We start from the raw sequence: 55,921 nt of genomic DNA, 5'->3' as shown, positions 1-55,921 counted from the left end.
CCGGGACGATGAAGTCCGCCGGCACCAGCAGGCGGCCCTGGTGCAGCAACTGGTGATAGGCGTGCTGGCCGTTGCAGCCGACGCCGCCCCAGATGATCGGCCCGGTGGCGATGTTCAGCGCGCTACCGTCCTGGCGCACGCTCTTGCCGTTGGATTCCATGTCCAACTGCTGCAGGTGTTTGGTGAAGTTACGCAGGTAATGGTCGTAGGGCAGGATGGCGTGGCTCTGCGCGTCCCAGAAATTGGTGTACCAGATGCCCAGCAGGGCCATCAGCACCGGCATGTTTTCGGCCAGTGGTGCCTGGGTGAAGTGCTGGTCCATGGCATAGGCACCGGCCAGCAGTTCCTTGAAGTTGGACACGCCGATTGACAGGGCGATGGGCAGGCCGATGGCCGACCACAGCGAATAGCGGCCGCCGACCCAGTCCCACATGGGAAAGATGTTCTCTTCGCCGATACCGAACTCGATGGCGGCCTTGCGGTTGCTGGTCACTGCTATGAAATGGCGGTGCAACTGCTCTTCCGGGCCGCCCATTGCCAGGTACCAGTCGCGCGCGGCCAGGGTGTTCTTCAGGGTTTCCAGGGTGCCGAAGGACTTGCTGGAAACGATGAACAGGGTAGTTTCCGGGTTGAGGCGGGCGGTCAGTTCGCGGAATTCGCTGCCGTCGATATTGGCCAGGTAGTGGCAGCGCACGCCGCGTTGAGTGAACGGGCGCAGCGCCTCGGAAACCAGTTGTGGGCCGAGAAACGAGCCACCGATACCGATGTTGACCACTTCCTTGATCGGCTTCTCGCTGTAGCCGCGCCAGAGGCCGCTGTGAATGCGACTGACCAGCTCGGTGACCTGGTTCAGGACGCGATGGACCTCGGGAATGATGTCATGGCCGTCGACCAGCAGGCGGCGGCCAATCGGGCTGCGCAGGGCTGTATGCAGCGCGGCGCGGCCTTCGGAAGCGTTGACCTGTTCGCCGTGGTACAGGCTGGCGATGGACTCCTGCAGACCGGCCTGCTCGGCCAGTTGAATCAGCAGATCGAGGCCGTGCTCATCGATCAGGTTCTTCGAGTAATCCAGCAGCAGCCCGCAGCTGTCGAGGGAAAAGCGCTGGTAGCGCCGTGCGTCTGCAGCGAAGGCTTCGCGCATACTGAAGCCGGCCATCTCGGCGCGATGCTGCTGCAGGGCCTGCCAGGCGGGCAGGGTGGTGACGTCTTGAGGCTGCTGGTAATAGGCCATCGGAGCTCCTGGTCCACAAAAGCAAAAGGCCCGGATCGATCCGGGCCTTTGAGAGTGTAACCGGCTGCCTTTGCAGGCAGCTACTGGCGTGGCAGTTCAACCACCAGATTATCGATCAGGCGGGTGCTACCCAGCTGTGCAGCGGTCAGCACCACCAGGTGATGATCGTCGAGCTGGGCTGGGCGCAGGTTCACCGCGTTACGGATCTCCAGGTAATCGGGGATGAAGCCGGCAGCACGTTGCTGCGCCTGGGTACTGTCGATAAGACGTGCGTAATCGCGAGCGCCACGCTGCAGCTCTTCGGCGATCGCTTGCAGGCCTCGATACAGCGCTGGGGCGGCGGCGCGTTGCTCCTTGCTGAGGTAACCGTTGCGCGAGGACAGCGCAAGGCCGTCCTCGGCGCGTTGAGTTGGCGCCCCGATGATTTGGATCGGCATGTTCAGGTCCTGCACCAGTGCGCGGATCACTGCCAGTTGCTGATAGTCCTTCTCGCCGAACACGGCCAGATCAGGCTGGACCATGTTGAACAGCTTGGTCACCACCGTCGCGACGCCCTCGAAATGTCCCGGACGACTGGCGCCGCAGAGGCCTTCGGAAACACCGGGAACGATGACGCGGGCCTGGTCACTCATGCCGTGCGGGTAGATTTCCGCGACATCGGGGTGAAACAGCAGGTGGCAGCCGGCCGCTAGCAGTTTCTCCTGGTCGGCGGCGAGGGTGCGCGGATAGGTGTCCAGATCTTCACCGGCGCCGAACTGCAGTGGGTTGACGAAGATGCTGGCAACCACAAAGTCGGCGCGTTGGGCGGCGATCTGTACCAGCGAAACGTGGCCCGCGTGCAGATTGCCCATGGTCGGCACGAAACCGATTTGCTTGCCCTCGGCCCGTGCCTGAGCGATGGCTGCGCGCAGCTCGCGCAGGGTCTTCACCGTGGTCATGCGGAAAACCCATGTTCGGCAGCCGGGAAGCTGCCGTCTTTGACGGCCTGTACGTAAGCGCTGAAGGCGCCCTGAATGCTGCTCTGGCCCTCCATGAAGTTACGCACGAACTTCGGCGCACGACCGGACAGCGACAGCCCGAGCATGTCGTGCTTGACCAGCACCTGGCCATCGGTGGCGCTGCCTGCGCCAATACCGATCACCGGAACCTTCACCGCCTGGGTGATTTCCGCGGCCAACTCGCTCGGTACGCATTCGAGCAGCAGCATCGCCGCACCGGCCTGTTCCAGTGCCATTGCGTCGGCACGCATCTGCCGTGCCTGCGCTTCCTGGCGGCCCTGAACCTTGTAGCCGCCGAGAATGTTCACCGCTTGTGGGGTTAGGCCCAGGTGCGCGCACACCGGAACGCCGCGCTCGGCCAGCAGACGGATCGGCTCGGCCAGCCAGCCAGCACCTTCCAGTTTGACCATGTGCGCGCCGGCCTGCATCAGCTTGGCGCTGTTGTGCAGAGCCTGCTCGGTGGTGGCATAGGCCATGAACGGCAGATCGGTGACGATCAGTGCGCCCTGGTTGCCGCGTTTGACGCAGGCGGTGTGGTAGGCCATTTCCTCGACGCTGACCGGCAGGGTGCTGTCGTGGCCCTGCAGGACCATGCCCAGGGAGTCGCCGACCAGCAACACGTCGACACCCGCCTGGCAGGCCGCATGGGCGTAGGTGGCGTCATAGCAGGTCAGCATGGCGATCTTTTCACCGTTCTGCTTGAGACTCTGCAGGGTGGTCAGGGTAACGTCAGGCATTTCAAAGGTCCTCGCTCAGGCTCGGTATACCGCTTCTATCTGGCTGCAATCCGGCCTGGATTGGCATCAAAGGTGCGCCCTGCGCTGGGCGACGGGACGCCTATAGTCCTGATGGGGGGGCGTGAAGTCAATTGCAGGTGTTACCGCTCTGTTACTGGCGTTACCGCCAATGTCCGTGGCGAACGGCCGAGCTAGAGCTGGCGCGGGCTTGCGGCGGGTAGCAGGCGCAGAACAAGGTGAAGGTGGCTGGCGCTTGCTCGGGCGTCACTCCGGCAGGCGCTCCAGGCCGGTGAAGGGGCAGGCTTCGAGTAATGCATTGAGGTTGCGGCCGTCCGGCAACTGCAGCTCTGCGGCCAGCTCGGCCAGCGGGTAGAGCACGAAAGGCCGCGCGTGCATGTGGTAGTGCGGCACGGTCAGGCGCTCGTCGTCGATCAGGCGCTTACCGAACAGCAGGATATCCAGGTCCAGTGTGCGCGGTCCCCAGCGTTCGGCCTTGCGCACGCGACCCTGCTCCTGTTCGATGCGTTGCAGCGCGTCGAGCAACTGCCAGGGCTCCAGTGCGGTATCCAGCGCTGCCACGGCGTTGACGTAACGCGGCTGATCCGCCGGACCCAGTGGGTCGCTGATGTAGAACGACGAATGCGCCTGCAAGCGGCTGTGTGGCAACTGGGCGATAGCATGCAAGGCCGCGCGCAGCTGTTGCAGCGGCTCGGCCAGGTTGCTGCCGAGGCCGATGTAAACCCGCTCCATCATTCGCCGCCGGCTTCGTCGCTGCGCTTACGCCGATTGTTGTTGCTGCGGCGACGTTTGCGCGGCGCGGCGCCGGTGCTTTCGCCTTTGCCTGCGAGGTCGCGAATCATCTGCCGGCGCTCACTGTCGTTGGCGTCTTGATAGTCCGTCCACCATTCGCCCAGGCCTCCAGTGTCTTCCCCGGCCAGTTCGCGCAGCAGGAGGAAGTCATAGCCGGCGCGGAAACGCGGGTTCTCCAGTAGCAGATCGGCACGCTTGCCGCTGCGGCGCGGCAGGCGCTCCTGCATGTCCCAGATTTCGCGAATCGGGATGGTGAAGCGCTTGGGCACGGCAATGCGCTGGCATTGCTCGGCGATCAGTTCGTGGGCGGCTTCCTGCATGGCCGGAATCGGCGGCATGCCTTTGCTTTGCAACTGCAGTACACGGGCCGGCAGAGCAGGCCACAACAGTGCGGCGAAGAGGAAGGCCGGCGTAACCGACTTGCCATCGTGGATGCGGTCGTCGGTGTTGATCAGCGCCTGGCGAATCAGCTTCTCGGTGTACTGCGGGTTCTGCTTGAGCGCTGCGCCGCTGGCCGGAAACAGCTGGGCGAACAGGTCGTGCTCGAGCAGCAGGTCGAAGGTGTATTCGGCGTAACCGGCGAGGAACAGCTTGAGCACTTCGTCGAACAGGCGTGCCGAGGGAATATCGCGCAGCATCGGCGCCAGACGGCGAATCGGCGCGGCGCTGTGCTTCTCGATATCGAAATCCAGCTTGGCGGCGAAACGCACCGCACGCAGCATCCGCACCGGATCTTCCAGGTAACGCTGCTCCGGGTCGCCGATCAGGCGTACCTGGTGGTTGCGCACATCGTGCATGCCGCGGGCGTAGTCGAGGATGTGCTCCTGGGTTGGATCGTAGTACAGCGCGTTGATGGTGAAGTCGCGGCGCTGTGCATCGTCTTCGAGGGTGCCGTAGACGTTGTCGCGCAGGATGCGGCCGCTTTCGTTGCGTGCCGCCTGGTTGCTGTTTTCCTCTTCCTCGCCTTGTGGGTGGTTGGCGCGAAAGGTAGCGACTTCGATGATCTCGCGGCCGAAATGCACGTGAACCAGCTTGAAGCGGCGGCCGATCACCCGGGCGTTGCGGAATTCGGCACGTACCTGCTCGGGCGTGGCGCTGGTGGCGACGTCGAAATCCTTGGGGTCGATATCCAGCAGCAGGTCGCGAACGCAACCACCGACCAGATAGGCCTGGTAGCCAGCCTTCTGCAGGCGCTCGACCACGCTTATGGCGTGACGGCTGATCTCGTTGCGCTTGAGCGGATGTTGGCTGCTGCACAGCACTTCGGGAGTGCTGCGTGGGCGTGGGGCACGGCGCAGAGGTGAGTGGAAAGATTTGAACAGCTTTTTCAGCATGGGATGCACTGTTTGGAGTAGTGGTCGGCCTGCTGCGCATGCGCTTGAAAATCGAATTGCGTGGGCATCACGGCGTTAAAAGCAGTTTGCTTTGGCAAGGTTTTTCAACTGCATGCGAAACGATGACCGCATGATTGCTGCGGATTCTAGCATCGTGTAGGGAGAAGGTGTGTAGAAGGGCGGCAGGCGGGGATCTGAGGACCGGAAGCTACTGGGGGAGCTGAAGCTCCCCCCCAAAATTGGTGCGTGCTCTGTTTTTATTGTTATTGAGGGCCTGTTGTTTTTGTTGTTCGGCCCTTCCCGGCTCGCCGTGGCTTACCGGGCGCTCCCTAGAGTGGGGAGCCAATAGCAAACGGATTTCTTTGGACGCTGATGCTGCCTTAATCAACCAGTTCTGGCGCTGCCTCAGGGCAGTTTTATTGTTCTCTACCTGGTCGCTGGGGCGAACCCCTTACGGCAACTCCTCTCCAAAAGAATCAGTTAGCTGCGCCTCCGTACCTTGTTGTTCTTGTTGTTCTGGAGTCGTTACGTCTTGTTCTTATTGTGTAGGGCATTGCTTGTTATTGTTGTTGTGCCAGAGATAAAGCAGATGCCGTGCCAGTTTTCGTGATTCCTTGTAAATCAAGGGCTTGCGGCAGGTTGGGGTTGTCGGTGGGGTAGAAAAAAGCCGGGTTTTCGTTACCGTTAGACCCGGCCTTTGTTACGAGATATTGAAACGGTAACAACCTGTGAGCCCGTGTGTGGGGCGGTTGTCACCGCAGGGGTGACGTCAAGGGCCGCTGGTCACGCCGGATTTGCGACGTGGAATGCCGAGGCGCTGGCGGCGCTCCCACAGGCATTTGCGACTGATGCCCAGCTTGCGCGCCAGCTCGGTCTCGGTCATGTGATCCTGGTGCTCGAGGACGAAGTGCTGGAAGTAATCCTCCAGTGACAGGTCCTCGGTCGGCTCGTGACTGTTGCCACTGCTCTGCCCGGCCACTGCTGGCAGGCCGAAGTCCTCGTCATCCAGATCGTCCAGCTCGATATCGATGCCCAGCAGGTCGGCGGAAATTTCCGCACCCTCGCAGAGAATCACTGCGCGCTCGATGGCGTTTTCCAGTTCGCGCACGTTACCCGGCCATGGGTAGTGGCGGATCGCTTGCTCGGCATCATGGGCGAAACGCAACGGCTCGCGGCCCATGCGGGTGTACTGGCGCACCAGGAATGCCTGGGCGATCTCGATCACGTCGCTACCGCGCTCGCGCAGCGCCGGCAGCTTGAGGGCGATGACGTGCAGGCGGTAATAGAGGTCTTCACGGAATTGGCCGGTCTTGGCCAGGGTCTTCAGGTCGCGGTGAGTGGCGGCGATCAGGCGCACGTCCACTTTCTGTGACTGCACCGAGCCGACCCGGCGAATCTCGCCTTCCTGCAGCACGCGCAGCAGGCGCGCCTGGGCTTCCAGCGGCAGTTCGCCAATCTCATCGAGGAACAGCGTGCCACCGTCGGCCGCTTCCACCAGACCAGCACGCCCGGCGCTGGCGCCGGTGAAGGCGCCTTTTTCGTGGCCGAACAGTTCGGACTCGATCAGGGTTTCCGGAATGGCCGCGCAGTTCACCGAAATCAGCGGCGCCTTGGCACGCCTGGAGAGGTTGTGCAGGGCGCGTGCGACCAACTCCTTGCCGGTACCGGACTCGCCCTGCACCAGCACATTGGAGTCGGTGGGCGCGACCTTGCGAATCTTGCTGTAGAGCTCCTGCATGGCTGCGCAGGAGCCGATGATGCCGATCTCGCCGTTGGCGTTGTCCACTGCCTTCTCGGCAGCGTTACCGCGGGTGTTGCTGGCGGTGGTCGGCGCCGGTGCGCTCTTGGCTTCCTGGCGGTCGCGGAGGATGCGGGCGACGGCCTGGAGCATCTCGTCGTGGTCGAAGGGCTTGGCGATGTAATCGACCGCGCCCATCTTCATCGAGTCCACCGCCGAGCGCAGGCTGGCGTAGCTGGTCATGATCAGCACCGGCGTGCCTTCGGCCAGCTTGATCAGTTCGGTACCCGGCGCGCCAGGCAGGCGCAGGTCGCTGACGATCAGGTCGAAGGTGGGAATGCTGTAGCGCTCCTGGGCTTCCTGTACCGAGCCGGCTTCGCTGACCTGGTACTGATTGCGTTCGAGCAGGCGGCGCAAGGCAGAGCGGATAATGGTTTCGTCTTCGACGATAAGAATATGTGGCATTAATTCGATCTCTCGACGGTCACGGTGGCGCCAATGGCACCTCTGTCGCTGTTTACATCGCTACGGACGTCGCCTCGACATGTCTCGGCAGGGTGACCCGAATTCGAGTGCCCAGTTGGCGCTCGGGGTCGGCCGGGCTGTCGATTGTTATCTGTCCATAATGCTCTTCCACGATCGAATAGACCAGCGCGAGGCCCAGGCCGGTCCCCTCGCCGGGGTCCTTGGTGGTGAAGAAAGGCTCGAACAGGCGGTCGATGATCGCCTTGGGAATGCCGCTGCCTTCGTCCTCGACGATCAGGTCGACGGTATGTTCGCTGGCCTCGCTGCGCACGCGGATGGCACCGCCGGGGGGCGAGGCGTCACGGGCGTTGGACAGCAGGTTGATCAGTACCTGGGCCAGGCGCTGCGGGTCGCCACAGGCCCAGTGCTGCGGATCGCACAGGTTGTAGAACTGGATGTCGAAGTTGCGTTTGTTCAGCGACAGCAGGCCGATGGCATCCTGCGCCACGTCAGCCAGGCATACCGGTTCGTCGCTGCGCTGGTGGCTGCCGGAGTGGGCGAAGCTCATCAGCGACTGGACGATGCGTGACACGCGTTTGGTCTGTTCGAGGATCTGCCCGCTGATTTCGGTCAGCTCGCCGTCGTTTTCGCGTTCTTCGCGTAGGTTCTGCGCCAGGCAGGCGATGCCGGTGATCGGGTTGCCGATTTCGTGGGCGACCCCGGCGGCGAGGCGGCCGATGCTGGCCAGGCGCTCGGAGTGCACCAGCTTGTCTTCGAGCATCTGGGTTTCGGTCTGATCCTCGACCAGCAGCACCAGGCCACTGTTACCGGGCGCCAGTGGCTCGTTGATGGCTGCCTTGTGCAGGTTCAGCCAGCGAATCTGCCCGTCGAGTGCCAGATGCTGTTTGTGCAGGTGCTGGTCCGGGCGTTCGATGAAGTCCTGCAGCAGGCTCTGCCAGGGTTCGGCCAGGGTACTCAGGCGCGAACCGACGATGCGCTGGGCGGGGATGTCGGTGAGCTCTTCCATGGCTCGGTTCCACATCAGGATTTCCTGGTCCTTGGCCAGCGAGCAGACGCCCATCGGCAATTCCTGCAAGGTCTGGCGGTGATAGCGACGCAGGGCGTCGAGCTCGGCGGCCAGGCCGGTGAGGCGCGACTGGTAATCCTCCAGGCGGCTTTCGATGAAGTGGATGTCCTCGGTGACATAGCCTTCGGTGCCGGACTTGTAGGGCAGGAAGGTTTCGACGATGTCCTGCGCCACGCTTGGCCCCATCAGGCCGGACAGGTTGGCCTCAATGCGGTCGCGCAGGCGGCGCAGGGCGTAGGGGCGGCTTTCGTCGAATGGCAGGTGCAGGTCGCGCAGGGCCTGTTCCACTTCGCGTTGCGCAGTCTTGGCGCCGAGCGGCTTGGCCAGTTGTGCGGCAAAGTCCTGCGGTGACACGGCGACCAGCTCGCGCCTTTGCGGGCGGCGCACGTTGTCCACCGCGCAGGCTTCGGCGGCGCTCTTCTCCTCCGGGCTGGCCTCGGTGAACAGCGACACCAGGGTGAACATCAGCACGTTGGCCGCCAGTGAGGCGATGGCCGCCAGGTGCCAGCTGGCATCGTCGAGCACATAGATGACGTTGAACAGCGGCAGGTAGAAACCTTCCAGATTGCCCAGCAGCGGCAGCAGCATGGTCAGTGCCCAGACGCTGATGCCGGCCAGCAGGCCGGCGAGGAAACCGCGGCGATTGGCCGTCTGCCAATACAGCACCGACAGTACGCCGGGCAGGAACTGCAAGGTGGCGACGAAGGCGACGATGCCCAGGTTGGCCAGATCCTGTTGGGCGCCGAGCAGCAGGTAGAAGCCATAGCCGGCCATGATGATGGCCACGATCAGCGCGCGCCGCGTCCACTTCAGCCAGCGGTAGATGTTGCCTTCGGCTGGCGGCTGGTACAGCGGCAGCACCAGGTGATTCAGCGCCATGCCGGACAGCGCCAGGGTCGAGACGATGATCAGGCCGCTGGAGGCTGACAGGCCGCCGACATAGGCGAGCAGGGCCAGGGTTTCGCTGTTGACCGCGATACCCAGGCCCAGGGTGAAGTATTCGGGGTTGGTGGTCGCCCCGAGCTTGAGGCCGGCCCAGAGAATCAGTGGCACGGCCAGGCTCATCAGCAGCAGGAACAGTGGCAGGCCCCAGCTGGCGCTGACCATGGCGCGCGGGTTGAGGTTCTCGGTGAAAGTCATGTGGTACATGTGCGGCATGACGATGGCCGAGGCGAAGAACACCAGCAGCAGGGTGCGCCATGGGCCTTCCTGCAGCGGCGTATGCAGCGTGGCCAGCGCCGCCTGGTTCTGCACCAGCCATAGCTCAAGCTCACGTGGGCCGCCGAACACCTGATACAGCGCGTACCAGCCGATCACGCCGAGGGCGACCAGCTTGACCAGCGACTCGAAGGCGATGGCGAACACCAGGCCCTCGTGCTTCTCGCGCGTGGCGATATGGCGCGCGCCGAACAGAATGGTGAACAGGATGATCAGGCCGCAGTAGCTCAGCGCGACCTTTTCCTGCAGCGGCTCGCGGCTGAGGATGCCGATGGAGTCGGCCACCGCCTGAATCTGCAGGGCCAACAGCGGCAGCACACCGATCAGCATGAACAGGGTCGTCAGTGCGCCGGCCCAGGTGCTGCGAAAACGGAAGGCGAACAGATCGGCCAGCGATGACAGCTGGTAGGTGCGGGTGATGCGCAGGATCGGGTAGAGCAGCACGGGTGCCAGCAGAAAGGCCCCGGACACCCCAAGATAGCTGGCGAGGAAGCCGTAACCGTACTGGTAGGCCAGGCCGACCGTGCCGTAGAAGGCCCAGGCACTCGCGTACACGCCCAGCGACAGGGTGTAGGTCAGCGGGTGGCGGATGATCCAGCGTGGGATAAGACCGTGTTCACTGACCCAGGCGACGCCGAACAGCACCAGCAGATAGCCGGCGCTGATCAGGATCAGTTCGCTCAGGCTAAAGCTCGTCAGCATCGCGTTGGCTCTGAAGGATGAAGGTAACGACGATCAGGATCAGCCACAGCAGATAAGGCCGATACCAGGCGCCATTGGGGTCGATCCACCAGTCCATGATGGCCGGTGAGAACAGGTAGATCCCCACTACCAGGATCAGAACCAGTCGGTAGATATACATGTGACATCTCGTCGAAAGATGCCGAGATGGTAAAGGAAGCTGCGCGCTTCAAGCCACAAACTTGAGGCTTGCCGTAGGGTGCGCTGTGCGCACCGGGACCGTACAAGGTTCGCTTGGTGGTCAACAGTGCGCGCGGCGCGCGCTATCTCAATTGCGTTTCGGCCAGGGTGCGGCTGCGCGGAATGCGTGTGGCGTCCCAGTTGGCGATGCCCCAGGCCAGCAGCTCGGCAGATGCCGCGCCTTGCAATTCGGCGGGTGGTTGTTGCCCCAGCGCGCGCAGGGCGCGTAGTAGCAGAGGCCCGGCCTGATCGGCGGGCAGGGGCGGCGAGCGGTAGCTCTTGCCCAGCTTGTGGCCGTCCGGCTGGATGATCAGCGGCACGTGCAGGTAGCGTGGCTGCGGCAGTCCGAGCAGCTCCTGCAGGTAGAGCTGGCGAGGGGTGGAGTCGAGTAGGTCGGCTCCGCGTACCACGTCGGTCACCCCCTGCCAGGCATCGTCCAACACCACGGCGAGCTGATAGGCGAACAATCCATCACGCCGTCGGATCACGAAGTCGCCCACTTCACGGCCCAACTGCTGGCGAAATTCGCCCTGCACCCGGTCGATGAAGTGATAGTCCAGCTCTGGCACGCGCAGGCGGATGGCCGCGTCGTGGTCAGGGTGGCAGGCATTACGGCAGAACCCCGGGTAAATGCCGGCGTGGCCTTCGAGCTGCTTGCGCGAGCAGATGCAGGCGTAGGCCAGGCCCTGGCTGAATAGCCGGGCGATCACCGCTGTGTATTCGGCGTGGCGCTCGCTCTGGCGTACCAACTCGCCGTCCCACTCGAAACCGTAGGTTTCCAGTGTGCGCAGGATCGCATCCTGGGCGCCAGGCACTTCTCGTGGCGGGTCGAGGTCCTCCATGCGCAGCAGCCAGCGACCGCCAACGGCGCGGGCATCGAGGTAGGAGGCGAGAGCGGCGACCAGCGAGCCGAAGTGCAGATAGCCGCTGGGCGTGGGGGCGAAGCGCCCGATATAGGCTGTGTTCATGGAGCTAGGGCCAGAAACAGAGCGGGGCGCCTAAGCGCCCCGTTGTCAGATCAGGAACCGACCTGCTTTTCCTTGATTTCCGCCAGGGTCTTGCAGTCGATGCACAGCGTGGCGGTCGGGCGGGCTTCGAGGCGGCGAATGCCGATCTCTACACCGCAGGAGTCGCACCAGCCGTAATCGTTGTCTTCGATCAGCTGCAGGGTTTCATCGATCTTCTTGATCAGCTTACGCTCGCGGTCACGGGCACGCAGTTCCAGGCTGAATTCTTCTTCCTGGCTGGCGCGGTCGGCCGGATCCGGGAAGTTGGCCGCTTCGTCCTGCATGTGGTGCACGGTACGGTCGACTTCCTGCATCAGCTCCAGCTTCCACTTATTGAGGATGCCGGTGAAGTGAGCGCGCATCGGCTCGCTCATGTATTCCTCGCCCTTCTTCTCCGGATAAGGCTCGAAACCACGAATCAGCTGGCTGGTGCTTTTGGCTTTTTCTTTTGTGGGCATGGATGACGCCTCTCACTCTTTCAAATCCATCGCGCAGGTTATTCCATTGCCAGGCGTTTGTCCGGCCCTGCGACTGCAAGCCGGCGAACTTACCAGATCAAATCGGGGCGCGCTACTCCCGGTTGTCTCTGCCTTGTCCGGGGTGTGAGCGAAATCCGCAAGGGACTGCTTTGCAAGCGTAGCGGCGCTTTGGCGCCCTTGCCGTGGCCTTGAGCTGCCCTGCTAGAATCCGCGCCTCGCAACCCTGAAGACAGACCCATGGCTCAGCTCTACAGCGCGCGCAGTCGCGCCATCGAACCCTTCCACGTGATGGCCTTGCTGGCACGTGCCAATGAACTGCAGGCGGCCGGCCACGACGTCATCCACTTGGAGATCGGCGAGCCGGACTTCACAACCGCCGAGCCGATCATCCGTGCCGGTCAGGCCGCGTTGGCCGCCGGGCACACGCGCTACACTGCGGCCCGCGGCCTGCCGCAGCTGCGTGAAGCCATCGCCGGCTTCTACGCCGAGCGCTACCGGCTGAGTATCGATCCGCAGCGCATTCTGGTTACACCGGGCGGCTCCGGTGCACTGCTGCTGGCCGCCAGCCTGTTGGTCGACCCGGGCAAGCACTGGTTGCTGGCCGACCCGGGCTACCCGTGCAATCGCCATTTCCTGCGCCTGGTCGAAGGCGCTGCGCAGCTGGTGCCGGTCGGCCCGGACGTGCGTTACCAGCTGACTCCGCAACTGGTGGAGCGGCACTGGGATACCGACAGCGTCGGCGCCCTGGTCGCCTCGCCGGCCAATCCGACTGGAACGCTACTGCACAAGGATGAGCTGGCGGCGCTGTCGACCTGCCTCAAGCAGCGTGGCGGTCATCTGGTGGTGGACGAGATCTACCATGGCCTGACCTACGGCTGCGATGCGCCGAGCGTGCTGGAAGTGGACGACGATGCCTTTGTCCTCAATAGTTTCTCCAAATATTTCGGCATGACCGGCTGGCGCCTGGGTTGGCTGGTGGCGCCTGAAGCGGCGGTGCCTGAGCTGGAGAAGCTGGCGCAGAATCTCTATATCAGTGCGCCGAGCATGGCCCAGCATGCCGCGCTGGCCTGCTTCGAACCGGCCACGCTGGCGATCCTCGAAGAGCGGCGCCATGAATTTCAGCGTCGTCGCGACTACCTGCTGCCGGTGTTGCGCGAGCTGGGCTTTGGTATCGCCGTGGAGCCTGAAGGTGCCTTCTATTTATATGCAGACATCAGCGCCTTCGGTGGCGACGCCTTCGCTTTCTGCCGGCACTTCATCGAAACCGAGCATGTGGCCTTCACCCCGGGTCTGGATTTCGGCCGTTACCAGGCTGGGCACCATGTGCGCTTCGCCTATACGCAGAACGTCGAGCGTCTGCAGCAGGCGGTCGAGCGTATCGCGCGCGGCCTGAAGAGCTGGAAGCCCGATGCGCTTTGATCCGCCGCTGGAGGAAGGGCGGCTGTTGCGCCGCTACAAGCGCTTTCTCGCCGATATCGAGACGGCCAGCGGCGAGCAGATGACCATCCACTGCGCCAACACCGGCTCGATGCTCAACTGCATGAGTGAAAGCTGTCGGGTGTGGTTCAGCCGCAGCAACGATCCCAAGCGCAAGTTGCCGGGCAGTTGGGAAATCAGCGAGACGCCGCAAGGGCGGCTGGCCTGCGTCAATACCGCGAGGGCCAATGCGCTGGTGGAGGAGGCGCTGCGTGCCGGGCTGATCACCGAGCTGGCTGGCTTTACCGCGCTCAAGCGCGAGGTGGCTTACGGGGTGGAGAACAGCCGCGCCGATTTTCGTCTGGATTACCCGGACGGGCCTGCCTTTGTCGAGGTCAAGAGCGTGACGCTGGGCTTCGATGGCAGTGATGTGGCGGCTTTTCCTGATGCAGTGACGCAGCGCGGTGCCAAGCACCTGCGCGAGCTGGCCGCGCTGGCGCGTGCCGGTGTGCGCACGGTGCAGCTGTATTGCGTGAACCTCTCCGGCATTCGCGCCGTAAGGGCGGCGGAGGAGATCGATCCTGCCTACGCGGCGGGATTGCGTGATGCCAAGGCTGCGGGGGTGGAGGTGCTGGCCTACGGCGCCGAGCTCAGCCCCGAAGGGATCACCCTGGTTCGCCGGCTGGACGTGCTGACTTGACCCCTACGCAGCGATCCAGATTCCCTCGGTATCTTCCCGACATTCCAGCATCTGCAGCGACTGCCCCTCGCAAGGCCCCGCCACGCATTCGCCGCTCTCGATGAGAAACAGCGCGCCGTGGGTGGCGCAGCGAATCAGGCTGCCGCTGTCGTCAAGGAAGCGATCCTTCTGCCACTCTAGGGCGATGCCGCGGTGCGGGCAGCGGTTGAGGTAGGCGTGGACCTGGCCGTCGCGACGTACGACCAGCAGGTTCAACTGGTCGATCACAAAGCCGAGGCTTTGACCTTCGGCCAGCTCACTTGGGGCGCATAGGCGGATCATCGCGGTCTCCGTTTCAGATGGCGCGATTATCCCGCAAGAAGGAGGAGGGCGCATCCATGCGCCAAGTGGAACTCAGAACTGCCAGGAGGCCGACACGCGGAAGGTGCGACCCGGCTCGCTGTAGTAGTCGACCGGTTGAGGCGTGGTGCGGCCGCCAATGCTGGGCACATTGAGGGCGTTCCAGTACTTCTTGTCGAACAGGTTGAACAGACCGGCCTGCAGCCGGACGCCATCCAGCGCTGCCGGTTGCCAGTAACCGGTGAGGTCGACCACGCCATAGCCGGGGGCCTTGAAGTCGCTGTCGCTCTCGACCTTGTCGCGACGGCGGGCGGCGGTCAGCATCAGGTCCGCACCATAGTGCTGCTGGGTGTAGCTGAGGCCGAGGGTGCCGGTCAGTGGGGCGACCGAATTCAGGTGCTGTTTGGTTTCGCGGTCCTTGCCCACGGCCCAGGCGACCGAGCTCCAGGCTTGCCAGGAGGGTGCGAACTGCCAGTGCGCGGTGCCTTCGGCGCCGTAGATGCGCACCTTGTCGCGGTTCTCCATCACCTCGAAGAAGGTCGGGAATTCTCCGGCCTGGAAGCCATAGTCCTCTTCGTTGGCGGTGATGCTGTCGATGAAGTTCTTGTAGCGGTTGTCGAACAGGCTGATGGAGCCGCCTAGATGCTTGTCGCCCAGGCGCGCGCCGACTTCGTAGCCGGTGCTTTCTTCGGGCTTGAGGTTGGGATTGCCGACGCGCGCGTAGCCCATGCCGGAGTTGGTGAAGGTGCTGTACAGCTCGTTGACGTCCGGTGCCTTGAAGCCTTGCGCCCACTGTGCGTAGAGGGTCGCCAGCTCGTGCGCCTGCCAGGTCAGCAGCAGGCTGCCGGACCACTTGGAATCCTTGTTTTCGGTGAGCATCACGCTGTCACCGGCCAGCACGTAACCGCTGGTGTCGCTCTTGGGTTTGTACTCGTAGCGGTCATAGCGCACGCCTGGCGTCAGGGTCAGTGTGTCGCTGAGGGCGATGTCGTCTTTCAGGTAGAGGCCATACAGGTTGCCCGGCGTCTTCGGCATCTCGGCCTGATTGGTGTGCAGGTTGATGCAGGAAAAGTAGATGCCGGCCGGCGTGCTGTCTGGGCGCGGCGGGAAGGGCGGTACCAGTACGCTGGGGCAGGCATCGTAGCCGCCGCTGTACTGCTCGGCCTCGATGCGGCTCCACTCCGCGCCAAGGGTCAGATTGTGCTGCCCCAGTTGCTTACCCAAGCTGCCGTTGATGCCGTATTGGGTTTTCTCTATCTCGTTGTTACGGCCGAACGGGCCGGCGAGGGTTCCGGCGCGAGTGGCGTCCACTTCGTCTTCGCGACGCAGCTTCTGCCAGTAGACGATGGTGTCGACCCAATCCAGCAGGCTGTCGCTGCTCTCGGCACGGTACTGGTGGTCGAAGGACAAGCGCTTGCGTTCGTTGCTCTCGCGGGTTTCATAATGCCGCGGATAGTTGGCGGTGCCCTGGTTGATGCGGCTGTCCATATCCTCGGTACGCTCGAACAGTTCGGCGGTCACACCGACGCGGTGTCCGCCGGCAAGTTTCTGTTGAACCTTGAGCAGCAGGCTGTGCTGATCGGTGTCACTGGGGTTGGCTTCGGTGCGCTGGCTGCCCGGAACATCACGGTTGCCCTGGTTATCGAGCTCGTGCCCCTTGCGCCCGCCAGCCTGGAGCAGCCAGGAGGTGTCGTTGAAGCGGCCAGCCAGCGCGGCATTGAGCCCCCAGCTGCGGTCGGCGCTGTCGTAGTCGTTCTTGATCATGCCGGCGAACTCGTCCTTGTCGCCCAGCAGGTCGTCCGGGTTCAGCGTGCGCAATTGCAGCGCTCCGCCGAGGGCGCCTGAGCCAACCTGGCTGGAGTTGGCGCCGCGCACCACGTCGATGGAGGACAGACCCTGGAAGTCGATGCTATTGAGGCCGCCATTGACGTCGCGCACGGCGTCGTTCAGCCAGGGCATGCGAATACCGTCGAGGGTGGTGAGCACGCGGTCGCGGTCCAGACCACGGATGTTGATGCTGTTGTTGCTGCGGTTGTAGTTCAGTCCCGGCTCGGCACGGCGTGACAGGTCATCGAAGCTGCGAATCTGTCGGCGTTCCAGCGTCTGGGCGTCGGTCTGGGTTGTGGTCGGCAGCGGTTGCTTGGCCGCCATTCCAGTGACCTCGACAGCGGGTAGCTCGGCCGGCGTTTCAGCCAGAGCCAGTGAAGGGCACAGCAACAGCAGCGCGAGCCAGGAGCGGCGAGCGAAGGGCGGGCGAACGTGCATGGTGATACTCCGGTGCATGCGTGGCAGCTCTGCGACTGCCTGGTTGGCGACGGCGCAAGACGTTAACCAGATTACTTATTTGATGCAAATAGTTCTCAGGTAGATTATCGTTCTCTCAAATTGCACTGCCGTGTCGGTACGCGCTCGCGTCGCCGACGGTGTTGGTAACTGCCCGTGAGAGAGGAAATCCCGATGAGTACCGCAAATAACTTGGCAGCCCCGGCTGCCGGTCTTTACCAGGCCTGGCAAAGGCTGCGTGATGAGCAACCCCGTCTGCGCGCCCGCGAAGCAGCGGCGCAGCTAGGTGTCAGCGAGGCCGAGTTGACCGCCAGCCGCCTGGGCATCGACGCGCAGCGCCTGCGCCCGGATTGGGCTGCGCTGCTGCCGGCGCTTGGCGAGCTCGGTCGGGTCATGGTGCTGACGCGTAACGAGCATTGCGTCCATGAGCGCAAGGGGTTGTACCGTGAAGTGAGCGTTGCCGCATCCGGGCAGATGGGTCTGGTGGTTTCTGCCGACATCGACCTGCGCCTGTTCCTCGGTGGTTGGGCCAGCGTGTTCGCCATCGCCGAGGAAACCGCCAAGGGCACCCAACGCAGCATCCAGGTGTTCGACCAGCAGGGCGTCGCCGTGCACAAGGTCTACCTGACCGAGCGCAGCGAGCTGGAAGCCTGGCAGCCGCTGGTCGAGCGTTTCGCCGGCGAGCAGAATGCCGAGCTGCAATTGCTGCCACCGCCAGCCGCACCAGCGCGCAAGGCCGATGCGGAGGTCGACAGCCAGGCGCTGCGTGAGGGCTGGTCGACACTGCAGGACACCCACCATTTCTTCGCCCTGCTGAAAAAGCATGAAGTCGCGCGTACCCAGGCGTTGCGCCTGGCGGGGGAACAATGGGCGCAGCCGCTGGCGACCTCCGAACTGACGGTGCTGATGGAGCAGGCCGCTGCCCGTGCAGTGCCGATCATGGTGTTCGTCGGTAACCGTCACTGCATTCAGATCCACACCGGCCCGGTGCACAACCTGCGCTGGATGGACAGCTGGTTCAACGTACTCGACCCCGACTTCAACCTGCACCTGCAGACCCGTGGTGTGGTCGAGCTGTGGCGCGTGCGCAAGCCCAGCGTCGATGGCGTGATCACTAGCCTGGAAGCCTTCGATGCCGACGGCGAGCTGGTCGTCCAGCTGTTCGGCGCACGCAAGCCTGGCATGGCCGAGCGTGATGACTGGCGTGAGCTGGCTGAGTCACTGCCGGTGCTGGCCTGATCCGTGCCGGTTCCCAGTGGGGGCCGGTCGATGTCCCGTTCGAGGAGTCGAGACCATGCGTCTTGCCAATATTCTGGGCGGCCTGGCGGCTGTCCTGCTGTTTCCCAATCTGGCGCTTGCAGAGCCATTGCCGCAGCGCTGGGTGAGTTCCGGTGGTGCCCTGAGTGAGTGGGTGGTGTTGCTGGGTGGCGAGAGCAAACTGGTGGGTGTCGATACCACCAGTCGTCATCCGGCGTCGCTGACCAAGCTGCCCAGCGTCGGTTATCAACGGCAACTGGCTGCTGAGGGCATTCTCGCCCTGCGCCCGGACCTGCTGCTGGGCAGCGAGGAGATGGGCCCGCCACCAGTGCTAGAACAACTGGCTGCAGCCGGCGTGCGTATCGAACGTCTGACGGCGCGCGCGGAGCTGGACAGCCTGCAGGCCAACCTGAAACGTCTGGGCCAGTTGCTCGGGGATGAAGCGGCAGCGCAACGCGCCTTCGCCGATTACCAGGCGCGCCTGCAGACTCAGCAGCAGTGGGTCGAGCAGGCCCAGCGCAGCCAGGAAGCGCCCGGTGTGTTGCTGTTGCTCGGGCACGCCGGTGGCAGCCCGTTGGTGGGCGGCGTCGATACGGCGGCCGACTGGCTGATCAGTCGCGCCGGTGGGCGCAACCTGGCCAGTCACAATGGCTACAAGGCGCTGTCCAGCGAAGCACTGCTGGCGCTAGACCCACAGGTCGTGGTGGTCGCTGATCGCGCCCTTGAAGGCGATGCCGCGAGGCAGGCCCTGCTGCAGCAGAACCCGGCCCTGGCCGGTACGCGTGCGGCGCGTGAGGGGCGTTTGCTGGCGCTCGACCCGACCCTGCTGGTGGGCGGTCTTGGACCGCGTGTGCCGGATGGGCTGGCGATGCTCGGCGCAGGCTTTTATCCTGCCAGCCACTCTCTGACAGCTGAAGCCAAACGCGCGCCATGACCTCACCTCTTTCGACGCGCCCATTGTTCATCGCACTGGGCCTGCTGCTCGTGCTCGCGCTGTGGCTCTCGCTGGCGCTCGGCCCGGTCAGCCTGCCGCTGGGCGACACTCTGCGTGCCGCGCTGCGTCTGCTGGGCGTGCCGCTTGCAGCTGATGCGTCGGTGCAGAAGGCGGAACTGATCCTGGTGCAGATTCGCATGCCGCGCACGCTGCTCGGGCTCGCCGTGGGCATGGTGCTAGCGCTCTGTGGTGTGGCAATGCAGGGGCTGTTTCGCAACCCTCTGGCGGACCCTGGCCTGGTCGGCGTCTCCAGCGGTGCCGCGCTGGGCGCTGCGGTGGCCATCGTTGGCGGCGCCGCGTTAGGCGGTTTGCCCGAAGCCTTCGCGCCTTATCTGCTGTCGGCCTGCGCCTTCGTTGGTGGCCTGCTGGTCACGGCGCTGGTCTACCGTCTGGGCCGGCGTGATGGGCAGACCCACGTGGCGACCATGTTGCTGGCCGGCATCGCGTTGACTGCGCTGGCGGGTGCGGCCATCGGCCTGTTCACTTACCTGGCGGACGATGCAACGTTACGTACCCTGACGTTCTGGAACCTGGGCAGTCTCAATGGCGCCAGCTACGCACGGCTCTGGCCGTTGTTGCTGGCAACGCTGGCCGTGGCGCTGTGGTTGCCGCGACGGGCACGGGCGCTGAACGCGCTGCTGCTGGGCGAGTCGGAGGCGCGCCACCTCGGTTTCGATGTGGAGCGCTTCAAACGCGAGCTGGTGTTCTGTACGGCGCTGGGTGTCGGCGCTGCGGTAGCCGCCGCCGGCCTGATCGGCTTTATCGGGCTGGTGGTTCCGCACCTGATGCGTCTGTTGGTTGGCCCCGATCATCGCTTGCTGTTACCGGCATCTGCACTGGCCGGTGCCAGCCTGCTGCTGCTGGCTGATCTGGTTGCACGCTTGGCGTTGGCACCTGCCGAGTTGCCGATCGGCATCGTCACGGCGCTGATCGGCGCTCCGTTCTTTCTTTATCTGCTGGTGCGGGGGTGAAGCTGATGCTGCAGGTCGAACGGCTGGAGGTCCGCCGCGGGCCCTGTGTGGTGCTTAGTGGCATCGATCTGCAGCTGCGCCCAGGCGAAGTACTGGGTGTGCTGGGGCCGAACGGCGCGGGCAAGAGCACCTTGCTGGCAGCGCTGACCGGCGAGTTGCCGGCCAGTGCCGGGCAGGTGACGTTGGAGCAGCGCGCGCTCGATGAATGGTCGGGGCCGGAACGTGCCCGGCGGCTTGCAGTGCTACCGCAGAGTTCGAGCCTGAATTTCGCCTTCCGCGTCGAGGAGGTGGTCGCCATGGGCCGTCTGCCTCACGACAGCGGTCGCGTGCGCGATGCGCAGATCGTCCAGGAAGCGCTGCACGCAGCTGATGCGGCGCACTTGGCCGGGCGCAGCTATCTTGCCCTGTCCGGCGGTGAGCGTCAGCGCGTGCACCTGGCGCGAGTGCTGGCGCAGCTGTGGCCGGGCGGCGAGGGGCAGATTCTGCTGCTCGACGAGCCAACCTCGATGCTCGACCCCCTGCATCAGCACACCTGCCTGCAGGCGGTTCGTCGTTTGGCTGAATCCGGTGCGGCCGTGCTGGTGATCCTCCACGACCTCAATCTGGCTGCGCGTTACTGTGATCGCCTGTTGTTGCTGGAGCAGGGCAGGGCGCATGCACTGGGTACGCCTGTCGAAGTATTGCGGGCCGAGCCGCTGCAGGCCGTTTTCGGCCTGGAGGTGCTGGTGCAGATTCACCCTGAGCGCGGCCATCCCCTGATCGTCGCACGCTGAGCCTTGGAGAGTTCGATGCGAGTGGTTCTGCTGAGTTGTCTGATGCTGCTGGCCGCCTGCCAGAGTCGATATGTGCTACCGCCCCCGGCGCCCCTCGCTCCGCTAGGCCGCGAGCACACTGACCTGGGCCGTATTGTCGATCTTGCCAGTGGGCAAACCATCAGTCCTGAGCAGTTGCTGAGTCGCCTGGCGCCGGCCCAGCGGGTGTTGGTCGGCGAGCAGCATGACAATCCCGATCACCATGCCGTGCAGCTCTGGCTGTCGCGTGAGCTATCCCGGCAACGCCCGCAGGGCAGTGTGCTGATGGAGATGCTCAATCCCGATCAGCAGAGCAGGGTCGATCAGGCCCAGGCCGCTGCACGCCCAGGGCAGGTGCCTGCAGATCCGTTCGACGCGCTGGCCTGGCAGTCGGGATGGGACTGGTCGCTGTACGGGCCGCTGGTGCTGCATCAGTTGCGTCAACCTTATCCCCTGCTCGCGGCCAATCTGGACCGTGCCGAGATCATGCAGATCTACCGCCAGCGTCCGACCTTGCAGGGCGAGCGTTCCAGCGCAGGCGAGGTGCAGGCACGTTTGCTGGCGGATATCCGCGAGTCGCATTGCGGCCTGCTGCCGGACAGCCAGTTGCCGGCGCTGCTCGCTGTGCAGCAGCAGCGCGACCGGCGCATGGCCGAGGTCCTGTTGGCCGCACCACAACCAAGCCTGCTGCTGGCTGGAGCCTTCCACGTGCGCAAGGACCTCGGCGTGCCGCTGCACCTGGATGATCTCGATGCGCAGACCGGCAATGCGGTGCTGATACTGGCCGAGGTCGGCCGTGCTGTGGACGCGTCCATGGCTGACTACGTCTGGTTCACCGCCGCGCAGCCTGCGCAGGATCACTGCGCCAAACTGCGACCCTAGCCGCCTTTCGCAGGCAGGCCGCAAGGTATCCTCGGCGCTTTGCCGTTCTGGAGCCTGCCCTATGTCCACTGACGTTCGCGACCTGCTGCAAGGTTATTTCAACGCCCTCAATGATCGGGATATTCGCGCCTGCCTGGCACGGGTCAGTGACGAGCTGATTCTGGAGCCCAATCAGGGGTTCGCCGAGCACGGGCGCGACGCCTTCGCCGCTTTTCTCGAGCGGCAACAGCATTGCTATCGCGAAACTGTCGATGCATTGGTGATTCTGGCCGAACCACAGGGGCAGCATGCTGCCTGCGAGTACCGCGTCATTGGCGAGTACCTGGCGACCGACGATGGGCTGCCGGAGGCCTGCGGGCAGCGATACGAGATACGGGTGGGCGCGTTCTTCGAAATCGGCAATGGGCTGATCACGCGCATCAGCCTGCACTTCAACCTGCCGGACTGGCTGGCACAGGTCGACGATTAAATCCGGCTAGGAGCATCGACTGCAGACAGCAGGACAGACTTTCGTCCAGGCAAAACCGGATAGGTGAACTATCGCTTGAGGAAGGGTGAACTATTGCTAGTGCTTTTGCATGCGAGGGTGGCTGAGGCCGGGCGTGACTTGGCTTTGGAGTCGACGTTCTATCGTGCCCTGCATGCGGCCGATCAGAAGCGTCGCCGTGCTCGCAGCCAGCCATCGCGCACGGTGAAGGCACCCACCACTGGCTCGCACCGCTACCAGGTCTGGTCGTGGGGTGTCATCTATCTGCCGACGGCGGTACGCGGCCAGTATTTCTACCTGTACCTGATTGAGGGCATCTACAGCCGCAAGGCCGTGGGCAGGGAGGTCCATGAACAGGAAAGCGGCGAGCTGGGCGCCCAGCTGCTGCGCAGCGTGCTCAGCGAGCAGTGCCTGCTCAGGCCGTCGGTACTGAACTCGGACAATGGTGCGCCGCTGCAGTCGGCGACCATGCTGCAGAAGATGTACGACCTGGGCGTCACACCCTCGCACAGCCGTCCGAGGGTCAGGGACTTCATCCGCTGGTACAACCACGAGCACCGGCACAGCCGCATCGGCTTCGTGACACCAGCAGAGCGTCACCGGGGCGAGAATCATGCTGTGCTGGCTCGCCGTTATGGGCTGTACCAAGAGGCCCGTAACCGAATGCCGGAGCGCTGGTCAGGTGCGACACGAAATTGGACACCCACGGGGGCGGTGGCATTCAACCCCGAACGGGAGCAGGAATCCACTGCGCCACCTCAGCCCTGTTCCCAGAAAAGCCCCAGCTCATGGCCGGGGCTTTTCTGGGTCAACCGCCCAACTTATTCAGATCCACCGTTCCATTCGCAATGTCCCGCTCGGCGCTCGCACGCTTTTCAAGGGCCACCTCCAGTTGGTTCTGCCAGCGCTTTCTGGCCTCATCGGAGATGCCATTGTGGCTCATCGCCTTAGTGATGTGCGCGATCTCCCGCCCAAGCATGGCGTCATACTTGACGTACTCCAGCGAGTGGCCATACCGGGAGAACAGCCATACGATCCCACTTGCAACCAGTGCCACAACCACGCTGCTTGCTGAGAACCAAATGCCCTGCCACTCACCGTCCACCAGCTTCGCGATGCAGGCATTACTGAAGGTGCCCAAACCACCATACCAAAACGCCATCGTACCGATCTGAGCAGCCGACTTCCCTTTCTCAGCCATGACTTCCCTCTGCAGCACGTCGATCATCAATCGCCATCAGCTTCTCAATGAGTGAGTCCGTCGCCGTGACGGTGGTCTCACGCACCTGCCCATCAGCACCCTTGACTCGGATGACAATCGTTCCTGTGCGGACGTAGCGGGCCATCAGCCAGCGCACGATTAGGCTACCCAGCTTCCAGAAGCCAGGCAGCAGAAACAGGAATGACCCGATGATCAGCAGGTTCAGAATCTGTTCCGTCTGCAGCATAACCATCACCTCAAGTCAGGCGGCGATCCTTGCCGGCAAAGTGGCGATCAACGGACTTGATTACACGCTTGTAATCAGAGCGGCTCGCACTGGAACTCTTGATCTCTTCCAGCGTCACCTCAAACAGGTCACCTTTCAAAAACGCCTGCTGCTTGCCCTGTACCTTCTTGAGAAAGGTGTCATCTGCCATCTCGACAGCGTAATCATCGTCCCCAGCTCCAATGACCGCACGCCACCCTTTGGGGCTATCGAAGTTCACCTGGGTGAAACACACAGTCGCCTTCTCGGTCTTGCTCTCCACTTCCTTCAGGCTTGCAGCGGGTACAGTGCTGTACTGATGAGCATCCTCTTCCTTGACCGCAACCAAAACCTCGGTCTTCGTCTCGTCCACTGGGTCAGTCTTCAGAACCTTGAACACCCCACCCTCAGCACCGCTGATCGGCACCTGAATGACGGCATGCAGTGCATCCCGGGTTTTCTTGTCAGTGGCCAGCCGAGCAACAGCCTTGGAGCACTCGATAACTTCGACTTGCTGCCCTTGCTCAGACTGTACCGAGATCTTTGCGGTTCCTGTCGCCTCATCGATGTCAACCTGAGTCACCTTCCGCGACCTCATCTGACGCACTACTTCCATCAGGCCGCCACCGGCTGTAGCGCCACCCGCAACGAAGCCGAGCGTTTTCAGGAGCGTCAGTGGCTCCAGGCTGGCAGCCATCAGGATGAACTCAACGACCAGCGAGCCTTCCTTCGGCGCTGCAGCTACCGAAACCTCGATCTTCGAACCCTTGCCGAGTTGGCTGTGCGCAGCGTTCAGCAGGTCATGCACGGCGAGAATCGCCTGGCCGAGGGTCTTGGCGTCCATCACATGACGGCTCAGATCGCCCTCTTTGTCGTCATAAGAAATGGAAAATGCTTCCTTGTATACTTTCTCTTCCATAGCGCGCCCGAGCCAGAAAAAATCATGGCCAGGGTCAAGGCCCCGGCCATCTCAATGTAGGCGGAATCCGCCTACCACGTCCGGCGAATCTTCCCACAACGCTCCGTTTTTGACAGCCACCATTCGGCTAGCAGTTGCTAACGGCTAACGCCCCTGCCCCATGCCCACACGTTGAAGCGAACTGAAGGTATGTATGAGGTCTGTGATGGACGGGCAGTCGTGGCCTGTAAGCAAGAAAACGGCCGTTTTCTTTACACCTTCGGCGTTACCTCAAATGTCATTTTCAGAAGACGACTGCACCAGTTGATTGGGCGTAATGGCTGTTGTGCAGCCAGCTCCTGACAGTTCAATATCAGAAGTGATCTGCACCAATCTCGACTATGCTCAATACTCGTGTGCACCAAAGCGAGGTGAGCATGGCGACGGAGGCTCTGTTGCAAAGATTGGCGGCAGTCAGAGGTAGGCTGTCGCTCTGCGCCGATCAGGCGGCTGCTGCGAAATGGTGGTTGAGCATGCCCATGGGCTCTGTTGCAAAGATTGGCGGCAGTCAGAGGTAGGCTGTCGCTCTGCGCCGATCAGGCGGCTGCTGCGAAATGGTGGTTGAGCATGCCCATGGCCTCCGTCAGCGCCGAGGGCCCAATGCCAAAAGCTCTCTCCACAAGGCGCACCTCGCCCCTGATGCCGGGCTGCAGGCACCAGGGGCGAGCCTGTCCTTTGCGCAGGGCTCGCATGACTTCGAATCCCTTGATCGTGGCATAGGCCGTGGGGATCGATTTGAAACCGCGCACCGGCTTGATCAGTATCTTGAGCTTTCCGTGATCGGCCTCGATCACGTTATTGAGATACTTCACCTGCCGGTGGGCCGTCTCCCGGTCCAGCTTTCCTTCGCGCTTCAATTCGGTGATCGCTGCACCATAGCTCGGCGCTTTGTCGGTATTGAGCGTGGCAGGCTTTTCCCAGTGCTTCAGGCCTCGCAGGGCCTTGCCCAGGAACCGCTTCGCTGCCTTGGCGCTGCGGGTCGGCGACAGGTAGAAATCGATCGTGTCGCCCCGCTTGTCGACTGCCCGGTACAGGTAGGTCCACTTGCCCCGCACCTTGACGTAGGTTTCATCCAGGCGCCAGCTCGGATCAAAGCCACGCCGCCAGAACCAGCGCAGCCGCTTCTCCATCTCCGGGGCGTAGCACTGGACCCAGCGATAGATCGTCGTATGGTCGACCGAAATGCCGCGTTCCGCCAGCATTTCCTCAAGGTCGCGATAGCTGATCGGATAGCGACAATACCAGCGCACCGCCCACAGGATCACATCACCCTGGAAATGGCGCCACTTGAAATCCGTCATCGTTCCGTCCGTCCAATCTCCGCCAAGCATGCTCAAGCTTCACGATTTTTGCAACAGAGCCCTAGGCATGATCTAACCCTCGGTCTCTGGCGTCGCGACTGCGAAATTTCGCGAGGGTTTCCGAGAAGGTGATTGCGCTTCGCAGATCTCCAGGCGCGTGGGTGCGGACGTAGTCAGCGCCATTGCCGATCGCGTGAAGTTCCGCCGCAAGGCTCGCTGGACCCAGATCCTTTACAGGAAGGCCAACGGTGGCGCCCAAGAAGGATTTCCGCGACACCGAGACCAATAGCGGAAGCCCCAACGCCGACTTCAGCTTTTGAAGGTTCGACAGCACGTGCAGCGATGTTTCCGGTGCGGGGCTCAAGAAAAATCCCATCCCCGGATCGAGGATGAGCCGGTCGGCAGCGACCCCGCTCCGTCGCAAGGCGGAAACCCGCGCCTCGAAGAACCGCACAATCTCGTCGAGCGCGTCTTCGGGTCGAAGGTGACCGGTGCGGGTGGCGATGCCATCCCGCTGCGCTGAGTGCATAACCACCAGCCTGCAGTCCGCCTCAGCAATATCGGGATAGAGCGCAGGGTCAGGAAATCCTTGGATATCGTTCAGGTAGCCCACGCCGCGCTTGAGCGCATAGCGCTGGGTTTCCGGTTGGAAGCTGTCGATTGAAACACGGTGCATCTGATCGGACAGGGCGTCTAAGAGCGGCGCAATACGTCTGATCTCATCGGCCGGCGATACAGGCCTCGCGTCCGGATGGCTGGCGGCCGGTCCGACATCCACGACGTCTGATCCGACTCGCAGCATTTCGATCGCCGCGGTGACAGCGCCGGCGGGGTCTAGCCGCCGGCTCTCATCGAAGAAGGAGTCCTCGGTGAGATTCAGAATGCCGAACACCGTCACCATGGCGTCGGCCTCCGCAGCGACTTCCACGATGGGGATCGGGCGAGCAAAAAGGCAGCAATTATGAGCCCCATACCTACAAAGCCCCACGCATCAAGCTTTTGCCCATGAAGCAACCAGGCAATGGCTGTAATTATGACGACGCCGAGTCCCGACCAGACTGCATAAGCAACACCGACAGGGATGGATTTCAGAACCAGAGAAAGAAAATAAAATGCGATGCCATAACCGATTATGACAACGGCGGAAGGGGCAAGCTTAGTAAAGCCCTCGCTAGATTTTAATGCGGATGTTGCGATTACTTCGCCAACTATTGCGATAACAAGAAAAAGCCAGCCTTTCATGATATATCTCCCAATTTGTGTAGGGCTTATTATGCACGCTTAAAAATAATAAAAGCAGACTTGACCTGATAGTTTGGCTGTGAGCAATTATGTGCTTAGTGCATCTAACGCTTGAGTTAAGCCGCGCCGCGAAGCGGCGTCGGCTTGAACGAATTGTTAGACATTATTTGCCGACTACCTTGGTGATCTCGCCTTTCACGTAGTGAACAAATTCTTCCAACTGATCTGCGCGCGAGGCCAAGCGATCTTCTTCTTGTCCAAGATAAGCCTGTCTAGCTTCAAGTATGACGGGCTGATACTGGGCCGGCAGGCGCTCCATTGCCCAGTCGGCAGCGACATCCTTCGGCGCGATTTTGCCGGTTACTGCGCTGTACCAAATGCGGGACAACGTAAGCACTACATTTCGCTCATCGCCAGCCCAGTCGGGCGGCGAGTTCCATAGCGTTAAGGTTTCATTTAGCGCCTCAAATAGATCCTGTTCAGGAACCGGATCAAAGAGTTCCTCCGCCGCTGGACCTACCAAGGCAACGCTATGTTCTCTTGCTTTTGTCAGCAAGATAGCCAGATCAATGTCGATCGTGGCTGGCTCGAAGATACCTGCAAGAATGTCATTGCGCTGCCATTCTCCAAATTGCAGTTCGCGCTTAGCTGGATAACGCCACGGAATGATGTCGTCGTGCACAACAATGGTGACTTCTACAGCGCGGAGAATCTCGCTCTCTCCAGGGGAAGCCGAAGTTTCCAAAAGGTCGTTGATCAAAGCTCGCCGCGTTGTTTCATCAAGCCTTACGGTCACCGTAACCAGCAAATCAATATCACTGTGTGGCTTCAGGCCGCCATCCACTGCGGAGCCGTACAAATGTACGGCCAGCAACGTCGGTTCGAGATGGCGCTCGATGACGCCAACTACCTCTGATAGTTGAGTCGATACTTCGGCGATCACCACTTCCCTCATGATGTTTAACGCCTGAGTTGAGGGGCTTTTGCGAAGCAGGCGCAGCCTGTGTAGCAAAAGTCCCTCTCCAACGATTTGTTGGGCAGCAACGCGCCCCAGCACACTGCGTTTCACTATGCCAGGCGCCGACCTTTGTCTCACGCATTACCGCCAGCAAGGCGCAAGCGGACGCCGTGCTGCAGGAAGGCCGCCGCGATGAGGGCCAGGCTTTCAAACACCAGTAGCTGGTTGGCCAGCGTGTTGGGTTGCCCATCCAGCAGCAGGCTGGAGACTCGCCCGGCCACCAGGCCGCCGAGAAAGGCGGCACAAAACCACAGTGCATGGCGCGTCAGGCCGGAGATCAGCGCACCCGCCAGCATCATGCAGCCGAAGCTGAAATGCATGCCGCCGTAGATGGAGCGGATCTCGTTGGATGCCGTCACGGTCCGGGGCGAAAGATCCAGGGCGGCCATGGCCGCCCCCGGATCCAGCGTCGTGTTGATGCCGATGAACATGAACGCGACGGCGTTGAGGATCAGAAAAACCTTGGCCGCGGTTTTCATCGAACCATCACTTCATCATGCCGTTCGACGGTCCAGGTATGGATGGGCTGGTGGCCCTCGCGTTGCCAGGCCGGCGGCTTCCAGAAGTGCTTCAGCCGCTCACCGATCGGCCCGGGCGCCATCGCGTCGCGAAACATGTCAACGAACTCGTGCGTGTTCAACACCCACCAGTTGTGGCTCTTGATCTGCCGCGGGGTGCCGTATTCCACTTTTTCCTGCTCGGGCTCGTAGCTGCCGAACAAGTGGTCATACAGCATGATCACGCCGCCGTAGTTCTTGTCGATGTACTGCGCGTTGCGCCCGTGGTGCACGCGGTGGTTGGAGGGCGTGTTGATCCACCATTCGACCCAGGGGTGCAACCTGGGCACCGATTCGGTGTGCACGAACCACTGGAAGGCGAGGTTGGCGCCGAGCAGGCCGAGCATCAGCTCCGGGGTGAAGCCCGCCAGGACGGCCGGCACATAGAACATCCAGGTGCCGACGATGCCGTTCAGGATGCTCTGCCGCGCGGCGGTCGACATGTTCATGATCTCGCCGGTGTGGTGCGAGACGTGCTGGGTCCAGAACCAGCGCACGCGATGGGCGGTGCGGTGATACCAGTAGTAGCACAGCTCCTGGACGAAGAAGGCCAGGATGATGGTGCCGACGTTGATCGGGATGGTATAGAAACGGTGGTCCCAGACCACCGTGAACAGGGCGGCAACGAACAGCAGGTTCATCAGGCCGCCGGATACGTAGTAGCCCACGCCGAGCGAGAAATTCGCCAGCACCTCGCGCGTCCAGAATGGCTGCCCCTGCCCGGTGTTCCAGCTGCCAGTTTTGCGGCGGAAATACAGCCATTCGAACAGGAATGCACTGCCGAAGACGGGGATCATCGGGATCAGAATCATCTCGTTCATGGTGGGCGGGCGACCGAACAGGGCCGTCATGGCTGCTACGACCGGCTGAAATACTGTTTCCATAAGGGTTTCCTCGTACCTGTTACCACTTGCTTCAGAGGTGGGATGGCGAGGATTTTGTGCTTTTGACTGGTTATGGTCTTGACAGTCGCCTACTATTTTTTGACATGGCGTGCCAAGAGTTTCGGCAATGAGTCACAGCGTTCTGGTTTTCGCGAGGATCGCCCACATCCTGACCCGCTTCATGGAGGCGGAGGGTGTTGCCTGCGCGCCGTTGCAGTACAAGCTGAATGCGGCGACCCGGGCCGAGCGCATCCCCATCGAGCAGTGGTGGGAACTGCTGGAGCAACTGGCCGAGACCAGCGGCGATCCCCTGGTCGGCCTGCGCGTCGGTCGTCACGCCAGGTTGCAGGACGCTGGCGTGCTCGGCTATCTGGCGGCCTCCTGCGCGACGCTGGGTGAGGCCTTGCAGCGCATGCAGCATTATCAGGCCCTGCTGCAGAATCTGTCCTTTGTCTGGCTGCGCGCGGACGGCCCCCATCTGCATCTGGGCTGGGCCGGCGATAAAGGCCCCTCGACCGATGCGTCGAATGATGTGCTGGTGTCCGGCATGCTGACCGTGCTGGATACCCTGGTATCACCACACCGGGTTCGGCCGGTGCAGATCGAATTCCCCAGGCCGGCGACCGCAAACCGGACAATCCACGAGCGAGCACTGGGCTGCCGGGTGCATTTTGGCGGTGACACCCTGGCCATTACCATCCGGCTTGCGGATCTGGGCTTGCCGATCAACAGCCAGGACGCGCATTTGCGTCAGCTGCTGGATCAGCAGGCAGCCGCGATGCTGGAAAGCCTGGCCCACCCCGATGCGTTCCTGATCGAATTCCAGCGCGCCATGATGCGGGGGCTGGAGGAGGGCGCGCTGAGCATGCAGTGGCTGTCGCGGCAGCAGCAAACACCGGTTCGTTCGCTGTACCGCGCCCTGCGGCAACGTGACAGAACCTACAAGGGCATGCTGGATGAGCTGCGCCAGCAACTGGCCAAACAGTACCTGGCCGACCCGGCCTTGTCGCTGAGCGAGATTGCGCTGATGCTTGGCTATTCGGAACAAAGCGCGTTCAGCCGCGCCTTCCGGGGCTGGTACGGGGAGACGCCGCTGCGCTACCGAAAGAAGCCGACGGGCGGAAAGTGCTGAAAGCGCCCACCTGTTTGAGTTACCGCATCAGCTGGTCAGTCGCGATTGCCGTTGCGCCGCAGCCAATTTGGTGACGTGAACTTTCACCATCGTGACGCCCAACGCCGCCATAAACGGCGACAGGGTGGCGCGCCTATTGCGCATAAAATGGCGAAGCCATGCGCAACAGGCGCGGAATCTCTGGCGTCCGGTTTGATGGCTTTGTTATGCAAAGGACTAGTCTTCAATGACGTGTAAACCACGGCGCTTTAAGTCCTCTAACGAATCCAACATTCCCCTTATTAATTCAACAGGATGCCCCTCCCAGTCTTCAACAACGCCAACAATTCTCAAGGGTTCGCAGGTTCTATAGGACTGTGTTGGATTACCGGGAAATTTTTTGTTCGTAAGATTCGGATCGTCTTCGAACGGTCCTGTTGGCTCAACTATGTATATGTAGCCGCGACCCTCGAGGCCAGACAGTGACATAGCAAGTTCAGCTCCCCAAACTGCTGGCTCCATCAAGGCTGAAAAGTAGATGTGCTTAAGAATACGACCGTCCTCGAAATGAGAGATGAACCCTGTGGTTAGCAAGTCACCAATCGCCAAATTGGCTTTGGTTCCATGATAGAACGGTCCTTGCACCTGCTTGTAATTATCATGAGAGATGGGAATCCAATCTTTTACCATTTTAAGACCCTTAATTGTTGGGATTTGGCTGCATAACGCCCGCTTAAGTGGTGAGCAACGCTACCACAACACTCAATTATTACACCGTAAATACAAAAGCCAATTCAAACTAAAACCGCCAAACGTTGCGAATCCGTCTTAAAGCGTTTGTTATGTGCGTAGCCGAATCTTGCGCTTAGTCAGGAACAATGATTACCCCTAATTGCTCCAGTAACTGTTCCTGTTGCCACGAGCATATTTTTACACCCGTAAGATCAATCTTTCGAGGATCTAAACCATAAAGCTCTGAATGGCTTAAATCACAGCCTTGTACTCTAAACTGTTCCCAGCAGTCTTCCGAAAAAACACCACGGCTTAAATCTGATTCTTTAAATGAAGCGTCTCGAAGATTTGCACCAATCCATCTATTTTCGAACAGGTCACATTTTTCAATAAGCTGCTGCTCAAAATTGGCATAGGATAAGTTACAACCTGTTATGTATGCAGAACAAAAGTACATTTTATTCGAAACCTGATTTACAAAACTAACTTGACTAAAATTTGCTCCTTTAAGATCACAATCTCTCAGTTCAATACCAAAGCAATTTGCCCCCTTAAAATGGGACATTGAAAGCTGACAGTTTTTAAATGAAGCATCTCGAAGATCAGCATAAGAAAAATCGCACCCTTCCAATGCCCCCTGCTCTATGAAAGTACAGTTAATGAACTGTGTATCTCGGAGGTTTGAGCGCTTAAAATTACAATGTATAAAAGTACAATTGCTAAAGATATGTTCTTGCAAGTCCTGATGTGAGAAGTTCACTTGATTATATAATTGCTTTGATTTTTCCATGCTGTGGCTCCAAAAAACATTTGATTTGAAGACTATCATTTACCTGAAAGTTCTCAACAAAAACAAAACCAATAAAAACAGAAACTTAAAACACCCCGTTTTAGCCAAAATAAGGCATCAAAACGGCATTTTAAAGGTGGCTAATTCGAAACGACCGATGCGGCCAGCCAGAAGAAAGTTTCAGTGAATCTGGCTTGTTTTAGAGAAAGCACATAACTTTGTTTTAGGGCGACTGCCCTGCTGCGTAACATCGTTGCTGCTCCATAACATCAAACATCGACCCACGGCGTAACGCGCTTGCTGCTTGGATGCCCGAGGCATAGACTGTACAAAAAAACAGTCATAACAAGCCATGAAAACCGCCACTGCGCCGTTACCACCGCTGCGTTCGGTCAAGGTTCTGGACCAGTTGCGTGAGCGCATACGCTACTTGCATTACAGCTTACGAACCGAACAGGCTTATGTCCACTGGGTTCGTGCCTTCATCCGTTTCCACGGTGTGCGTCACCCGGCAACCTTGGGCAGCAGCGAAGTCGAGGCATTTCTGTCCTGGCTGGCGAACGAGCGCAAGGTTTCGGTCTCCACGCATCGTCAGGCATTGGCGGCCTTGCTGTTCTTCTACGGCAAGGTGCTGTGCACGGATCTGCCCTGGCTTCAGGAGATCGGAAGACCTCGGCCGTCGCGGCGCTTGCCGGTGGTGCTGACCCCGGATGAAGTGGTTCGCATCCTCGGTTTTCTGGAAGGCGAGCATCGTTTGTTCGCCCAGCTTCTGTATGGAACGGGCATGCGGATCAGTGAGGGTTTGCAACTGCGGGTCAAGGATCTGGATTTCGATCACGGCACGATCATCGTGCGGGAGGGCAAGGGCTCCAAGGATCGGGCCTTGATGTTACCCGAGAGCTTGGCACCCAGCCTGCGCGAGCAGCTGTCGCGTGCACGGGCATGGTGGCTGAAGGACCAGGCCGAGGGCCGCAGCGGCGTTGCGCTTCCCGACGCCCTTGAGCGGAAGTATCCGCGCGCCGGGCATTCCTGGCCGTGGTTCTGGGTTTTTGCGCAGCACACGCATTCGACCGATCCACGGAGCGGTGTCGTGCGTCGCCATCACATGTATGACCAGACCTTTCAGCGCGCCTTCAAACGTGCCGTAGAACAAGCAGGCATCACGAAGCCCGCCACACCGCACACCCTCCGCCACTCGTTCGCGACGGCCTTGCTCCGCAGCGGTTACGACATTCGAACCGTGCAGGATCTGCTCGGCCATTCCGACGTCTCTACGACGATGATTTACACGCATGTGCTGAAAGTTGGCGGTGCCGGAGTGCGCTCACCGCTTGATGCGCTGCCGCCCCTCACTAGTGAGAGGTAGGGCAGCGCAAGTCAATCCTGGCGGATTCACTACCCCTGCGCGAAGGCCATCGGTGCCGCATCGAACGGCCGGTTGCGGAAAGTCCTCCCTGCGTCCGCTGATGGCCGGCAGCAGCCCGTCGTTGCCTGATGGATCCAACCCCTCCGCTGCTATAGTGCAGTCGGCTTCTGACGTTCAGTGCAGCCGTCTTCTGAAAACGACATCAAAACCACCCCTGATCGGCTTGCTCAAGCGTAAGAAATGACGTAAAACAATCAACGTACACATAAGGTACGTTTTATGATCATTGGCTACGCACGAGTCAGCACCCAAGACCAGAATCCGCAGCTCCAGCTGGATGCGCTCGGAGCGGCCGGCTGTGAGCAGGTGTTTCATGAGAAGGCCACCGGCAAGCTGCGCGAGCGTGTCGAGCTGACAGCCTGTCTGCGATCCATGCGCAAGGGCGATACCCTGGTGGTCTGGAAGCTCGACCGGCTTGCCCGGTCGCTCAAGGATCTGGTCGAGATCATCCATGACCTCGATAAGCGTGAGATCGGCTTCCGCTCTCTCACCGAGTCGATAGACACGACCAGCGCAGGCGGTCGGCTGGTGTTCCACCTGTTCGGTGCTCTGGCCGAGTTCGAGCATGCGCTGATTCAGGAGCGCACCAAGGCCGGACTGGCAGCGGCCCGAGCCAGGGGACGCAAGGGAGGCAGAAAGCCGTCCCTCTCCCCGACCGATGTCCGCAAGGCCGCTGCCATGCTGGCAGACCCGTTGATTACCAAGACCGAGGTCGCCAGCCACTTTGGCGTCTCCCGCGTCACCCTCAATGCCGCCCTGGCCCGTGATGGCTACAGCGGACTTCCTGGCACCGACAGCGGCGCAGCAGGGAAAACCACGAAACGCAGAAGCAAGGCAAAGGATCAAGCTGATGACCAGTGAAGAGTTCAAGAAGACGCTGTGGGATGCAGCCAACAAGCTGCGTGGTTCGGTGTCGGCGGCGGAATACAAGTACCCCGTGCTGGGCTTGGTGTTCCTCAAGTATGTGTCCGACCTGTACGACGCCCAGGCCGATGTGATCCGTGAGCGCCTGGCCGATCCGTCGTCGGAGCTGTACATTGAAGACGAGGAACTGCGTGCCGAGAGTGCTGCTGTCTTCATCGAGGACAAGACCTTCTTCACCCAGGACAACGTGTTCTGGGTGCCGGCAGAGGCCAAGTTCAGCAAGCTGCTGGAAAAGGCAGCAGCGGCCGACTTCCCGCAGCAACTCGACAAGGCCATGGCGCTGATCGAGGCGGAGAACCCCAGCCTTAAAGGCGTGCTGTACCGCGAGTTCTCACGGCTGGAGCTGGAGCCTGGCAAGCTCGGCGAGCTGTTCCAGTTGATCGCCAAGCTGAAGTTTGACCCCAAGCAGCACGGCAGCCGGGATGTTTTCGGCGAGGTCTACGAATACTTCCTTGGCCAGTTCGCCTTGAACGAGGGTGCCCGTGCCGGCGAGTTCTACACGCCCAAGAGCTTGGTCTCCCTGCTGGTGGAAATCCTCGCGCCGTTCAAGGGCACCATCTACGACCCGGCCTGTGGTTCAGGCGGGATGTTCGTGCAGTCGACCAAGTTCAAGGATGCCCACGCCAAGCAGCTTGGCTCTTCGGGTGATCTGCCGATCTATGGTCAGGAGAAGATGGCCGAAACCCGCCGCCTGTGCCTGATGAACCTGGCTGTGCATGGCCTGGAAGGCAACATTGGCCAGACTTACGGCTCGACCTTCACCAACGACCAGCACAAGACGCTGCGTGCCGACTACATCCTGGCCAACCCGCCGTTCAACATCTCAGATTGGGAGGCCGAGAAGCTGCAAGACGACCCGCGCTGGGTGCATGGCATTCCGCCCAAGGGCAATGCCAACTACGCCTGGTTGCAACACATGCTGGCCCGCCTCTCCAGTCGCGGTCGCGCGGGCGTCGTGCTGGCGAATGGCTCGATGTCTTCGCAGCAGTCCGCCGAGAGCGAGATTCGCCAGGACATGATCATCAAGGATGTAGTGGAGTGCATGGTCGCCCTGCCAGGGCAGCTGTTCTCCAACACCCAGATTCCCGCGTGCCTATGGTTCCTCTCCAGGGACAAGCGTATAGGCCCGAACGGCAAGGCGGATCGCAGCAACCAGATTCTCTTCATCGATGCCCGCAAGTCGGCCTCCAGCCGCATCTCGCGTACCCAGGTCGAGTTCACTGACGCTGACATGACGCGCATCGCACAGACCTACCACCGCTGGCGGAATACTGTGTTCAGCGATGGGGAGCCCTACGAGGATGTGCCGGGCTTCTGCTACTCGGCCAGCTATGAAGATGTGCAAAAGCATGGCTTCTTGCTGACGCCGGGCCGTTATGTCGGTGCCGAGGAGGTGGAAGGTGATGACGAGCCTTTCGGTGAGAAGATGGACCGTCTGACCGAGCAGCTTGTTTCTCAGATTGCTGAGCGTAACGCGATTGAGCAGGTGATCCTGCAACGGCTGAAGGGGATGGGCTATGAGTTCTGAGTGGCAATCCACAACCCTTGGTGCGATCTGTAACGCTCAGGGGGGAGCAATTCAGACTGGTCCTTTCGGCAGTCAGCTCCACACCTCAGATTATAAAGAGCATGGCGTGCCTGTCGTTATGCCTACCAATATTGGTGATGGCGGAATTAGTGAGATCGGAATTGCCAGGATTGATGACTCAGACGTTGAAAGGCTTTCTCAGCACAAGCTCCACTTGGGTGATATTGTCTTCAGTCGTCGTGGTGATGTGACTAAAAATGCACTAATTCAGCCGCATGAAGTGGGATGGCTATGTGGTACTGGGTGCTTAAAGGTAAGGCTTGGTGATAAGAGCGTTGCAGATGAAAGATTCATTTCTTACCACCTGCGCTCTCCTAGAACAAAGGAGTGGCTAGTTCGTCATGCGGTGGGCGCGACGATGCCCAACTTGAATACAGGCATACTTGCTTCAGTCCCCATCATGCTTCCTCCATTGCACGTCCAGCTCAGAATCGGAGAGATTCTTGGCTCGCTGGACGATTGCATTGCCATCTTGCGCGAAACCAACGCCACCCTAGAGGCCATGGCCCAAGCCATCTTCAAGTCGTGGTTCGTCGATTTTGAGCCGGTGCGCGCGAAGGCTGAGGGCCGGCAACCCGAGCGCATGGATGCTGCTACAGCGGCACTTTTTCCTGACAGCTTTGAGGATTCCGAACAAGGGATGGTTCCAAAGAGATGGAGGGTTGGAAAAGTTGAAGACCTGATGGAGTTGGCTTATGGAAAAGCACTGAAGTCTACTGATCGGGTTGATGGCCAGGTCCCAGTTTATGGGTCCGGCGGAATTACTGGTTATCACAATCAGGCTTTGGTTGCAGGGCCTTCAGTCGTGGTTGGACGGAAAGGAACAGTCGGCAGTATTTACTGGGAGGATCGTCCGTTCTTTCCTATCGACACTGTTTTTTTCGTTAAGACGGATAAGCCTCTGACGTATTGCTACTATCTTCTGAAAACGCTTGGCCTTGAGGAAATGAATACTGATGCGGCGGTGCCTGGCTTGAATCGGGGGAATGCCTACAGGCTGCCGGTAGTAATTGCTGATGAATATGTATTCAGAGCCTTCGATGATCTTGTTTCAGGATGGCGATCAGAAATTTTCGCAAATTGTAAACAAGTGCAAGTCTTAACAAAGATTCGCGACGCCCTGCTGCCCAAGCTGATTTCCGGCGAGATTCGTCTTCCCGAAGCCGAATCCATTGTCAGGAGCGTTGTGAATGCATAACTACCCTCTCCACGCTGTGGAGACAGATTTTCTGCTCCACGATGGCGATCTGCTCGTGGAGCTGGCTCGCTGGCCGGGCGTCGAGATCCTGCCGCTGCTCAAGGGCCGGCTTGCCGGCCTTCTAAAGCCGGAGATCACCTCGATCAGCATTGCCGACGATGGCCTGGTCAGGGTGCTGAGCACTGAGCTGGATCTCAGCGAATGTGGCGGCGAGCCACCGTTCGCAAGCATGCAGCCTGTACAGCGCACGGCGCTGAATCTCTTCGAGGCGGTAACGCTGCCGCGCAGTGTGAGAGCGAACATTGACCCAGCCCCAGGCCTCAGCCCCGCGATGCTTGAATGGGCCGCGCAGGCCTGCCTGGAGCCGTCCGTGGCCATGTCGTTGCGACTGGTCGATGCGGCGGCCTTGCCACTGCTGGAGGCTTGCAGCGCAGCGGATGAGCTGGAGGCTGAGCTGGATGAGCATAAAACTGCCGTCAAGCTGCTACTCGACATGGGCAACGCCTTTGCGGAGCTGCTGCTGCCCACGCTGGATCGCAAGGTCATCGAGGCATCGATTCAGAAGTTGAGCGGAATGCCGCCCTTTGGCTTCGTAGACGGCTGCGATTCCTACTGGGCGGAAATCTGTGTACTCGACACGGGTTTCATGTTTGCAGAGCAGGTAGCTGCCGATGTGCGGGCCAAGGCCGAAGAAGCGCTGGCGGAGCTAAGCGCAGAAGAGCGCCTGGCACTCCTGCTGAGCAAGCAGGACTGCGATGACTGGCTGCATGACCGCATCGGGGACCAAAACACGCCGGAGCACATCCAGCTTCTTGAGCAGTACCTGGATACCGACCTGCTGCTGAGCGACCTGGTTGAGGGCGTTCTTCATGAAGCCGCTGGCCAGGGCGCTCTGCGAGCCTCTGGGCAAGGCGAATTGTTTTCCTAGGGTGATCCTGCAACCATCAGCACTTTGCCATTCGGCGCCCGCTGTAGAGCCTTTGGCCGCAGGGGGCGCTATCTGCCGAAGGACGATGTGCGGGAATGAACGAAAACCATCTGGAGCAAGCGTGCCTGGGGTGGCTGGAGAGCCTGGAGTTCACCAGCCTGAAAGGCGAAGTCGTCTCCCCAGGCGGCACGGAAGGCGGGCGCGAGAAGTATTCCGAGGTGGTGCTGCAAAACCGCCTGCGCGATGCCATCGAAAGGCTGAACCCTGGGATCAGCACTGCGGAAGCTGATGCCGCGGTTTCCAGGCTGGTCCTCTACAGCGCGCAGTCGATGGTGGACGGCAACCGAGAGGTCTACGGCTGGATACGCGATGGCGTACCTGTCGAGCGCATCGAGAGTGATGGGACGCGAACCTTCCCACGGGTTCAGGTGATCGACTTTGCCGGCCCGAACGACCTGCTGGCTGTTCAGCAGTTCACTGTGCATGGTCAGCAGGTCAGGCGGCCGGATATCGTTCTGTTCGTGAATGGCCTGCCGCTGGTGGTGGTCGAGCTGAAGAATCCGGCCGACCCGAACGCTGACATCCAGTCTGCCTTCAATCAGATTCAGACCTACAAGACCGACATCCCGCAGCTGTTCTACTTCAACCTGCTCAACATCATTTCCGATGGCGTCGTGGCCCGCTATGGCTCGCTGACGGCCGATTTCAACCGCTTCTCGCGCTGGCGACTGCTCGGCGATAAAGTCGCGCCCAAGTCGCTTCTGGAGCTGGAAGTGATGGTGCGCGGCCTGCTCAACGCCGAGACGCTGATGACGTTCTTCCGGGGCTTCGTCGCCTACGGCGGCACCGATGGCGGCACGTCCTTCAAGATCATTGCCCAGTGGCACCAGTACAGCGGTGTGCTCAAGGCCGTGGAGCGTGCCGTGGGTGCGCTACTGGAGCGTCACGATGGCAAGGGCGGCGTGATCTGGTTTACCCAGGGCTCCGGCAAGTCGCTGCTGGCCCTGTTCTATGTGATGGCGCTACGCGACAGACCGGAGTTCAAGAACCCTACGGTCGTGCTGGTAACCGACCGTAACGACCTGGATGGGCAACTCTTCGAGACCTTCGCTGACTGTAGGTGGTCTCTACGAGCTACGCCCAAGCAGGCCGACAGCCGGGACGATCTCCGCGACCTGCTTTCGTCTGTCGAGGCCGGTGGCATCTTCTTCACCACGATCAACAAGTTTGCCCCGGAGCGCGGGCAGACCAGCGCTCCCAAGCTGTGCGAACGCTCCAACGTGATCGTGATCGCCGACGAGGCGCACCGCACCCAATACGGCTTCAAGGCCTCGCTGGACACCAAGAGCGGCACCACCAAGTACGGACTGGCCAAGTACATGCGCGACGCGCTGCCCAATGCCATTTACCTGGGCATGACCGGCACCCCCGTCAGCGACGATGACCGGGATACCGAGGATGTGTTCGGCACCTGCGTTGATATCTACGACATGATTGCCGCACAGGAAGACGAGGCCGTCGTTCCGGTCAGCTACGAGTCGCGGATTATCGAGCTGCGCTTCAACGAGGCCGAAAAGCAGGATCTCTTGGAGGAATTCCTGGAGGCGACCGAGACCGAGGACGAGAGCGAGCAGAATAAGACGGCCAGCCGCCTGACGCGGCTGGAAGCACTAGCCATGGCCGATGGCCGCCTCACTACCCTGGCCGAGGATTTCGTCGCGCACTGGGAGGCTCGTAAGGAAGCCATTGCCGGCAAGGCCATGATGGTGGCCATCTCGCGTGAAGCGGCCGTTCGCCTGTTCGAGGAGATCGTCAAGCTGCGCCCTGAGTGGGAGGGCAATGACCTCAACTCCGGGCGGATCAAGATCATCATGACCGGCTCCTCGGCTGATCCCGAGGAGTACCAGAAGCATAGGACGAGCCCGCTCCAGCGAAAGCAGCTCGGCAAGCGCTTCAAGGACGAGAATGACCCCTTAGAGATCGTCATTGTCCGCGACATGTGGCTGACCGGCTTCGACGCTCCGCCCGTCCACACACTGTACGTTGACAAGCCGATGCAGGGGCATGGACTGATGCAGGCCATCGCCCGTACCAACCGCATCTGGAAGGACAAGCCAGGTGGCCTGGTAGTGGACTACATCGGCATCGGGCATGAGCTGCGCGAGGCCATCAGGCGTTACACCAAGGCTACCGGCGATGACCGTGAGCCTGTCGATATCAGCGGCCAGGCTCTCAAGATCCTGCTCGACACTCTGGACGTGATCCGCCGCGAGTTCTTCGCCAAGTTCGACTACGGCGGCTTTGAGGACCCTATGAAGGCCCTGGCGCTGCTTGGCGGTGCAATGGAGCATCTGCTCAAGCTCAACCCGGAAGCTGACGAGAAGGGTCGCAACAAGGGCGTGCGGGCCTATCTGGATCAGGTCGTCAAGCTCACCAAGGCGCAGGCTCTGGCTGGCACATCGGCGCAGGCGATGGCGGTACGCGAAGAGATCGCCTTCTTCCAGGCCGTGCGTGTTTGCCTGATGAAGCTGACCCGCTCCGGCGAAATGCGCTCGCAGCTGGAAAAGGAGGCCGCGCTGCGTCAGCTGGTGGCCAAGGGCGTGCTGGTCGATGGGGTCAAGGACATCTTCGCCACGCTGGGCATGAGCAAGCCTGACATCTCGCTATTGGATGAGGATTTCCTGGCGCAGATTCGGAAAATGCCCACCAAGAACCTGGCCGCTGAGCTGCTGAGCCGCTTGGTGGCCGATCAGGTCAAGGCGCGGGGGCAGAAGAACGCTACCCAGGCGAAGCTGTTCACCAAGCGCCTGGAAGAGGCGATCAACCGCTACCAGACCCGTGGCCTGACAACCGCCGAAGTCATCGAGGAACTGATCAAGCTCGCCCAGGAGATCAACTCGGCCAAGCCCCCGGAGGGCTTGAGCGAGGAGGAGTTCGCGTTCTACCAGGCGCTTTCCGAGAACGAGTCGGCGGTTCGCGAGCTGGGGCATCCGGTGCTGAAAGCTCTGGCTCTGGAGCTAACCGACAAGCTGCGGAAATCGGCCACGATCAACTGGCAGAACCGCCAGTCGGCGCGGGCCAGGATGCTGGCAATGGTCAAGGTGCTGCTGGCCAAGCATCGCTACCCGCCGGACAAGGCGCTTGAGGCGACCGAGAAAGTGATTGCGCAGGCTGAGCTGTTGGCCGATGCCTGGGCATTCGAGCATCCCTGACTGCCATGCCAATCCTTTGCTATGAAATCACGGGTTCGGCATCCCCGAACCCGCGCAGTACAACTGGGGCCGAGGACGGCCAGCTCTCCGCAGTTCTCAAGGTTGACCACGAAGCTGCCACCGCGCAGGTCTACTCCGAGCTTGTGGCGAACCGCCTGGCGATGTTTCTCGGCATTCCTGTGGTGGTTGGCGTGCCTGCGCGTGCTGCCACGGATGAGCGCCTGCGCTTTGCTGCCTTGCGCGCAGCGGAGGCCAGCCTGAACGTGTACGACTTCACCGATGACGATCACGCTGACCCTGATGCGGACGAGTATGCCGAGGTGGTTTTACCAGAGGGCATGCACACCCAGTCGGGGCATGCCTACGCCATCAAGAGCCTATGCGAGAAGTACCCGTTGGAGACTGCACAGATTGCCGTGTTCGACCTCTGGATCGGCAATGAAGATCGAGCGCTCAACTTCAAGGCCGAGCTGTCCAATCAGGACCGTGGAGTCATTTTCGCACTTGATCAGGGATCGTCTCTGCTGGCGTGTCGCCGAGGAATTGATGAGTCTCTCGCCTGCCTGGAGCGCGACGATCAGCCGACTTTCCATCCCTTCCAGAAGCTGGTCAACGCCCGTTACTGCGGTGCGATGGTCGAGCGGATCATGTCCATGCCGGACTGGGCGATCCTCTCTGCGACGACCTATGACGACACGGTGGGCAACGTCATGCTGCATGAGCAGTTCGCCACCTATGAGGTGCTACTGCGGCGGAAAAAGCTGCTGGGCGATCTCGTCGATCGGGTGCTGCTCTGACCAAAGGCGGGCCAGGGTCCGCTTGTAGGCTGCGGGGAGGCGTTTGACCTGCAGCTCCACCTGGCGAGCCTCTCGCTGGCTGGGAAAGGGCTTGGCGGCAATGAGGCCTTGCGGTGAGTCGAGCTTGGTGAACAGTGCGCCCTGGCCCTTCTGGTGGGCCAGGATGCGCTGATCCAGGCGAGGGGTGACCCCTGTATAGATTCGCTTGCTACGACATTCCAGCATGTAGACGAACCATGTTGCGTCAGTCATCGGCTGTGCCCAGGATGTGCTTGTTACGCTTCTTGATGAACTCAGGATCAAGGCGGCAATGAATGTCGGCAGACAGCAGCTTTTCCAGTTGCACGAGGTGCGGCATCGAAACGCCCATGGCGTGGTGTAATGTTACGCGATCAAGGTTTCCACGCATCATGGCGGAGAAGATGGCCGAGTTTCGCAGGATGCGTGTTTTTCCTTGGAACGCCTTGTCAATGAAATATGGTTGTGCCGGGATGTGTTTGGCAAACAGCTTTATCAGTGACCGCTCTTTGGGTGGGGTCTCTGCCCAATCTGGCTTTATTTCAGAAAGGACTTCAAGGAGTATCCTTTCAATGCTCTTGGGGACGGAAAGCCACGCCCGAGCAGGTTTGATCACGATATGGCCATTTTCGTGAATTTCAACACAGTCGAGGTTGAGCTTCAAGGCTGCGGTCGCTGTCATGCCCATTCGGCATACAAGCCATGCAACAAGATACTCGGCGTCTGTTGTGCGTGAACGGATCTCTGCGAGAAACCGATTAAGATCATCGGGCATCATCAGCTGGAAGTTGTAAGGCGGCTTGGTGGAAGGCTTCGATTTTTTCCTGCCACGGCCATCTTGGAATTTTTGCCGGGTATCAATGAATCGATAAAATCGAAATATTGGCCTGACTTCTTCTTTAGCGCAATTTTCAAAGAAATCAACGATATCCCGTTTTTTCACCGCACCCCAATCGATGATTCCGTTGGCATGAAGGTAATGTGCGAGGCGTATCGGACCTCCCAGCTCTCTGACTACATACTTGTCAGAACGAGTGTGACCTTTCCTTATTAATATACTATATCGCCTTTCGAGCTTCCTCTTGTAGGCATTAAGTTTTCCCCGGAGCCCTTCGGGGAGCTCTTCAGGAATTGATCTATCCTTCAGCGGGACTCTGATTTCTATGGATGGCAAGAGGGAAAGCTGCTTTGCGAGATATATCGAGAGCTCTGCAGATGCCCGTTTAAGCAAGATGTGCCGCTCTTCGGGGAATAGATCGGCAAGATACTCTTGCACTTTGGATTCGGACTGATCGTGTGCATGACCAAGACCCGCCAGCAGGCTGATGAAGTGCGTCATCTCATTTCCCGAAGGTTTCCGGGAGCGTAGAGACTCTGCACACATTTTCAGCAGGCTGCCATCAGGTTGATTGCTCCAGCACTCGCTTGAGCGCTCTACATTGGAACGCATGCAGTGGTCAGGGGCAGGACCGCACCAAACCGCGCGCTGAAAGCGACCGCCACAAAGCTTGCAGTCCACGATAAGCGGCGGGCGCTTAGTCGTTCTTGATTTTTCCTGCATGGAGGTGCGATACCTTGGGGCCTACAATTTCTTCATCTGCGATGTTTTTGAGCTGCTTTGCACGGGAGGGCTTTGTGCGCTTGCCTTCACTCGGTACAGAGACAGCACCGTCGGAAGGCCGCTCCTCCACAACATCACTCCCTTGCCGTTGAAGTCGAATGACACCGTATCTGAACGGTTGTAGACGGCTTCTAAGCTCCTCGACAAACTCCTCAGATGCATCGGTGACATTGGTCTCAAAGAGATCGCCAGGGAGGCACTGCAATTCATTGCAGATAGCCTCTATCATCGAAAGACTCAGCGAAACATCGTCGGATCGAAATTTTCGACTGAGGGCGGTTCTGGTAATTTGCCATCCCTGGTTTTCAGTGAGCCGCTGAGCCATTTCCTCGAAGGTGTTTATGCCTGAGTCCTTCATCAGGACTTCCAAGCGATTGCCCAGCTTTATTTTCATTTATTTTCAATCCTCATCATCAAAAAAGCTGCTGAACAGGTTGAGCGGGGCATTTGCCTCGTTCGCGGCATCCAGCGGCGCAGGGTGGTAGTACCCTAGCGTTGTGTAGAGGTTTTTGTGTCGCATATATTTCTGCGCCACCTCTGCCGAGAAGACGCCAACCATATTGGTGCAGCCGGTATGCCTGAGAATATGCGGTGTCAGCTTATGGTGCATGAGCCCAGCTTTGACCGCCATGCTGTTAAGGCGAGTTCGGAAAGCGTTGGGGTTGATGACGCCACCGCGCTCACTGGGGAAAAGGAGATTGACAGTCGCATACTCTTTGTCGTCGTAGCGGCATAGCCCGTTCCCAGAATTTTTCCGGCGGAGGAGAATTTTTTGCCGAATGCTTGACAGATACCACATGAGCAGTTCGTAGATCTCAGGTTCACGCATCGGGATAGTTCCAGTGGAATCATTTTTCCCGGTGATGGTAAGAGTTCCGAAGTTCTGGAATGCCTTCATTCTCGGATCGTAGCTGGCCTTGAAATCATGCAGCTGAATGGTAACCAACTCTGATACGCGTAGAGCAAAATGGATTGCTATATGAAACATCACGCGATCACGTTGCAGCGGCAGGAGGGACTTACTGCGACTCGCATATGCTGCCTTGATATCGAAGGCAAACTGTTGGTCGATAGCATCAATTTCAGTCGGCGTCAGAGCCCAGGCTTTGGGACGGGCAGCATTTAATTTATGCCGCTTGACTGCAATACCATTTTCTTCTGTTACGAACTTGACTGGGCGGACCTTGAAGGTCGCCTGGATTTCATTGACCCGCTCCATATCGAGCATATAGGCCTGGAAGGAGCGCCAACCCGCACAGTAGACAGCCACCGTGGAAGGGGCCAGCTGCTGGCCGTCCTTGCTCATGCGCGACTCGAAGAAGCGGCTGACGTGGACGGGCTTGAGTTCCCAGGGGGCGACCTGAGCGTGGTTCAGCAAGCGGAAGAGATTGGAGGAGTGAGACTCGACGCTTTTCTTCTTCAATCCGTCCAGATGGAGGAGCTGGGCCTCCCAGTCACGGATCAGGTTGGTAGCGTACACCAGTGCTTCGCCGCCCAAGAAGCTCAGGCTGCGGGCATTGCCGACTGTTCGGCCACTCTGCTTAGTGGCTGAACTATTGGCTGTGCGCTTTAGGTTCACTACGTTCTCCATGCGCACAAACGTAGCCTAAGCGGCTCATTCGTGCAAGATTTGCACGAACAAATTTTAGCTCGGCTCGCTTCAGCTCATGGATTTTTGGAAAAAGCTCCTGAGCGTGCAAATCCTGCACGATAATAGTGGTGATATTGGATATAAAAAAAGACCCGGCAAGAGCCGGGTCAATAACCGTGATTAGCCTGATGAGGAGATAATCTGAAGAGTCCGACTGAATGGTCTCTTTAGCTTATCGGCTGATCTCGCGACCAGTTGAGGTAATAATAACAATTCTCATTTCATAGTCAACGCCCTTTTGAGAATTTTTCTCAGAAAGTTTTTGCCGGGCTCAGAAATGCAAAACCCCGGCGATGGCCGGGGTTGGTCGAGAACAAATGAAGGCTCAGGATTCGCCGGGCAGGCGCAGCTGAGTCACTTCCTTGTTCAGCAGGTCGATGCGTCGGGCCATGCTCTCGATCAGGCTGTGAGCGATGCGCGGGTTGCTCTGCATCAGGCTGAGGAACTGCTCCTTGGGGATGACCATGACCGTGCAAGGTTCGCTGGCGACCACCGTGGCGCTGCGCTTTTCGCGCGTGAACACTGCCATGGCACCGAAGATTTCGTCCTTCTGCACGTCACCGACCTTCTGGCCGTCGACGTAGGCCTCGGCGTGGCCCTCGATGATGATGAACACGTGGTCGGCTTCATCGCCCTGGTGGATCAGTTCCTCGCCGGCCGCAAAATGCTGGAAGCCAGTCGCCGGACGGATCTCCGGTTGTTTCAGGCGCGCCAGTGCGTCGGACAGCAGGGCAGTATGGCCGATCAGGTATTGAATGAACTGTTCCTGGCGCTGCTCGCTGGCATAGATGTGTTGGAACACTTCACTGCGCGAATAGGGAATCAGGCTGATGGGTTCTTCACTGCTGTAGCGGCAGGACGGCAGGTCGATGCCTTGGCGCAGGCCGACCAGATCGCCTTCCTGCAGATAGAACAACGGGCGCTCGTCGACCAGCGCATGCAACAAGCCGTTCTCGATGATGAATAGCTGATTGCCAGGCAGTGCCTGGGCCAGGTCATCGACACGTTCCAGGCGCAGTGGCTCACCCGCGGGTTGCAGCCCTTCCAGCAGCTGAGTGGGGATACTCTGTAGGCGATTGATCAACTGATCGGCGTAGGCCGGTTGCTCCCCGAGTAAATACATAACCGTAATTCCTTGAACTGGCTGGGCTGGCTGACCACACGAAGGTCCCTGAAACAATAGGCTGTGCGGCTCTTCGAGTAAATCACCTTGCACTGGTGTTGTGAGCTAGCTCTTGTTGTGGCTCTGGGCTTCGTCCAGCTTGCCGTTCAGTTCGGCCTTGTGCGCCGCTGGCAACTTACTCCAATGCACATCGAGCAGCGCGCCCTCGATGGCGTAAAGCAGCACCTTTGAGGCACGAAAGCCACGCGCCCTGACCGCGCGATAGGCGCCGACAGCGCCGTAGCGGCGCAAGTCGTTAGCGCTGTGAATACCCACAGCGTGCAGCCACTGTGCCGAGGTCTTGCCCAGGTTCTTCAGGTGTTGCAGTTCGTCGTTCATCGGGCCTCCATGCGTGCGGGTGAAAGGTTCACGTTGGCGTGCCTGCCAAAAAGCGTAGCGGCCAATTGCCTGGACCTGAGTGGCGCATACCGTGGTGTGTGCGCTGCTACTTGGTGCGATAACGCAGGCGCGTGCCGAAATTCACCGACATGAGAATTTCATCGGCGGTCAGTTCGACGGGAAAGTAGGCGCCGGAGATCTGTGCGTGGGCCAGGCTGGCGCCTTCGATCTTGGCGTTACGGAAGTCCAGGCCGCGCAGGTCGGCGCCGCGAAAATAGGCGTCGATGAAGTTGATCGCGTCGGTGTCCATATTGCGCAGGTCGAGCCCGCGAAAGTCGCCGCCAGACAGGTCGACTTCGACCCCCTTGGGCTTCTGCGCATTGAAGCCCTTCACGTCGTCGTTATGCAGGAGGTGGTAGAGCGGATGATCAAGCTGGCGTGGCTGGCTCATGGCAGATACCGGTGGTGGTCTCACCGGCAGTATAGAAGCCCTGCCAGGGTTTGCCTGGCAGGCTGAAGACATGGGTCAAGGGTGCGACGATGCTCAGATCCCTGGCAGGCGCTGGCGAATACGTTCGACCAGGCTGTCCAGGCTTGCACTGTCATGCGTGTCGACGCGCTTGCTGTGGCTCTGCTCCTCGTCGTCGAGCGGTTCGCGGCTGGTTTGCTGGGCCTGGATCACGTCCAGCGTCGCATCGGACGGGTCCTTGCCTTCGTTCTGGCGCTGCTCCAGCCAACTGGCAATGACGGCTTGCGGCGCATGGCAGTCGAGAATCAGGAACGGCACACCAGTCTCTTCGGCGACTTCGCTGGCAGCCTGGCGTTGAGCTGACTTGAGATAGGTTGCGTCGATAACCACGGGAAAGCCTGCCAGTAGTGCCTGGCGCGCCAGTTGGTGCAGGCGCTGGTAAGTCGCCTGGCTGGCGTCGGTGCTGTAGATGCCGGCGCTTAACTGGTCCTTGGCTTCGGCACTTTGCTCGCCGAACAGGCGCTTGCGCTCGATGTCGGAGCGCAGGCGAATGGTGCCCAGCGCTTCGACCAGGCGCATGGCGACATGGCTTTTACCTACAGCCGATACGCCATGGGTGATGGCCAGGAAGGGCGATGGAATGGCGCTGTAGCTCTCCGCCAGAGCGGCGTAGCCACGGTACTGGCGCAGGATCACCGCTCGCTGCACCGAGTCCTGTTCCTGACCCAGGCGGAACAACGCGACTTTGCCACGAACCATGGCGCGGTAGGCCTTGTAGAAATTCAGCAGTTGCAGGGCTGCATAGTCGCCGGTGCGCTCCAGCCAGCCGCTGATGAAGCGGCGTGCCAGGCACTTGAGGCCGCGGTCTTCTAGGTCCATCGCGAGGAAGGCGATATCGGCGGTGACGTCGGTAAAACGGAAGGGTTCGTTGAACTCGATGCAGTCGAACAGCACTACGTGACCGTCGATCTGAGCGGCGTTGCCCAGGTGAATATCACCGTGGCATTCGCGGATGAAACCCTGTGTCTTGCGTTCGTTCAGCAGTGGTTGCAGGCGTTCGTAGCTGGACTGAGCCCAGGCCTCGAGGGCGTCGAGTTGCTGCAGGTCTGCCTGCTCGCTGAGCATCGGACGAATCTGCTCGAAATTTTGTTGTACCGGAACCATTACCGCTTCGGCAGTGCCCAGCGGATGATCCTGCGGTACCTTCGGTGCGTTCAGGTGAAAAGTGGCGATCTGCTCGGCCAGGGCGTCGATATGGGCGTCGTTCAGTTCGCCGCGGGCCTGAATAGCGCTGAGCAGTTGCTCCTGCGGGAACTGACGCATTTTCAGCGCATATTCGATGGCAGGCGTACCGCGGTCGAGGCTGGGTGCGTCTTCACTGCCGCTGATCGGCAACACGTCCAGATACAAATCCTTGGCCAATCGCTGGTTGAGGCGCAGCTCTTCTTTGCAGAAATGACGGCGTGCATCGAGCTCGGTGAAATCGAGAAAACCGAAGTTGACCGGTTTTTTGATCTTGTAGGCGTATGGGCCAGTGAGCAAAACCCAGGAAATGTGGGTCTCAATGACCTGAAACCCATCCACAGGGTGCGGATACAGGGCCGGGTTCTGCAATGCGGCAATCAGGGCTTGGCTCACGTTCGATCCTTGTTCTAGACGCTGTTCGAGCTGGGCATTATGGCCGCTGTGAGCTGCTCTGCAAACCATCCGGGCGGCCTGCTGGCCCCTATGTAAAGTGCGTATAATCCCGCCATGACTCGAAAACGCTCCCCCCGCTCAAACAAAAAATCCCGCTCGTCCGGCATGCGTCCCTGGCTTGCATGGGGCCTCAAGCTCGGTCTGGTTGGCCTGGTGATCCTTGCTGGATTCGCCGTTTACCTCGATGCCGTGGTGCAGGAAAAATTCTCCGGCAAGCGCTGGACCGTGCCCGCAAAAGTCTACGCCAGACCGCTGGAGCTCTTCGTGGGCCAGAAATTGGCCAAGGATGACTTCCTGCGCGAACTCGACGCCCTGGGCTATCGCCGTGAAAGCACGGTCAATGGACCTGGCGCGGTATCGGTGGCGGGTAACAACATCGAACTTAACAGTCGCGGCTTTCAGTTCTACGAGGGCGCCGAGCCCGCACGGAAAGTCCGGGTGCGCTTCTCTGGCGATTATGTGGCCGGGCTTACCCAGGCCGATGGCAGCAATCTGGCGGTGGCGCGGCTTGAACCGATGCTGATTGGCGGGCTTTACCCGGCGCACCAGGAAGATCGCATTCTGATCAAGCTGGATCAGGTGCCGGCCTATCTGATCGATGCATTGGTGGCGGTCGAGGATCGCGACTATTTCGAACACTTCGGCGTATCGCCCAAGGGTATTGCCCGCGCGCTGTGGATCAACGCCTCCTCCGGTCGCCTGGTGCAGGGCGGCAGCACCCTGACCCAGCAGTTGGTGAAGAACTTCTACCTGACCAACGAGCGTACCCTGCTGCGTAAGGGCACCGAAGCGATGATGGCGGTGCTGCTGGAGCTGCATTACGACAAGCGCGAGATTCTCGAAGCCTATATGAACGAGGTGTTCCTCGGTCAGGACGGTCAGCGCGCCGTGCATGGCTTCGGTCTCGCCAGCCAGTACTTCTTCAGTCAGCCGGTATCCGAACTGAAGCTGGAGCAGGTCGCGTTGCTGGTGGGCATGGTCAAAGGCCCCACCTACTTCAACCCGCGGCGCAATCCCGAGCGTGCGCTGGCGCGCCGCAATCTGGTACTCGACCTGCTTGCCGAACAAGGCTCGATCACCCCCGAAGAAGCCGCGACGGCCAAACAGAAGCCGCTCGGCGTGAGCGCGCGCGGCAGCATGGCTGACAGCTCGTTCCCGGCGTTCCTCGACCTGGTCAAGCGTCAGTTGCGTGAGGATTATCGTGAGCAGGATCTGACCGAAGAAGGCCTGCGCATCTTCACCAGTTTCGATCCGATTCTGCAGCTCAAGGCTGAAGAGGCGCTGGCCGAGACGCTCAAGCGCCTGGCCGGACGCAAAGGCGTAGATGAAGTGCAGGCCGGTATGGTCGTGACCAACCCCGAGACCGGGGAAATTCAGGCATTGATTGGCAGCCGTCAGCCGCGGTTTGCTGGCTTCAACCGAGCGCTGGACGCCGTGCGGCCGATAGGTTCGCTGATCAAACCGGCGATCTACCTGTCGGCGCTGGAGCGTCCCAGCCAGTACACCCTGACCAGTTGGCTGGAGGATGAACCCTTCTCCATCAAGGGGCAGGACGGCCAGGTCTGGACGCCGCAGAACTATGACCGCAAGGCTCACGGCACCATCTACCTGTATCAGGGGCTGGCGCACTCCTACAACCTGTCTACGGCCAAGCTCGGCCTGGAGATCGGCGTGCCCAATGTGCTCAAGACTCTCGAGCGATTGGGCGTCGAGCGCAAGTGGCCGGCCTATCCGTCGATGCTGCTCGGTGCTGGGGCTCTGACGCCGATGGAAGTGGCAGGCATGTACCAGACCCTGGCCAATGGTGGTTTCAACACGCCGTTGCGCGGCATTCGCAGCGTATTGACTGCTGACGGCGAGCCGCTCGGGCGCTATCCATTCAAGATCCAGCAACGTTTTGATCCGGGAGCCATTTACCTGGTGCAGAACGCCATGCAGCGCACCATGCGTGAAGGCACGGGGCGTTCGGTGTACAGCCAACTGCCCAGCTCGCTGAATCTGGCGGGCAAGACCGGCACCAGTAACGACTCGCGTGACAGCTGGTTCGCTGGCTTCAGTCAGGATCTGCTGTCGGTGGTGTGGCTGGGGCGCGATGACAATGGCCCAACCCCGCTGACCGGTGCGACCGGTGCGCTGCAGGTCTGGACCGGCTTTATGCGCAAGGCTGATCCCCTGCCGCTGGATATGCCGATGCCGGACAACGTCACCCAGGCTTGGGTGGATCGTCAGACGGGTCTGGGCTCGGCTTCGGGCTGCCCGAATGCGGTACAGATGCCTTATATTCGCGGCAGTGAACCTGCCCCGGGCTCCGCTTGCGGTATCCAGGCACCCGTCGAGTCGGTGATGGATTGGGTCAAGGGTTGGTTGGAATAACGGCCGAGTCGAGTGGCTCGGTGTTACCTGAAGAGGATTGGATGTGAACAAGAAGTGGCTTGCCACGATGCTGGCAACAGCGGTTCTGAGTGGTTGCAGTACGGTGCCGCAGGGTTCGATTCCGGTGATCGATGCCGGCTCTCCGCTATCGTCGGGTGGTTCTGGTCCGTCGACCAGCCAAGCCCCCGCAGCTACGCCGCAGCGTATTGAGGAAGACTCCGGGGTTGTCGTGATGGTGCCGCAGGGTGCGGTCTCCACGCCGCTGCAGACAGACTCACAGCCGATCACCTCCAGTGGCGGCCTGACCTTTGATCCACCCGTGAGCAGTCAACCTTCTGCGCCGAGCCAAGGCAGTTTTGGTTCCTCGGCACCGAGCGTGCCCAGTGGCATTCCCAGCGGCGGTGGCCTGGCGGCCGACGAGCAACTGGATGGACCGGTTCTCGCGCTGCTGACCACTGCTCAACAGCAGCAGGGCGGTGGCGATCTGAATGGTGCCGCCTCCAGCCTGGAGCGTGCCCAGCGCATCGCACCGCGTGAGCCGCAGGTGCTCTACCGCCTTGCCGAGGTACGTATGGCTCAAGGCGATGCAGCGCAGGCCGAGCAACTGGCACGTCGTGGTCTGACTCAAGCCAGTGGCCGCCCGGCACTGCAGGCCAGCCTGTGGGATCTGATTGCCCGCGCTCGCGAGGGGCAGGGTGATCCCGCTGGTGCTGCCCAGGCCCGTGAGCGCGCACGAGTCAATCTCTGATGGATGCTCGCGTGAGCGCACTGGCCGAACACTTGCTGCTGATCGAGCGTGAGTTGCGTGTGCTGGGTTGGTGGCAGGAGGAAGCGCCCAGCGCCGAGGCCCTTGCCAGCCCGGAGCCGTTCTGTGTCGATACGCTGACGTTCGAGCAATGGCTGCAGTGGATTTTTCTGCCGCGAATGAAAGTGCTACTGGAAAGCGGCGCTGCCTTGCCGTCGGTGTCGGGTATTCAGGCGATGGCCGAGATGGTCTATCAGCAGCAGCCGGGCATTGCGCGCCGGCTGCTTGAACTCCTCGGCGAGTTCGATCGACTGATCACGCGCACGCCCTGATGGCGTGCACGTAGTCCATTACTTGCAGCTTTCCGTGATGGACTTCTTCAGCTCCGCGATGCGCTCCTGGCGCTCATCTTCGCCAATACGGCGCAGCTCGCCACCATCTTCAATCCTGACTCGTGGATTGTTTTCCAGCTGAGCCAGATTGGTGCGTGCTGTCTCGCAGTACTGCTTACGCTCGGCTTCCTGCTTCGCCACATCTTCCTTGACCTTCTTGTCGATAGCCGCCTGTTCGGGGTCGAGCTGTTCATCGAAACTGGGTGCCGGCTCACTGGGTGCCGGTCGGGGAGGTGGTGCTGCAGTATTGATGGTCGTGGCCTGTTGGCCCTGCGGAGGTTGCGCGCCAAAGTGGGGCACGCCTTTGTCATCTACCCACTTGTACACCTGGCTGGCCATGGCGGACGTGCTCAACGCGAGCATCAAGGTGCCAGTAAGAATCATGTGGCGCATGCTGTTTCCTTTATCGAGAGCGGCGGTGCTGATGGTTACTATAACCAAAAGCCGGCAATCTTCATCCTGCGCTGCGTCACAGCAGCAGGTTGAATAATAGGTTAGCCATCGCTTGACTTGCCCTCGCCGAACCCGAACAATTCAGCCTGCCCCCGTAGTGGAGTCCGCCGCAAGCGTCCTTCAGCTCGGGGAAAAGAGGCGCTACCCGCGCCGAACCGTGACACCCGCTACGCGTTACCTCGCGCTGGGAGGGCCAGCCCCGCAAGACCATGGGCTGCTCCGTTACTCGTCAAGCTGATGTTTCGAATCCACGATCACCGTCGTGCGTGTCCGCTGACAGTAAGAACCTACTTAGGGCTGCCCGTTGGCGGGTGGCATACTGGCGTTCAAGAGGTGAACAACGTGGAGCTTTTATCCGGCGCTGAAATGGTCGTCCGCTTCCTGCGTGACGAAGGCGTTAAGCATATCTATGGGTACCCTGGCGGTGCTCTCCTGCACATTTACGATGCCCTGTTCAAAGAACCGGAAGTGACTCACATCCTGGTGCGTCATGAACAGGCAGCGACCCATATGGCTGACGGCTATGCCCGCGCCACCGGCAAGGCCGGTGTGGTGCTGGTGACCTCTGGCCCTGGCGCGACCAATGCCATCACCGGTATTGCGACTGCCTACATGGATTCCATTCCGATGGTGGTGATCTCCGGCCAGGTGCCGAGCGCCATGGTCGGCACCGATGCCTTCCAGGAAACCGACATGGTCGGTATTTCCCGCCCGATCGTGAAGCACAGCTTCATCATCAAGCACCCGTCGGAAATCCCCGAGGTGCTGAAGAAGGCGTTCTATCTCGCCGAGTCCGGTCGTCCCGGTCCGGTCGTGGTCGACATTCCGAAAGACATGGGCGATCCGACCCAGAAGTTCGAATACGTCTATCCGAAGAAGGTCAAGCTGCGCTCCTACAGCCCGGCGGTACGTGGTCACTCCGGCCAGATCCGCAAGGCGGCCGAGATGCTGCTGGCCGCGAAGCGTCCGGTCATGTACTCCGGCGGTGGCGTGATCATGGGCGGTGCCTCTGCGCCGCTTACCGAGCTGGCGCAGATGCTCAACCTGCCGGTGACCAACACCCTGATGGGCCTCGGTGGCTATCCGGGTACCGACCGCCAGTTCATCGGCATGCTCGGCATGCACGGCAGCTACACCGCCAACCTGACCATGCACCATGCTGACGTGATTCTGGCCGTCGGTGCGCGCTTCGATGACCGCGTGATCAACGGTGCGGCCAAGTTCTGCCCCAACGCCAAGATCATTCACATCGACATCGATCCGGCTTCGATCTCCAAGACCATCAAGGCTGACATCCCGATCGTTGGCCCGGTGGACAGTGTGCTGAGCGAAATGGTCGCCATCCTCAAGGAAATCGGCGAAACCCCGAACAAGGACACCGTTGCCAGCTGGTGGAAGCAGATCGAAGAATGGCGCGGTAGCGGCCGTTTGTTCCCTTACAACGAGGGCGACGGTTCGATCATCAAGCCGCAGACCGTGATCGAAACCCTGTGCGACGTGACCAAGGGCGATGCTTTCATCACCTCCGATGTGGGTCAGCACCAGATGTTCGCGGCGCAGTACTACCGCTTCAACAAGCCCAATCGCTGGATCAACTCCGGCGGCCTGGGCACCATGGGCTTTGGTTTCCCGGCTGCGATGGGCATCAAGCTGAACTTCCCGGATGCTGATGTGGCGTGCGTCACTGGCGAGGGCAGCATCCAGATGAACATCCAGGAGCTGTCGACCTGCCTGCAGTACGACCTGCCGGTTAAGATCGTTAACCTGAACAACGGTGCTCTCGGCATGGTCCGCCAATGGCAGGACATGCAGTACAACAGCCGTTATTCGCACTCCTACATGGAGTCGCTGCCGGACTTCGTCAAACTGGCCGAGGCTTATGGCCACGTCGGCATGCGCATCACTTCGCTGAAGGACCTCAAGCCCAAGCTGGAGGAAGCCTTTGCCTTGAAGAATCGCCTGGTGTTCCTCGACATCGCGGTGGATTCCAGCGAGCACGTCTATCCGATGCAGATCAGAGACGGTGCGATGCGTGACATGTGGCTGAGCAAGACGGAGCGGACCTAAGATGCGACACATCATTTCCCTGCTGCTGGAAAACGAGCCGGGCGCCCTGTCGCGCGTGGTTGGTCTGTTCTCCCAGCGTAACTACAACATCGAAAGCCTCACCGTTGCGCCAACCGAGGATCCGACGCTGTCGCGCCTGACCCTCACCACCGTTGGGCAGGATGAGGTGATCGAGCAGATCACCAAGAACCTCAACAAACTGGTCGAGGTAGTCAAGCTGGTCAACCTGTCGGAAAGCGCCCATATCGAGCGCGAGCTGATGCTGGTCAAGATCAAGGCCACTGGCGCTCAGCGTGCCGAGGTCAAGCGTACTACCGACATCTTCCGCGGCCAGATCGTGGATGTGACCAGTAGCGTCTACACCGTGCAGTTGACCGGTACCAGCGACAAGCTGGATAGCTTTATCCAGGCCGTTGGCACTGCATCGATCCTGGAAACTGTACGCAGTGGCGTCACCGGTATCGCGCGTGGCGACAAGGTACTGAGTATCTGATCGTCATGGTGAAAAAAGCCGCCTGAACCAGAGCGTGTGAAAACGCACTGATGCCAGAAAAATCCAACGCCCCGACTGGTTCGGGGCGTTGGTGTTTTTGATGCTTGGAAATGGAAAGCGGGATTTACCCCAACAGCTCGATCAACCGACGGGCACCCATCAC

General features: G+C 60.4%; 52 protein-coding genes and 2 pseudogenes (1 of these 54 cut by a window edge). 22 read left to right on the top strand and 32 right to left on the bottom strand.

The window, feature by feature from the left end; all coding sequences use genetic code 11:
* The 10 genes from pgi to dksA form a co-directional block, all read right to left on the bottom strand.
* Positions 1-1,231, bottom strand: the 5' portion of a protein-coding gene (pgi, locus tag ACNFCJ_RS14225; protein ID WP_416771975.1) for a glucose-6-phosphate isomerase. 434 nt of this gene lie to the left of the window's left edge; the window shows 1,231 of its 1,665 coding nt (coding positions 1-1,231); it begins with the start codon at positions 1,229-1,231; its stop codon lies beyond the left edge, outside the window.
* An 80-nt stretch (positions 1,232-1,311) separates the two neighbouring features.
* On the bottom strand, positions 1,312-2,169 hold the full coding sequence (panC, locus tag ACNFCJ_RS14220; RefSeq protein WP_256833005.1) for a pantoate--beta-alanine ligase: 858 nt from the start codon (positions 2,167-2,169) through the stop codon (positions 1,312-1,314).
* Positions 2,166-2,966 (bottom strand): 3-methyl-2-oxobutanoate hydroxymethyltransferase, encoded by an 801-nt coding sequence (gene panB, locus ACNFCJ_RS14215; RefSeq protein ID WP_143506239.1) that lies wholly within the window; start codon positions 2,964-2,966, stop codon positions 2,166-2,168. Before panB ends, panC begins: the two co-directional genes overlap by 4 nt.
* Positions 2,967-3,230: 264 nt before the next feature.
* Positions 3,231-3,719 carry a 2-amino-4-hydroxy-6-hydroxymethyldihydropteridine diphosphokinase gene (gene folK / locus ACNFCJ_RS14210; protein WP_179574405.1) on the bottom strand — a complete coding sequence of 163 codons (489 nt, stop codon included), beginning with the start codon at positions 3,717-3,719 and terminating at the stop codon, positions 3,231-3,233.
* The gene (locus ACNFCJ_RS14205) at positions 3,716-5,110 is read right to left on the bottom strand and encodes a polynucleotide adenylyltransferase PcnB (protein WP_416771973.1); all 1,395 of its coding nucleotides are present in this window, start codon (positions 5,108-5,110) and stop codon (positions 3,716-3,718) included. Before ACNFCJ_RS14205 ends, folK begins: the two co-directional genes overlap by 4 nt.
* Positions 5,111-5,879: 769 nt before the next feature.
* Complete coding sequence (locus tag ACNFCJ_RS14200) at positions 5,880-7,313, bottom strand: sigma-54-dependent transcriptional regulator (protein ID WP_416771972.1); 1,434 nt, start codon at positions 7,311-7,313, stop codon at positions 5,880-5,882.
* 52 nt (positions 7,314-7,365) lie between these two features.
* Positions 7,366-10,320 (bottom strand): sensor histidine kinase, encoded by a 2,955-nt coding sequence (locus ACNFCJ_RS14195; RefSeq protein WP_416771971.1) that lies wholly within the window; start codon positions 10,318-10,320, stop codon positions 7,366-7,368.
* On the bottom strand, positions 10,304-10,480 hold the full coding sequence (locus tag ACNFCJ_RS14190) for a hypothetical protein (protein WP_003244646.1): 177 nt from the start codon (positions 10,478-10,480) through the stop codon (positions 10,304-10,306). Before ACNFCJ_RS14190 ends, ACNFCJ_RS14195 begins: the two co-directional genes overlap by 17 nt.
* A gap of 142 nt (positions 10,481-10,622) precedes the next feature.
* Positions 10,623-11,507, bottom strand: a complete 885-nt coding sequence (gene gluQRS, locus ACNFCJ_RS14185; RefSeq protein WP_416771969.1) for a tRNA glutamyl-Q(34) synthetase GluQRS — start codon at positions 11,505-11,507, stop codon at positions 10,623-10,625.
* Between the two features lie 50 nt (positions 11,508-11,557).
* On the bottom strand, positions 11,558-12,004 hold the full coding sequence (dksA, locus tag ACNFCJ_RS14180) for an RNA polymerase-binding protein DksA (RefSeq protein WP_099526079.1): 447 nt from the start codon (positions 12,002-12,004) through the stop codon (positions 11,558-11,560).
* Positions 12,005-12,262: 258 nt separating this feature from the next.
* On the opposite strand from dksA, the gene ACNFCJ_RS14175 reads away from it, so the two are divergent.
* Both ACNFCJ_RS14175 and sfsA read left to right on the top strand, forming a co-directional pair.
* Positions 12,263-13,444, top strand: coding sequence for a pyridoxal phosphate-dependent aminotransferase (locus ACNFCJ_RS14175; RefSeq protein ID WP_416771967.1), 1,182 nt, complete (start codon positions 12,263-12,265; stop codon positions 13,442-13,444).
* A complete protein-coding gene (gene sfsA / locus ACNFCJ_RS14170) occupies positions 13,434-14,141 on the top strand; it encodes a DNA/RNA nuclease SfsA (RefSeq protein ID WP_416771965.1) in 708 nt (235 codons plus the stop codon). The genes ACNFCJ_RS14175 and sfsA overlap by 11 nt, the downstream gene beginning before the upstream one ends.
* Positions 14,142-14,144: 3 nt before the next feature.
* On the opposite strand, the gene ACNFCJ_RS14165 is transcribed toward sfsA, so the two are convergent.
* Positions 14,145-14,462, bottom strand: coding sequence for a Rieske (2Fe-2S) protein (locus ACNFCJ_RS14165; protein ID WP_416771963.1), 318 nt, complete (start codon positions 14,460-14,462; stop codon positions 14,145-14,147).
* Positions 14,463-14,534: 72 nt separating this feature from the next.
* Positions 14,535-16,745 carry a TonB-dependent hemoglobin/transferrin/lactoferrin family receptor gene (locus ACNFCJ_RS14160; protein ID WP_416771962.1) on the bottom strand — a complete coding sequence of 737 codons (2,211 nt, stop codon included), beginning with the start codon at positions 16,743-16,745 and terminating at the stop codon, positions 14,535-14,537.
* A 192-nt stretch (positions 16,746-16,937) separates the two neighbouring features.
* Between ACNFCJ_RS14160 and ACNFCJ_RS14155 the strand changes: the two genes are divergently transcribed.
* From ACNFCJ_RS14155 to ACNFCJ_RS14125, 7 genes and pseudogenes are all read left to right on the top strand, one after another.
* Positions 16,938-18,002 carry a hemin-degrading factor gene (locus tag ACNFCJ_RS14155; protein WP_416771960.1) on the top strand — a complete coding sequence of 355 codons (1,065 nt, stop codon included), beginning with the start codon at positions 16,938-16,940 and terminating at the stop codon, positions 18,000-18,002.
* 55 nt (positions 18,003-18,057) lie between these two features.
* Positions 18,058-18,954 (top strand): heme/hemin ABC transporter substrate-binding protein, encoded by an 897-nt coding sequence (locus ACNFCJ_RS14150; RefSeq protein WP_416771959.1) that lies wholly within the window; start codon positions 18,058-18,060, stop codon positions 18,952-18,954.
* 50 nt (positions 18,955-19,004) lie between these two features.
* Positions 19,005-19,985 carry a FecCD family ABC transporter permease gene (locus ACNFCJ_RS14145; RefSeq protein WP_416772009.1) on the top strand — a complete coding sequence of 327 codons (981 nt, stop codon included), beginning with the start codon at positions 19,005-19,007 and terminating at the stop codon, positions 19,983-19,985.
* 5 nt (positions 19,986-19,990) lie between these two features.
* Positions 19,991-20,758, top strand: coding sequence for a heme ABC transporter ATP-binding protein (locus ACNFCJ_RS14140; protein WP_416771958.1), 768 nt, complete (start codon positions 19,991-19,993; stop codon positions 20,756-20,758).
* A 15-nt stretch (positions 20,759-20,773) separates the two neighbouring features.
* Positions 20,774-21,658, top strand: a complete 885-nt coding sequence (locus tag ACNFCJ_RS14135) for a ChaN family lipoprotein (protein WP_416771957.1) — start codon at positions 20,774-20,776, stop codon at positions 21,656-21,658.
* Between the two features lie 61 nt (positions 21,659-21,719).
* Entirely contained in the window at positions 21,720-22,127 is a 408-nt protein-coding gene (locus ACNFCJ_RS14130; protein WP_416771956.1) for a nuclear transport factor 2 family protein, read from the top strand.
* A gap of 114 nt (positions 22,128-22,241) precedes the next feature.
* A pseudogene (locus ACNFCJ_RS14125) lies at positions 22,242-22,889 on the top strand (DDE-type integrase/transposase/recombinase); the annotation flags it as partial.
* Between the two features lie 64 nt (positions 22,890-22,953).
* On the opposite strand, the gene ACNFCJ_RS14120 reads toward ACNFCJ_RS14125, so the two are convergent.
* The 9 genes and pseudogenes from ACNFCJ_RS14120 to ACNFCJ_RS14080 all read right to left on the bottom strand — a co-directional run bounded on the left by ACNFCJ_RS14120 (position 22,954) and on the right by ACNFCJ_RS14080 (position 29,571).
* Positions 22,954-23,373 (bottom strand): hypothetical protein, encoded by a 420-nt coding sequence (locus ACNFCJ_RS14120; RefSeq protein WP_162531552.1) that lies wholly within the window; start codon positions 23,371-23,373, stop codon positions 22,954-22,956.
* A complete protein-coding gene (locus ACNFCJ_RS14115; RefSeq protein WP_125835115.1) occupies positions 23,339-23,593 on the bottom strand; it encodes a hypothetical protein in 255 nt (84 codons plus the stop codon). The genes ACNFCJ_RS14120 and ACNFCJ_RS14115 overlap by 35 nt, the downstream gene beginning before the upstream one ends.
* A 10-nt stretch (positions 23,594-23,603) precedes the next feature.
* Positions 23,604-24,530, bottom strand: coding sequence for a hypothetical protein (locus ACNFCJ_RS14110; RefSeq protein ID WP_120349545.1), 927 nt, complete (start codon positions 24,528-24,530; stop codon positions 23,604-23,606).
* A gap of 575 nt (positions 24,531-25,105) precedes the next feature.
* Positions 25,106-25,870 (bottom strand): IS6-like element IS6100 family transposase, encoded by a 765-nt coding sequence (locus tag ACNFCJ_RS14105; RefSeq protein WP_001389365.1) that lies wholly within the window; start codon positions 25,868-25,870, stop codon positions 25,106-25,108.
* Positions 25,871-25,931: 61 nt separating this feature from the next.
* Entirely contained in the window at positions 25,932-26,771 is an 840-nt protein-coding gene (gene sul1 / locus ACNFCJ_RS14100; protein WP_000259031.1) for a sulfonamide-resistant dihydropteroate synthase Sul1, read from the bottom strand.
* Entirely contained in the window at positions 26,765-27,112 is a 348-nt protein-coding gene (locus ACNFCJ_RS14095) for a quaternary ammonium compound efflux SMR transporter QacE delta 1 (protein WP_000679427.1), read from the bottom strand. Before ACNFCJ_RS14095 ends, sul1 begins: the two co-directional genes overlap by 7 nt.
* Positions 27,113-27,228: 116 nt before the next feature.
* Positions 27,229-28,067 (bottom strand): annotated as a pseudogene (gene aadA1 / locus ACNFCJ_RS14090) (ANT(3'')-Ia family aminoglycoside nucleotidyltransferase AadA1).
* Between the two features lie 137 nt (positions 28,068-28,204).
* Entirely contained in the window at positions 28,205-28,609 is a 405-nt protein-coding gene (locus tag ACNFCJ_RS14085) for a DUF4345 domain-containing protein (protein ID WP_092376631.1), read from the bottom strand.
* Entirely contained in the window at positions 28,606-29,571 is a 966-nt protein-coding gene (locus tag ACNFCJ_RS14080) for a sterol desaturase family protein (RefSeq protein WP_092376627.1), read from the bottom strand. The genes ACNFCJ_RS14085 and ACNFCJ_RS14080 overlap by 4 nt, the downstream gene beginning before the upstream one ends.
* A 127-nt stretch (positions 29,572-29,698) precedes the next feature.
* On the opposite strand from ACNFCJ_RS14080, the gene ACNFCJ_RS14075 reads away from it, so the two are divergent.
* A complete protein-coding gene (locus ACNFCJ_RS14075) occupies positions 29,699-30,703 on the top strand; it encodes an AraC family transcriptional regulator (RefSeq protein WP_092376624.1) in 1,005 nt (334 codons plus the stop codon).
* A gap of 216 nt (positions 30,704-30,919) precedes the next feature.
* Here the strand turns inward: ACNFCJ_RS14075 and ACNFCJ_RS14070 are convergent, their stop codons facing one another.
* Positions 30,920-31,372: an NAD(+)--rifampin ADP-ribosyltransferase Arr-2 gene (locus ACNFCJ_RS14070; protein WP_000237816.1), complete on the bottom strand. Its 453-nt coding sequence runs from the start codon at positions 31,370-31,372 to the stop codon at positions 30,920-30,922.
* Between the two features lie 175 nt (positions 31,373-31,547).
* The gene (locus ACNFCJ_RS14065) at positions 31,548-32,204 is read right to left on the bottom strand and encodes a QnrVC family quinolone resistance pentapeptide repeat protein (RefSeq protein WP_416771953.1); all 657 of its coding nucleotides are present in this window, start codon (positions 32,202-32,204) and stop codon (positions 31,548-31,550) included.
* A gap of 352 nt (positions 32,205-32,556) precedes the next feature.
* Here ACNFCJ_RS14065 and intI1 point away from each other — a divergent pair, with 352 nt between their 5' ends.
* From intI1 to ACNFCJ_RS14030, 7 genes are all read left to right on the top strand, one after another.
* Positions 32,557-33,570 (top strand): class 1 integron integrase IntI1, encoded by a 1,014-nt coding sequence (intI1, locus tag ACNFCJ_RS14060; protein ID WP_000845048.1) that lies wholly within the window; start codon positions 32,557-32,559, stop codon positions 33,568-33,570.
* Positions 33,571-33,849: 279 nt separating this feature from the next.
* Complete coding sequence (locus ACNFCJ_RS14055; RefSeq protein ID WP_033989486.1) at positions 33,850-34,491, top strand: recombinase family protein; 642 nt, start codon at positions 33,850-33,852, stop codon at positions 34,489-34,491.
* On the top strand, positions 34,481-36,082 hold the full coding sequence (locus ACNFCJ_RS14050; RefSeq protein WP_033989487.1) for a type I restriction-modification system subunit M: 1,602 nt from the start codon (positions 34,481-34,483) through the stop codon (positions 36,080-36,082). The genes ACNFCJ_RS14055 and ACNFCJ_RS14050 overlap by 11 nt, the downstream gene beginning before the upstream one ends.
* Positions 36,072-37,340: a restriction endonuclease subunit S gene (locus ACNFCJ_RS14045; protein WP_079385899.1), complete on the top strand. Its 1,269-nt coding sequence runs from the start codon at positions 36,072-36,074 to the stop codon at positions 37,338-37,340. The genes ACNFCJ_RS14050 and ACNFCJ_RS14045 overlap by 11 nt, the downstream gene beginning before the upstream one ends.
* Positions 37,333-38,268: a hypothetical protein gene (locus ACNFCJ_RS14040; protein ID WP_120349604.1), complete on the top strand. Its 936-nt coding sequence runs from the start codon at positions 37,333-37,335 to the stop codon at positions 38,266-38,268. The genes ACNFCJ_RS14045 and ACNFCJ_RS14040 overlap by 8 nt, the downstream gene beginning before the upstream one ends.
* A gap of 95 nt (positions 38,269-38,363) precedes the next feature.
* Positions 38,364-41,480 (top strand): type I restriction endonuclease subunit R, encoded by a 3,117-nt coding sequence (locus tag ACNFCJ_RS14035; RefSeq protein WP_120349603.1) that lies wholly within the window; start codon positions 38,364-38,366, stop codon positions 41,478-41,480.
* A gap of 5 nt (positions 41,481-41,485) precedes the next feature.
* Positions 41,486-42,277, top strand: a complete 792-nt coding sequence (locus tag ACNFCJ_RS14030) for a hypothetical protein (RefSeq protein WP_021264140.1) — start codon at positions 41,486-41,488, stop codon at positions 42,275-42,277.
* On the opposite strand, the gene ACNFCJ_RS14025 is transcribed toward ACNFCJ_RS14030, so the two are convergent.
* The 8 genes from ACNFCJ_RS14025 to ACNFCJ_RS13990 all read right to left on the bottom strand — a co-directional run bounded on the left by ACNFCJ_RS14025 (position 42,224) and on the right by ACNFCJ_RS13990 (position 49,175).
* Complete coding sequence (locus ACNFCJ_RS14025) at positions 42,224-42,529, bottom strand: GIY-YIG nuclease family protein (RefSeq protein ID WP_079385900.1); 306 nt, start codon at positions 42,527-42,529, stop codon at positions 42,224-42,226. The genes ACNFCJ_RS14030 and ACNFCJ_RS14025 overlap by 54 nt on opposite strands.
* Complete coding sequence (locus tag ACNFCJ_RS14020) at positions 42,522-43,634, bottom strand: hypothetical protein (RefSeq protein WP_125851418.1); 1,113 nt, start codon at positions 43,632-43,634, stop codon at positions 42,522-42,524. Before ACNFCJ_RS14020 ends, ACNFCJ_RS14025 begins: the two co-directional genes overlap by 8 nt.
* Before the next feature lie 196 nt (positions 43,635-43,830).
* Positions 43,831-44,310, bottom strand: coding sequence for a helix-turn-helix domain-containing protein (locus tag ACNFCJ_RS14015; RefSeq protein ID WP_033989492.1), 480 nt, complete (start codon positions 44,308-44,310; stop codon positions 43,831-43,833).
* A 6-nt stretch (positions 44,311-44,316) separates the two neighbouring features.
* Positions 44,317-45,495, bottom strand: coding sequence for a tyrosine-type recombinase/integrase (locus tag ACNFCJ_RS14010; protein WP_232015663.1), 1,179 nt, complete (start codon positions 45,493-45,495; stop codon positions 44,317-44,319).
* A gap of 397 nt (positions 45,496-45,892) precedes the next feature.
* A complete protein-coding gene (locus tag ACNFCJ_RS14005; RefSeq protein WP_416771950.1) occupies positions 45,893-46,690 on the bottom strand; it encodes a cyclic nucleotide-binding domain-containing protein in 798 nt (265 codons plus the stop codon).
* Between the two features lie 105 nt (positions 46,691-46,795).
* The gene (locus ACNFCJ_RS14000; RefSeq protein ID WP_416771948.1) at positions 46,796-47,068 is read right to left on the bottom strand and encodes a TfoX/Sxy family protein; all 273 of its coding nucleotides are present in this window, start codon (positions 47,066-47,068) and stop codon (positions 46,796-46,798) included.
* Between the two features lie 106 nt (positions 47,069-47,174).
* Positions 47,175-47,519, bottom strand: coding sequence for a pentapeptide repeat-containing protein (locus ACNFCJ_RS13995; RefSeq protein WP_143506257.1), 345 nt, complete (start codon positions 47,517-47,519; stop codon positions 47,175-47,177).
* A 93-nt stretch (positions 47,520-47,612) separates the two neighbouring features.
* A complete protein-coding gene (locus tag ACNFCJ_RS13990; protein ID WP_416771947.1) occupies positions 47,613-49,175 on the bottom strand; it encodes an AAA family ATPase in 1,563 nt (520 codons plus the stop codon).
* Positions 49,176-49,289: 114 nt separating this feature from the next.
* Between ACNFCJ_RS13990 and mrcB the strand changes: the two genes are divergently transcribed.
* The 3 genes from mrcB (at position 49,290) to ACNFCJ_RS13975 (ending at position 52,685) form a co-directional block, all read left to right on the top strand.
* Positions 49,290-51,608, top strand: a complete 2,319-nt coding sequence (gene mrcB, locus ACNFCJ_RS13985; RefSeq protein ID WP_179544114.1) for a penicillin-binding protein 1B — start codon at positions 49,290-49,292, stop codon at positions 51,606-51,608.
* Between the two features lie 67 nt (positions 51,609-51,675).
* Positions 51,676-52,356, top strand: a complete 681-nt coding sequence (locus tag ACNFCJ_RS13980; protein ID WP_143506266.1) for a tetratricopeptide repeat protein — start codon at positions 51,676-51,678, stop codon at positions 52,354-52,356.
* The gene (locus ACNFCJ_RS13975; RefSeq protein ID WP_416771946.1) at positions 52,356-52,685 is read left to right on the top strand and encodes a YqcC family protein; all 330 of its coding nucleotides are present in this window, start codon (positions 52,356-52,358) and stop codon (positions 52,683-52,685) included. Before ACNFCJ_RS13980 ends, ACNFCJ_RS13975 begins: the two co-directional genes overlap by 1 nt.
* A gap of 18 nt (positions 52,686-52,703) precedes the next feature.
* On the opposite strand, the gene ACNFCJ_RS13970 is transcribed toward ACNFCJ_RS13975, so the two are convergent.
* Entirely contained in the window at positions 52,704-53,138 is a 435-nt protein-coding gene (locus tag ACNFCJ_RS13970; protein WP_416771945.1) for a DUF4124 domain-containing protein, read from the bottom strand.
* 402 nt (positions 53,139-53,540) lie between these two features.
* Between ACNFCJ_RS13970 and ACNFCJ_RS13965 the strand changes: the two genes are divergently transcribed.
* Both ACNFCJ_RS13965 and ilvN read left to right on the top strand, forming a co-directional pair.
* Positions 53,541-55,265 carry an acetolactate synthase 3 large subunit gene (locus tag ACNFCJ_RS13965; protein WP_416771943.1) on the top strand — a complete coding sequence of 575 codons (1,725 nt, stop codon included), beginning with the start codon at positions 53,541-53,543 and terminating at the stop codon, positions 55,263-55,265.
* Between the two features lies 1 nt (position 55,266).
* Positions 55,267-55,758 (top strand): acetolactate synthase small subunit, encoded by a 492-nt coding sequence (gene ilvN / locus ACNFCJ_RS13960; RefSeq protein ID WP_003462832.1) that lies wholly within the window; start codon positions 55,267-55,269, stop codon positions 55,756-55,758.
* Positions 55,759-55,921 lie beyond the last annotated feature (163 nt).

This window comes from Pseudomonas sp. NY15364, from assembly GCF_048068235.1.
GTDB lineage: Bacteria > Pseudomonadota > Gammaproteobacteria > Pseudomonadales > Pseudomonadaceae > Aquipseudomonas > Aquipseudomonas mendocina_D.
Note: the sequence above shows the minus strand (reverse complement) of the source record. Positions and strands in the feature narration are given on the sequence as shown.

Coding starts and splice junctions, on each gene's coding strand:
- panC (WP_256833005.1), bottom strand. CDS start 2,169: ATGACCACGGTGAAGACCCTGCGCGAGCTGCGCGCAGCCATCGCTCAG.
- panB (WP_143506239.1), bottom strand. CDS start 2,966: ATGCCTGACGTTACCCTGACCACCCTGCAGAGTCTCAAGCAGAACGGT.
- folK (WP_179574405.1), bottom strand. CDS start 3,719: ATGATGGAGCGGGTTTACATCGGCCTCGGCAGCAACCTGGCCGAGCCG.
- ACNFCJ_RS14205 (WP_416771973.1), bottom strand. CDS start 5,110: ATGCTGAAAAAGCTGTTCAAATCTTTCCACTCACCTCTGCGCCGTGCC.
- ACNFCJ_RS14200 (WP_416771972.1), bottom strand. CDS start 7,313: ATGCCACATATTCTTATCGTCGAAGACGAAACCATTATCCGCTCTGCC.
- ACNFCJ_RS14195 (WP_416771971.1), bottom strand. CDS start 10,320: ATGCTGACGAGCTTTAGCCTGAGCGAACTGATCCTGATCAGCGCCGGC.
- ACNFCJ_RS14190 (WP_003244646.1), bottom strand. CDS start 10,480: ATGTATATCTACCGACTGGTTCTGATCCTGGTAGTGGGGATCTACCTG.
- gluQRS (WP_416771969.1), bottom strand. CDS start 11,507: ATGAACACAGCCTATATCGGGCGCTTCGCCCCCACGCCCAGCGGCTAT.
- dksA (WP_099526079.1), bottom strand. CDS start 12,004: ATGCCCACAAAAGAAAAAGCCAAAAGCACCAGCCAGCTGATTCGTGGT.
- ACNFCJ_RS14175 (WP_416771967.1), top strand. CDS start 12,263: ATGGCTCAGCTCTACAGCGCGCGCAGTCGCGCCATCGAACCCTTCCAC.
- sfsA (WP_416771965.1), top strand. CDS start 13,434: ATGCGCTTTGATCCGCCGCTGGAGGAAGGGCGGCTGTTGCGCCGCTAC.
- ACNFCJ_RS14165 (WP_416771963.1), bottom strand. CDS start 14,462: ATGATCCGCCTATGCGCCCCAAGTGAGCTGGCCGAAGGTCAAAGCCTC.
- ACNFCJ_RS14160 (WP_416771962.1), bottom strand. CDS start 16,745: ATGCACGTTCGCCCGCCCTTCGCTCGCCGCTCCTGGCTCGCGCTGCTG.
- ACNFCJ_RS14155 (WP_416771960.1), top strand. CDS start 16,938: ATGAGTACCGCAAATAACTTGGCAGCCCCGGCTGCCGGTCTTTACCAG.
- ACNFCJ_RS14150 (WP_416771959.1), top strand. CDS start 18,058: ATGCGTCTTGCCAATATTCTGGGCGGCCTGGCGGCTGTCCTGCTGTTT.
- ACNFCJ_RS14140 (WP_416771958.1), top strand. CDS start 19,991: ATGCTGCAGGTCGAACGGCTGGAGGTCCGCCGCGGGCCCTGTGTGGTG.
- ACNFCJ_RS14135 (WP_416771957.1), top strand. CDS start 20,774: ATGCGAGTGGTTCTGCTGAGTTGTCTGATGCTGCTGGCCGCCTGCCAG.
- ACNFCJ_RS14130 (WP_416771956.1), top strand. CDS start 21,720: ATGTCCACTGACGTTCGCGACCTGCTGCAAGGTTATTTCAACGCCCTC.
- ACNFCJ_RS14120 (WP_162531552.1), bottom strand. CDS start 23,373: ATGATCGACGTGCTGCAGAGGGAAGTCATGGCTGAGAAAGGGAAGTCG.
- ACNFCJ_RS14115 (WP_125835115.1), bottom strand. CDS start 23,593: ATGCTGCAGACGGAACAGATTCTGAACCTGCTGATCATCGGGTCATTC.
- ACNFCJ_RS14110 (WP_120349545.1), bottom strand. CDS start 24,530: ATGGAAGAGAAAGTATACAAGGAAGCATTTTCCATTTCTTATGACGAC.
- ACNFCJ_RS14105 (WP_001389365.1), bottom strand. CDS start 25,870: ATGACGGATTTCAAGTGGCGCCATTTCCAGGGTGATGTGATCCTGTGG.
- sul1 (WP_000259031.1), bottom strand. CDS start 26,771: ATGGTGACGGTGTTCGGCATTCTGAATCTCACCGAGGACTCCTTCTTC.
- ACNFCJ_RS14095 (WP_000679427.1), bottom strand. CDS start 27,112: ATGAAAGGCTGGCTTTTTCTTGTTATCGCAATAGTTGGCGAAGTAATC.
- ACNFCJ_RS14085 (WP_092376631.1), bottom strand. CDS start 28,609: ATGAAAACCGCGGCCAAGGTTTTTCTGATCCTCAACGCCGTCGCGTTC.
- ACNFCJ_RS14080 (WP_092376627.1), bottom strand. CDS start 29,571: ATGGAAACAGTATTTCAGCCGGTCGTAGCAGCCATGACGGCCCTGTTC.
- ACNFCJ_RS14075 (WP_092376624.1), top strand. CDS start 29,699: ATGAGTCACAGCGTTCTGGTTTTCGCGAGGATCGCCCACATCCTGACC.
- ACNFCJ_RS14070 (WP_000237816.1), bottom strand. CDS start 31,372: ATGGTAAAAGATTGGATTCCCATCTCTCATGATAATTACAAGCAGGTG.
- ACNFCJ_RS14065 (WP_416771953.1), bottom strand. CDS start 32,204: ATGGAAAAATCAAAGCAATTATATAATCAAGTGAACTTCTCACATCAG.
- intI1 (WP_000845048.1), top strand. CDS start 32,557: ATGAAAACCGCCACTGCGCCGTTACCACCGCTGCGTTCGGTCAAGGTT.
- ACNFCJ_RS14055 (WP_033989486.1), top strand. CDS start 33,850: ATGATCATTGGCTACGCACGAGTCAGCACCCAAGACCAGAATCCGCAG.
- ACNFCJ_RS14050 (WP_033989487.1), top strand. CDS start 34,481: ATGACCAGTGAAGAGTTCAAGAAGACGCTGTGGGATGCAGCCAACAAG.
- ACNFCJ_RS14045 (WP_079385899.1), top strand. CDS start 36,072: ATGAGTTCTGAGTGGCAATCCACAACCCTTGGTGCGATCTGTAACGCT.
- ACNFCJ_RS14040 (WP_120349604.1), top strand. CDS start 37,333: ATGCATAACTACCCTCTCCACGCTGTGGAGACAGATTTTCTGCTCCAC.
- ACNFCJ_RS14035 (WP_120349603.1), top strand. CDS start 38,364: ATGAACGAAAACCATCTGGAGCAAGCGTGCCTGGGGTGGCTGGAGAGC.
- ACNFCJ_RS14030 (WP_021264140.1), top strand. CDS start 41,486: ATGCCAATCCTTTGCTATGAAATCACGGGTTCGGCATCCCCGAACCCG.
- ACNFCJ_RS14025 (WP_079385900.1), bottom strand. CDS start 42,529: ATGACTGACGCAACATGGTTCGTCTACATGCTGGAATGTCGTAGCAAG.
- ACNFCJ_RS14020 (WP_125851418.1), bottom strand. CDS start 43,634: ATGACGCACTTCATCAGCCTGCTGGCGGGTCTTGGTCATGCACACGAT.
- ACNFCJ_RS14015 (WP_033989492.1), bottom strand. CDS start 44,310: ATGAAAATAAAGCTGGGCAATCGCTTGGAAGTCCTGATGAAGGACTCA.
- ACNFCJ_RS14005 (WP_416771950.1), bottom strand. CDS start 46,690: ATGTATTTACTCGGGGAGCAACCGGCCTACGCCGATCAGTTGATCAAT.
- ACNFCJ_RS14000 (WP_416771948.1), bottom strand. CDS start 47,068: ATGAACGACGAACTGCAACACCTGAAGAACCTGGGCAAGACCTCGGCA.
- ACNFCJ_RS13995 (WP_143506257.1), bottom strand. CDS start 47,519: ATGAGCCAGCCACGCCAGCTTGATCATCCGCTCTACCACCTCCTGCAT.
- mrcB (WP_179544114.1), top strand. CDS start 49,290: ATGACTCGAAAACGCTCCCCCCGCTCAAACAAAAAATCCCGCTCGTCC.
- ACNFCJ_RS13980 (WP_143506266.1), top strand. CDS start 51,676: ATGCTGGCAACAGCGGTTCTGAGTGGTTGCAGTACGGTGCCGCAGGGT.
- ACNFCJ_RS13975 (WP_416771946.1), top strand. CDS start 52,356: ATGGATGCTCGCGTGAGCGCACTGGCCGAACACTTGCTGCTGATCGAG.
- ACNFCJ_RS13970 (WP_416771945.1), bottom strand. CDS start 53,138: ATGCGCCACATGATTCTTACTGGCACCTTGATGCTCGCGTTGAGCACG.
- ilvN (WP_003462832.1), top strand. CDS start 55,267: ATGCGACACATCATTTCCCTGCTGCTGGAAAACGAGCCGGGCGCCCTG.